This is a genomic window from Sideroxydans sp. CL21 (genome assembly GCF_902459525.1).
Taxonomy (GTDB): domain Bacteria; phylum Pseudomonadota; class Gammaproteobacteria; order Burkholderiales; family Gallionellaceae; genus Sideroxyarcus.
In genome coordinates this window covers 3,718,074-3,772,857 of record NZ_LR699166.1, presented here as the reverse complement: position 1 = coordinate 3,772,857, position 54,784 = coordinate 3,718,074, and the positions used below count along the sequence as shown (strand labels likewise).

At 52.7% G+C, this 54,784-nt stretch carries 48 protein-coding genes and 2 pseudogenes (1 of these 50 running past the window's edge); 16 read left to right on the top strand and 34 right to left on the bottom strand.

Annotated features, from left to right (window positions below; all coding sequences use genetic code 11):
- Nucleotides 1-578: pseudogene (locus tag QOY30_RS18020) on the bottom strand (glutamine--fructose-6-phosphate transaminase (isomerizing)); the annotation flags it as partial.
- Nucleotide 579: 1 nt separating this feature from the next.
- Nucleotides 580-1,944, bottom strand: coding sequence for a bifunctional UDP-N-acetylglucosamine diphosphorylase/glucosamine-1-phosphate N-acetyltransferase GlmU (gene glmU, locus QOY30_RS18015; protein ID WP_283745993.1), 1,365 nt, complete (start codon nucleotides 1,942-1,944; stop codon nucleotides 580-582).
- Between the two features lie 92 nt (nucleotides 1,945-2,036).
- On the opposite strand from glmU, the gene QOY30_RS18010 reads away from it, so the two are divergent.
- Nucleotides 2,037-3,164, top strand: a complete 1,128-nt coding sequence (locus QOY30_RS18010) for a GNAT family N-acetyltransferase (RefSeq protein WP_283745992.1) — start codon at nucleotides 2,037-2,039, stop codon at nucleotides 3,162-3,164.
- 145 nt (nucleotides 3,165-3,309) lie between these two features.
- Here the strand turns inward: QOY30_RS18010 and QOY30_RS18005 are convergent, their stop codons facing one another.
- From QOY30_RS18005 to rpmH, 18 genes are all read right to left on the bottom strand, one after another.
- Nucleotides 3,310-3,735 (bottom strand): F0F1 ATP synthase subunit epsilon, encoded by a 426-nt coding sequence (locus tag QOY30_RS18005; RefSeq protein WP_283745991.1) that lies wholly within the window; start codon nucleotides 3,733-3,735, stop codon nucleotides 3,310-3,312.
- Nucleotides 3,736-3,751: 16 nt separating this feature from the next.
- Entirely contained in the window at nucleotides 3,752-5,173 is a 1,422-nt protein-coding gene (gene atpD, locus QOY30_RS18000; protein WP_283745990.1) for a F0F1 ATP synthase subunit beta, read from the bottom strand.
- A gap of 117 nt (nucleotides 5,174-5,290) precedes the next feature.
- Entirely contained in the window at nucleotides 5,291-6,154 is an 864-nt protein-coding gene (atpG, locus tag QOY30_RS17995) for a F0F1 ATP synthase subunit gamma (protein ID WP_283745989.1), read from the bottom strand.
- A gap of 18 nt (nucleotides 6,155-6,172) precedes the next feature.
- Nucleotides 6,173-7,714: a F0F1 ATP synthase subunit alpha gene (atpA, locus tag QOY30_RS17990; RefSeq protein WP_283745988.1), complete on the bottom strand. Its 1,542-nt coding sequence runs from the start codon at nucleotides 7,712-7,714 to the stop codon at nucleotides 6,173-6,175.
- 30 nt (nucleotides 7,715-7,744) lie between these two features.
- Nucleotides 7,745-8,278, bottom strand: a complete 534-nt coding sequence (locus QOY30_RS17985; protein ID WP_283745987.1) for a F0F1 ATP synthase subunit delta — start codon at nucleotides 8,276-8,278, stop codon at nucleotides 7,745-7,747.
- Between the two features lie 5 nt (nucleotides 8,279-8,283).
- Nucleotides 8,284-8,754 (bottom strand): F0F1 ATP synthase subunit B, encoded by a 471-nt coding sequence (locus QOY30_RS17980; RefSeq protein ID WP_283745986.1) that lies wholly within the window; start codon nucleotides 8,752-8,754, stop codon nucleotides 8,284-8,286.
- Nucleotides 8,755-8,795: 41 nt separating this feature from the next.
- The gene (gene atpE, locus QOY30_RS17975; protein WP_283745985.1) at nucleotides 8,796-9,071 is read right to left on the bottom strand and encodes a F0F1 ATP synthase subunit C; all 276 of its coding nucleotides are present in this window, start codon (nucleotides 9,069-9,071) and stop codon (nucleotides 8,796-8,798) included.
- Nucleotides 9,072-9,123: 52 nt separating this feature from the next.
- On the bottom strand, nucleotides 9,124-9,933 hold the full coding sequence (gene atpB, locus QOY30_RS17970; RefSeq protein ID WP_283745984.1) for a F0F1 ATP synthase subunit A: 810 nt from the start codon (nucleotides 9,931-9,933) through the stop codon (nucleotides 9,124-9,126).
- Between the two features lie 8 nt (nucleotides 9,934-9,941).
- The gene (locus QOY30_RS17965; protein WP_283745983.1) at nucleotides 9,942-10,334 is read right to left on the bottom strand and encodes an ATP synthase subunit I; all 393 of its coding nucleotides are present in this window, start codon (nucleotides 10,332-10,334) and stop codon (nucleotides 9,942-9,944) included.
- Nucleotides 10,335-10,449: 115 nt separating this feature from the next.
- Complete coding sequence (locus tag QOY30_RS17960) at nucleotides 10,450-11,319, bottom strand: ParB/RepB/Spo0J family partition protein (RefSeq protein ID WP_283745982.1); 870 nt, start codon at nucleotides 11,317-11,319, stop codon at nucleotides 10,450-10,452.
- 22 nt (nucleotides 11,320-11,341) lie between these two features.
- Entirely contained in the window at nucleotides 11,342-12,121 is a 780-nt protein-coding gene (locus QOY30_RS17955; RefSeq protein ID WP_283745981.1) for a ParA family protein, read from the bottom strand.
- On the bottom strand, nucleotides 12,003-12,740 hold the full coding sequence (rsmG, locus tag QOY30_RS17950) for a 16S rRNA (guanine(527)-N(7))-methyltransferase RsmG (protein WP_349496700.1): 738 nt from the start codon (nucleotides 12,738-12,740) through the stop codon (nucleotides 12,003-12,005). Before rsmG ends, QOY30_RS17955 begins: the two co-directional genes overlap by 119 nt.
- A complete protein-coding gene (mnmG, locus tag QOY30_RS17945; protein WP_283745980.1) occupies nucleotides 12,737-14,623 on the bottom strand; it encodes a tRNA uridine-5-carboxymethylaminomethyl(34) synthesis enzyme MnmG in 1,887 nt (628 codons plus the stop codon). The genes rsmG and mnmG overlap by 4 nt, the downstream gene beginning before the upstream one ends.
- A gap of 90 nt (nucleotides 14,624-14,713) precedes the next feature.
- Entirely contained in the window at nucleotides 14,714-16,057 is a 1,344-nt protein-coding gene (gene mnmE, locus QOY30_RS17940; RefSeq protein WP_283745979.1) for a tRNA uridine-5-carboxymethylaminomethyl(34) synthesis GTPase MnmE, read from the bottom strand.
- Nucleotides 16,041-17,681, bottom strand: coding sequence for a membrane protein insertase YidC (yidC, locus tag QOY30_RS17935; protein ID WP_283746088.1), 1,641 nt, complete (start codon nucleotides 17,679-17,681; stop codon nucleotides 16,041-16,043). Before yidC ends, mnmE begins: the two co-directional genes overlap by 17 nt.
- Before the next feature lie 22 nt (nucleotides 17,682-17,703).
- A complete protein-coding gene (gene yidD, locus QOY30_RS17930; protein WP_283745978.1) occupies nucleotides 17,704-17,913 on the bottom strand; it encodes a membrane protein insertion efficiency factor YidD in 210 nt (69 codons plus the stop codon).
- Nucleotides 17,910-18,287, bottom strand: coding sequence for a ribonuclease P protein component (gene rnpA / locus QOY30_RS18185; RefSeq protein ID WP_502958699.1), 378 nt, complete (start codon nucleotides 18,285-18,287; stop codon nucleotides 17,910-17,912). The genes yidD and rnpA overlap by 4 nt, the downstream gene beginning before the upstream one ends.
- Complete coding sequence (rpmH, locus tag QOY30_RS17925) at nucleotides 18,262-18,396, bottom strand: 50S ribosomal protein L34 (protein WP_013031118.1); 135 nt, start codon at nucleotides 18,394-18,396, stop codon at nucleotides 18,262-18,264. The genes rnpA and rpmH overlap by 26 nt, the downstream gene beginning before the upstream one ends.
- A 143-nt stretch (nucleotides 18,397-18,539) precedes the next feature.
- Between rpmH and dnaA the strand changes: the two genes are divergently transcribed.
- The 3 genes from dnaA to gyrB all read left to right on the top strand — a co-directional run bounded on the left by dnaA (nucleotide 18,540) and on the right by gyrB (nucleotide 23,661).
- A complete protein-coding gene (dnaA, locus tag QOY30_RS17920) occupies nucleotides 18,540-19,886 on the top strand; it encodes a chromosomal replication initiator protein DnaA (protein WP_283745977.1) in 1,347 nt (448 codons plus the stop codon).
- A gap of 200 nt (nucleotides 19,887-20,086) precedes the next feature.
- Complete coding sequence (gene dnaN, locus QOY30_RS17915; protein WP_283745976.1) at nucleotides 20,087-21,190, top strand: DNA polymerase III subunit beta; 1,104 nt, start codon at nucleotides 20,087-20,089, stop codon at nucleotides 21,188-21,190.
- A gap of 41 nt (nucleotides 21,191-21,231) precedes the next feature.
- Nucleotides 21,232-23,661 carry a DNA topoisomerase (ATP-hydrolyzing) subunit B gene (gyrB, locus tag QOY30_RS17910; RefSeq protein ID WP_283745975.1) on the top strand — a complete coding sequence of 810 codons (2,430 nt, stop codon included), beginning with the start codon at nucleotides 21,232-21,234 and terminating at the stop codon, nucleotides 23,659-23,661.
- A gap of 352 nt (nucleotides 23,662-24,013) precedes the next feature.
- Here the strand turns inward: gyrB and QOY30_RS17905 are convergent, their stop codons facing one another.
- The 12 genes from QOY30_RS17905 to QOY30_RS17850 form a co-directional block, all read right to left on the bottom strand.
- Nucleotides 24,014-24,733: a hypothetical protein gene (locus tag QOY30_RS17905; protein ID WP_283745974.1), complete on the bottom strand. Its 720-nt coding sequence runs from the start codon at nucleotides 24,731-24,733 to the stop codon at nucleotides 24,014-24,016.
- Between the two features lie 149 nt (nucleotides 24,734-24,882).
- Nucleotides 24,883-25,671, bottom strand: a complete 789-nt coding sequence (gene istB / locus QOY30_RS17900; protein WP_283742936.1) for an IS21-like element helper ATPase IstB — start codon at nucleotides 25,669-25,671, stop codon at nucleotides 24,883-24,885.
- Between the two features lie 11 nt (nucleotides 25,672-25,682).
- Entirely contained in the window at nucleotides 25,683-27,203 is a 1,521-nt protein-coding gene (gene istA, locus QOY30_RS17895) for an IS21 family transposase (RefSeq protein ID WP_283742935.1), read from the bottom strand.
- A gap of 199 nt (nucleotides 27,204-27,402) precedes the next feature.
- The gene (locus tag QOY30_RS17890; RefSeq protein WP_283745973.1) at nucleotides 27,403-29,868 is read right to left on the bottom strand and encodes a type I restriction endonuclease subunit R; all 2,466 of its coding nucleotides are present in this window, start codon (nucleotides 29,866-29,868) and stop codon (nucleotides 27,403-27,405) included.
- 163 nt (nucleotides 29,869-30,031) lie between these two features.
- Nucleotides 30,032-30,481, bottom strand: a complete 450-nt coding sequence (locus tag QOY30_RS17885; RefSeq protein ID WP_283745972.1) for a hypothetical protein — start codon at nucleotides 30,479-30,481, stop codon at nucleotides 30,032-30,034.
- Entirely contained in the window at nucleotides 30,450-31,058 is a 609-nt protein-coding gene (locus tag QOY30_RS17880) for a nucleotidyltransferase domain-containing protein (RefSeq protein ID WP_283745971.1), read from the bottom strand. The genes QOY30_RS17885 and QOY30_RS17880 overlap by 32 nt, the downstream gene beginning before the upstream one ends.
- 144 nt (nucleotides 31,059-31,202) lie before the next feature.
- Nucleotides 31,203-32,492 carry a restriction endonuclease subunit S gene (locus QOY30_RS17875; protein ID WP_283745970.1) on the bottom strand — a complete coding sequence of 430 codons (1,290 nt, stop codon included), beginning with the start codon at nucleotides 32,490-32,492 and terminating at the stop codon, nucleotides 31,203-31,205.
- Nucleotides 32,489-34,231, bottom strand: a complete 1,743-nt coding sequence (locus QOY30_RS17870; RefSeq protein WP_283745969.1) for a type I restriction-modification system subunit M — start codon at nucleotides 34,229-34,231, stop codon at nucleotides 32,489-32,491. Before QOY30_RS17870 ends, QOY30_RS17875 begins: the two co-directional genes overlap by 4 nt.
- Nucleotides 34,232-34,655: 424 nt before the next feature.
- Entirely contained in the window at nucleotides 34,656-37,337 is a 2,682-nt protein-coding gene (gene topA / locus QOY30_RS17865; RefSeq protein ID WP_283745968.1) for a type I DNA topoisomerase, read from the bottom strand.
- Nucleotides 37,338-37,345: 8 nt separating this feature from the next.
- Complete coding sequence (locus QOY30_RS17860; protein WP_283745966.1) at nucleotides 37,346-37,801, bottom strand: Smg family protein; 456 nt, start codon at nucleotides 37,799-37,801, stop codon at nucleotides 37,346-37,348.
- A gap of 11 nt (nucleotides 37,802-37,812) precedes the next feature.
- Nucleotides 37,813-38,880, bottom strand: a complete 1,068-nt coding sequence (dprA, locus tag QOY30_RS17855) for a DNA-processing protein DprA (RefSeq protein ID WP_283745965.1) — start codon at nucleotides 38,878-38,880, stop codon at nucleotides 37,813-37,815.
- A 3-nt stretch (nucleotides 38,881-38,883) separates the two neighbouring features.
- Nucleotides 38,884-39,960 (bottom strand): LysM peptidoglycan-binding domain-containing protein, encoded by a 1,077-nt coding sequence (locus tag QOY30_RS17850; protein WP_283745964.1) that lies wholly within the window; start codon nucleotides 39,958-39,960, stop codon nucleotides 38,884-38,886.
- Between the two features lie 90 nt (nucleotides 39,961-40,050).
- Between QOY30_RS17850 and def the strand changes: the two genes are divergently transcribed.
- From def to fba, 12 genes and pseudogenes are all read left to right on the top strand, one after another.
- Nucleotides 40,051-40,554 (top strand): peptide deformylase, encoded by a 504-nt coding sequence (def, locus tag QOY30_RS17845; RefSeq protein ID WP_283745963.1) that lies wholly within the window; start codon nucleotides 40,051-40,053, stop codon nucleotides 40,552-40,554.
- A gap of 10 nt (nucleotides 40,555-40,564) precedes the next feature.
- Nucleotides 40,565-41,497, top strand: a complete 933-nt coding sequence (fmt, locus tag QOY30_RS17840; RefSeq protein WP_283745962.1) for a methionyl-tRNA formyltransferase — start codon at nucleotides 40,565-40,567, stop codon at nucleotides 41,495-41,497.
- A 2-nt stretch (nucleotides 41,498-41,499) separates the two neighbouring features.
- Entirely contained in the window at nucleotides 41,500-42,771 is a 1,272-nt protein-coding gene (rsmB, locus tag QOY30_RS17835) for a 16S rRNA (cytosine(967)-C(5))-methyltransferase RsmB (RefSeq protein WP_283745961.1), read from the top strand.
- A 37-nt stretch (nucleotides 42,772-42,808) separates the two neighbouring features.
- Nucleotides 42,809-43,372, top strand: coding sequence for a DUF4390 domain-containing protein (locus QOY30_RS17830; protein ID WP_283745960.1), 564 nt, complete (start codon nucleotides 42,809-42,811; stop codon nucleotides 43,370-43,372).
- Nucleotides 43,369-45,513 carry a sensor histidine kinase gene (locus tag QOY30_RS17825; protein WP_283745959.1) on the top strand — a complete coding sequence of 715 codons (2,145 nt, stop codon included), beginning with the start codon at nucleotides 43,369-43,371 and terminating at the stop codon, nucleotides 45,511-45,513. Before QOY30_RS17830 ends, QOY30_RS17825 begins: the two co-directional genes overlap by 4 nt.
- A pseudogene (locus QOY30_RS18180) lies at nucleotides 45,513-45,881 on the top strand (response regulator); the annotation flags it as partial. The gene QOY30_RS17825 and the pseudogene QOY30_RS18180, both read left to right, overlap by 1 nt.
- 69 nt (nucleotides 45,882-45,950) lie before the next feature.
- Entirely contained in the window at nucleotides 45,951-46,151 is a 201-nt protein-coding gene (locus tag QOY30_RS18175) for a helix-turn-helix domain-containing protein (protein ID WP_502958718.1), read from the top strand.
- Nucleotides 46,152-46,305: 154 nt separating this feature from the next.
- Nucleotides 46,306-48,324, top strand: coding sequence for a transketolase (gene tkt / locus QOY30_RS17815; protein ID WP_283745957.1), 2,019 nt, complete (start codon nucleotides 46,306-46,308; stop codon nucleotides 48,322-48,324).
- 155 nt (nucleotides 48,325-48,479) lie between these two features.
- Complete coding sequence (gap, locus tag QOY30_RS17810; protein WP_283745956.1) at nucleotides 48,480-49,481, top strand: type I glyceraldehyde-3-phosphate dehydrogenase; 1,002 nt, start codon at nucleotides 48,480-48,482, stop codon at nucleotides 49,479-49,481.
- Between the two features lie 67 nt (nucleotides 49,482-49,548).
- Entirely contained in the window at nucleotides 49,549-50,730 is a 1,182-nt protein-coding gene (locus QOY30_RS17805; RefSeq protein ID WP_283745955.1) for a phosphoglycerate kinase, read from the top strand.
- Nucleotides 50,731-50,745: 15 nt separating this feature from the next.
- Nucleotides 50,746-52,185 (top strand): pyruvate kinase, encoded by a 1,440-nt coding sequence (pyk, locus tag QOY30_RS17800; RefSeq protein ID WP_283745954.1) that lies wholly within the window; start codon nucleotides 50,746-50,748, stop codon nucleotides 52,183-52,185.
- A 53-nt stretch (nucleotides 52,186-52,238) separates the two neighbouring features.
- Nucleotides 52,239-53,303 carry a class II fructose-bisphosphate aldolase gene (gene fba, locus QOY30_RS17795; protein WP_283745953.1) on the top strand — a complete coding sequence of 355 codons (1,065 nt, stop codon included), beginning with the start codon at nucleotides 52,239-52,241 and terminating at the stop codon, nucleotides 53,301-53,303.
- A gap of 81 nt (nucleotides 53,304-53,384) precedes the next feature.
- On the opposite strand, the gene QOY30_RS17790 is transcribed toward fba, so the two are convergent.
- Entirely contained in the window at nucleotides 53,385-54,080 is a 696-nt protein-coding gene (locus QOY30_RS17790) for a DUF599 domain-containing protein (RefSeq protein ID WP_283745952.1), read from the bottom strand.
- Nucleotides 54,081-54,247: 167 nt separating this feature from the next.
- Nucleotides 54,248-54,784, bottom strand: partial view of a LysR family transcriptional regulator gene (locus tag QOY30_RS17785; RefSeq protein ID WP_283745951.1) — the 3' portion only. Its footprint extends 387 nt past the window's final position; 537 of the gene's 924 nt are visible here — the last part of the coding sequence; the start codon falls outside the window, past its right edge — the gene reads right to left on this strand; its stop codon occupies nucleotides 54,248-54,250.

Sequence of the window (54,784 nt, the reverse complement as noted above, 5' to 3'; positions counted from 1 at the left end):
GCCGACATGTCGGATGCAACGAAGTGCTCACCTACGCCAACACCCAATAACAATGGGCTACCTTTACGCGCAGCAATGAGTTGGTGCGGGTTGTCTGCCGCCACCACGCCGATCGCGTATGCGCCAACCAGCTGCGACAACGCCATCTGCGTGGCGACCAGCAGGCTGCCCTGTGCATAATGGCTGTGGATCAGGTGGGAAATGACTTCGGTGTCGGTATCGGACGTGAATTCGTATCCCTGCGCAGTCAGATCGGTGCGCAGCTCTTCATAGTTTTCGATGATGCCGTTGTGCACCACGGCGATGAGGTCGCGGCTGATATGAGGGTGTGCGTTGCGTTCGCTCGGCACGCCGTGCGTGGCCCAGCGCGTATGGGCGATGCCGAGCTCGCCGTAGGTGTTCGCGCTCTTTGCTGCCAGTTCTGCCACGCGTCCGATGCTGCGCACGCGATCCAGTTTTCCGTCATGCACAACCACCAGCCCCGCGGAGTCATAGCCACGGTATTCCAGCCGCAACAGGCCATTGACCAGAATGGGTACGATATTCCGTTTTGCGACGGCACCTACGATTCCACACATATTATTTCTTTCCTTTTTGCGGGCGTTGCCAGCCAGCGATAGTAGTTTGTCTGCCGCGCGAGATGGTCAGTTCTCCGGCGGGTGCGTCCAGCGTAATGGTCGAGCCTGCACCGATGGTCGCGCCCTTGCCCACTTTGACCGGTGCAACCAGTTGCGTGTCCGAGCCGATGAAGGCGTCGTCCTCGATGATAGTGCGATGTTTGTTTGCGCCGTCGTAGTTGCAGGTGATGGTTCCCGCACCGATGTTCACCCGGCTGCCCACGGTGCTGTCGCCGATATAGCTCAAGTGATTAGCCTTGCTCCCTATGCCTATCTCGCTATTCTTGATCTCTACAAAATTTCCGACATGGGCATCGTCATGCAATTTCGTCCCGGGACGCAGCCGTGCGTAAGGACCAATGTGACAGTTGGCACCCACTTCACTGTCGTCGATGTGGCTGAAAGCCGCGATCTGGGTTCCCTGGGCGATCGTTGCGTTACGAATGACACTGTAAGCGCCAACTCGTACGAAGTTTCCCAGGTTTACCTTGCCTTCGAAAATACAACCGACATCGATCTCGACATCGCGCCCGCAAGTGATGTTGCCGCGCACATCGATGCGAGCCGGGTCCGCCAGCGTCACGCCCTGGGCCATCATTTGAGTCGCAATATTCTGTTGCCAGACGCGCTCCAGAGTGGCGAGTTGTATTTTGTTGTTGATGCCCTCGACTTCCCAGCGATGCGCGGGTTGTACTGTATGCACCGTCAGGCCTTGCTGAACGGCCATCTCCACAATATCGGTCAGGTAGTACTCACCTTGTGCATTGTTGTTGCCCAGCTTGCTGAGCCAGGCGCGCAGCATTTCGGTAGGCGCCAACAGGATGCCAGTGTTCACTTCGCGTATCTCGCGCTGTTCTGCTGTAGCATCCTTTTCCTCAACGATGCACTGCACGTCGCCTTGCAGATCGCGCACGATGCGACCATAACCCGTCGGGTTTTCAAGATTGACGGTCAGCAGCACCAAGCCCTCACCTTCCTGTTGCATCTGGTGCAACGTGCTGTGCTGGATCAGCGGCACATCGCCGTAAAGTACCAGTGTGCGGCTTCCGTCTGCCAGATGCGGCATCGCCTGTTGCACCGCGTGTCCGGTGCCGAGCTGCGGTTCCTGGATCACGAACTTCGCACCGTATTGCTGCATCGCCTGCGGTACGGCTTCCCCGCCGTGCCCGTAAACCACGCAGATTTGTCGCGGTTGCAATGAGGTTGCACAGTCGAGAACATGCTGAACCAGCGGTTTACCCGCGAGCGCATGCAACACCTTGGGTTTATCGGAATACATTCGCGTGCCTTTACCGGCAGCGAGAATGACGATGTTTATCGGGCTCATATCGGCTCTGAATCTGTGGATGGCGGAGTATATCAAATCACCTGATTTAATTTGGTGGCTTGTTCCGCGCGAGTCCCCTCTACAATAGGCACATGAGCACGCCCATCCTGAAAATTGTCGACAACCTTGCAGATATTCCTGCCTCGGACTGGGACCCCTTGTCGAATGGCGATCCCACGCTTTCTCACGCCTTCTTTTACGCATTGCAGGAAAGCGGCTGCGCCATGCCGCAATTCGGCTGGAAGGCCCAGTTTGTTACGCTGTGGCGGGACGGGTGTCTGGTTGGCGGGATGCCGCTTTACCTGAAGATGAATTCATTTGGCGAGCATGTGTTCGATTTTGCCTGGGCCGATGCATATCACCGGCACGGGCTGCGTTATTACCCGAAGCTGGTATGTACGGTGCCATTTACGCCGGTGGACGGGAGGCGCCTGCTTTCAGATTCAGATGAGAATCGGGGATTGTTACTGAAACATGCCTTGCAATATGCAAAGGACATCGGCGTTTCTTCGCTGCATTGTCTGTTCCTAAATGAGGCCGATGCGCTGGTGGCACGAGATCAGGGAATGATGTTGCGCCAGGATGTACAGTTTCATTGGCAGAATCCGGGCTATCGCGATTTTGATGATTTTCTGTCCACACTCAGCCGCGACAAGCGCAAGCGCATCATGCAGGAACGGCGCAAGGTAAAGGAATCAGGCGTCGAGTTGGAATGCGTCACCGGGGAAAATGCAACCGCAGATCAGTGGTCTTTCTTTGCTTCGTGCTATTTGCATACCCTGCAGCTGCATCATTCGCCGCACCAGTTGAATGAAGATTTCTTCCAGCGCATCGGCGCTACATTGCCGCAACACACATTGCTGGTCATTGCGTCGCGCGAAGACCGTCCCATCGCCAGCGCGCTTAATTATCGTACCAAAGATGCCTTATTTGGGCGCTCGTGGGGCACGTTCGAGTTCCATTCCGGACTGCATTTTGAGGCTTGCTACTATCAGGCCATCGAATTTTGCATCGCAAACAACATCAAGACATTCGAAGGCGGTGCGGGAGGCGAACACAAATTGTCCCGCGGGTTTTTGCCGGTGACCACCCGCTCTGCACATTGGCTGGCGCATCCGCAATTTTCGCAGGCGGTGGAGGATTATCTGAAGAACGAGACTGATGCCATTGCAGAATATGTGGACGTTCTGAATGCGAGAAGCCCGTTCAAACAGGTTTAACAAGTTGTTGGGGCAGAGCTGTGATTGTTGGTTCTTGACTTGTTGCCGCCAGGTGAGGTTTCCATCGGTCCTTCTGCTCCGGTCACTGCAAAATAAAAAAGCAGCCTAAGCTGCTTTTTTATTCAATGCAGATGCAGTGCTTTGCTTAGTGCGTGTTCTTGCGTACCTGTTGGATAGCACGCAGTTGGGCAATGGCTTCTGCGAGCTCGGCTTGTGCTTGCGCGTAGTCGATATCGGAAGTGCGGTTCTTCATCGCTTCCTCTGCCGCTTGTTTGGCTTCCAGGGCACGTGCCTCGTCCAGATCGGCACCGCGAATCGCGGTATCGGCGAGTACTGTCACAACATCGGGTTGCACTTCCAGCATGCCGCCGGAAACGTAGATCAACTCTTCCTGCTCCTGATCCGGGCGCTTGATGCGCACGGCTCCCGGTTTGATGCGAGTCAGCAGTGCGACGTGGCGCGGGTAGACGCCAAGCTCGCCCATCTCGCCCGGGATGATGACGAACTCCGCCAGTCCCGAGAAGATCGACTCCTCAGCGCTTACCACATCCACATGTACGGTCATTGCCATAATCGGCTCCTAATTATTATTGCAGCGTCTTGGCTTTTTCGACCGCTTCTTCGATGCCGCCCACCATGTAGAAGGCCTGTTCCGGCAGATGGTCGTACTCGCCGGCGACGATGCCCTTGAAGCCCTTGATGGTTTCTTTCAGGGTAACGTACTTGCCCGGCGCGCCGGTAAACACTTCGGCAACGTGGAACGGTTGCGACAGGAAGCGCTGGATCTTGCGCGCACGTGCCACAGCCAGTTTGTCTTCCGGCGCCAATTCGTCCATACCCAGAATGGCGATGATGTCGCGCAATTCCTTGTAGCGTTGCAAAGTCTGTTGCACGCTGCGGGCCACGTTGTAGTGTTCTTCGCCCACGACCAACGGGTCGAGCTGGCGGGAAGTGGAGTCCAGCGGATCAACGGCGGGGTAAATACCCAGCGAAGCGATATCGCGGCTCAACACAACGGTGGAGTCCAAGTGCAAGAAGGTGGTCGCTGGAGACGGGTCGGTCAAGTCATCCGCGGGAACGTAAACGGCCTGGATGGAAGTGATCGAGCCAACCTTGGTGGAGGTAATACGCTCTTGCAGACGGCCCATTTCTTCAGCCAGTGTCGGTTGATAACCCACGGCGGAAGGCATACGACCCAGCAGCGCGGATACTTCGGTTCCGGCCAGTGTATAACGATAGATATTGTCCACGAAGAAGAGGATGTCGCGGCCTTCGTCACGGAATTTTTCAGCCATGGTCAAACCGGACAGCGCAACGCGCAAACGGTTGCCGGGCGGCTCGTTCATCTGTCCGAACACCATCGCAACTTTGGACTTGGTGAAGTCTTCCTTGTCGATAACGCCTGCATCCGACATTTCGTGGTAGAAGTCGTTACCTTCACGGGTACGCTCACCCACGCCGGCGAACACAGACAGACCCGCGTGTTGCTTGGCGATGTTGTTGATGAGTTCCAGCATGTTCACAGTCTTGCCCACACCGGCGCCGCCGAACAGGCCGACTTTACCGCCCTTGGCGAACGGGCAAACCAGGTCGATCACCTTGATGCCGGTTTCCAGCAAGTCAACGGAGGGAGACAATTCGTCGAATTTCGGTGCTTTTTGGTGGATCTCGCGACGCTCGTCACACTTGATCTCACCGGCTTCATCGATCGGGCGACCCAGCACGTCCATGATGCGGCCCAATGTACCTGTGCCAACCGGGACCGTGATGCCTTTGCCGGTAGAGTTGACCAGCATCCCGCGGCGCAAGCCGTCGGAGGATCCCATCGCAATCGTACGTACAACACCGTCGCCCAATTGCTGCTCGACCTCGAAGGTCAGGCCCGCTTCGGCTACGGAATTACCCGCGTCCGCCAGCGTCAAGGCTTCATAAACCTTGGGCATTTTGTCGCGCGGGAATTCGATGTCAACCACCGCGCCGATACACTGAACAATCTTTCCTTGACTCATTTTCAGATTCCCCGTCTAAATTAATTCTTAAACTGCTGCCGCGCCTTAAAGATTTGGTCTCGTCATAACGTTCGCTACGCTCACATTAGCCTCGCCCATCTTTGCGCCCATGCCGCACTAAACCGCTGCTGCACCGCCTACAATCTCCGAAATTTCCTTCGTGATCGCTGCCTGACGTGCCTTGTTGTAAACCAGTTTGAGCTCGCCGATGACGCTCTTCGCGTTATCGGAAGCGGCTTTCATTGCCACCATACGCGAGCTCTGCTCGGACGCCATATTTTCCACTACGGACTGATATACCAATGACTCGATGTAGCGTACCAGCAGTTCGTCGATCACCGGCTTCGCATCGGGTTCGTAGATGTAGTCCCAGTTGCCGTTGGCTCCGCCTAACTTGTCATCAGAGAGGGGCAACAGTTGTTCCATGCGCGGCTCTTGCTTCATCGTGTTGATGAAGTGGTTGTAACTCAGGTGGATGGCATCGATCTCGCCTGCCACATAAGCATCCAGCATGATCTTTACGGCGCCGATCAATTTTTCGATGTGCGGCGTATCGCCGAGACCGGTGAGATGCGACTTGACGTTCGCACCCATACGATTCATGAAGCTGAAGCCCTTGTTGCCGATAGGACAAACAACGATACCCTTGCCCTCGCCTTCCCAAGACTTCATGCGGCTGATGGCCAAGCGCAACACGTTGGTATTCAAACCTCCGCACAGGCCCTTGTCCGAGGTCACCACGATGACACCTACATTCTGGATGCTTTCGCGCTTAACCAGAAATGCGTGTTTGTATTCCGGGTTGGCGCGCGACAAGTGAGCAGCAACATTGCGGATCTTTTCGGCGTAGGGACGGGCGGCTCGCATGCGTTCCTGCGCTTTGCGCATTTTCGCCGCGGCCACCATTTCCATCGCGCGCGTGATCTTGCGAGTGTTCTCGACACTCTTGATCTTCGTGCGGATTTCTTTGCTGCCTGCCATGATTTAGCTCCCGCTTCTTTAGTAGACTGCTGTTGCCTTGAAGGTCTCGATTGCCGTTACCAGCAATTTTTCGTTGTCGCCTGACAAGTCTTTGGTGGACTGGATGGCATCCATCAGTGCTTTGTTGTTTGACTTCAAATAGGCATGCAATGCAGATTCGAATGCCAGCGCCTTGGGCACAGCCACGTCATCGAAGTAGCCTTTGTTTACGGTGAACAGCGTAACGGCCATTTCAGCCACCGACAGCGGGCAGTATTGCAATTGCTTCATCAGTTCGGTAACCATGCGGCCGCGCTCCAATTGCTTGCGGGTCGCTTCGTCCAAGTCGGATGCAAACTGCGCGAACGCAGCCAATTCACGATACTGGGCCAGAGCCAGACGCACACCGCCGCCCAGCTTCTTGATGACCTTGGTCTGCGCTGCACCACCCACGCGCGACACTGACACACCGGCGTTGATCGCGGGACGGATACCGGCGTTGAACAAGTCGGCTTCCAGGAAGATCTGACCGTCGGTAATGGAAATCACGTTGGTCGGCACGAATGCGGACACGTCACCTGCTTGTGTTTCAATGATGGGCAAAGCGGTCAGCGATCCGGTCTTGCCTTTGACGGCGCCTTTGGTGAAAGCTTCGACATAGTCGGCATTCACGCGAGCCGCGCGTTCCAGCAAACGGGAGTGCAGATAGAACACGTCACCAGGGTAAGCTTCGCGGCCCGGCGGACGGCGCAGCAACAGGGATATCTGACGATACGCCCAAGCTTGCTTGGTCAAGTCATCGTAAACGATCAGTGCATCTTCGCCGCGATCGCGGAAATATTCGCCCATGGTACAACCGGCATACGGTGCCAGGAATTGCATTGCGGCGGAGTCGGAAGCAGTCGCTGCGACGACGATGGTGTATTCCATTGCGCCGTGTTCTTCCAGTTTGCGTACCACGTTGGCGACGGTCGAAGCTTTCTGGCCTACCGCAACGTAGATACAGGTCATGTTCTGACCCTTTTGATTGATGATCGCGTCAACCGCAACGGCTGTCTTGCCGGTCTGACGGTCGCCAATGATCAGTTCGCGCTGGCCACGGCCGACCGGAACCATGGAGTCAATGGACTTCAAACCGGTTTGCACAGGCTGGTCGACGGACTGGCGTGCAATAACGCCCGGAGCGACCTTTTCGATCTTGTCGGTCATCTTGGCATTGATCGGGCCTTTACCGTCGATGGGCTGACCCAGCGCGTTCACTACGCGACCGCGCAGTTCAGGGCCGACCGGCACTTCCAGAATGCGGCCGGTGCATTTAACCGTGTCGCCTTCAGTGATATGTTCGTATTCGCCCAGAATAACGGCACCTACGGAGTCACGCTCAAGGTTCAGCGCCAAACCGAAGGTGTTGCCGGGGAATTCCAACATTTCGCCCTGCATCACATCGGACAAGCCGTGGACGCGAACGATACCGTCGGTCACGCTGACCACCGTACCTTCAGTGCGCGCTTGGGTCAGTGCTTCGAAATTCTCGATGCGACTGCGTATCAGATTACTAATTTCGGAAGGGTTGAGCTTCATCTGGATTTCCTCATTCTTTATAAATCTTCATCAGGCTAGGGCGGTCGCCATTTCACTGAGTCTGGTGCGCGCAGAACCGTCGATCACCTTGTCTCCGGCGCGTATCACCACGCCCCCAAGCAATTCTTTATTGATATTGCATGTCAGTTTGATCTCTCGACCCATACGCTTCTTGAGCGAACTGGCAATCTTGTCTTGTTGAGCTGCAGACAGTTCGAACGCCGAATCCACGACCACATTCACACTCTTCTCTGCTTCCGACTTGAGTACCTCAAAGAGGGATGCAATCTCGGGCAGAAGCAACAGACGCTGGTTTTCGGCCAGCACGTTGATAAAATTCATCTGCTGTGGCTTGAGTTTTCCTCCCGGTATGTCACCCAGCAGGCTTCCCAACTGAGCTTTGGCAACGCGCGGACTGCTGATCACGTTGCGGATTTCCGGATAGTTCACTGCTTCGGCAAGCGACAGCAAAACTTCCGACCAGCCTTTCAGGTCGGAAAGTTTTTGCGCTTCTTCGAATGCCGCCTGGGCGTAGGGTCGTGCTGTAGTTAGGGCTTCAGACATGGCTGTTAGAGATCCGCTGCAAGTTTGTCGAGCAGGTCATTGTGCGCCTTGGCATCGATCTCGCGACCCAGAATTTTGCCCGCTCCCGCCAGTGCAATTGCCGACACCTGGGTACGCAGTTGTTCCTTGGCGCGAAACACTTCCTGTTCAACTTCTGCTTTTGCGCCTGCGACGATGCGATCGCCTTCGACCTTGGCTTGTGCCTTCGCCTGTTCGACGATTTCGCTGGCACGCTTTTCACCACTGGCGACGATCTCGCCCGCCTTGTCTTTTGCTTCACGCAAAATATCGGCAGAACGCTTGGCGGCCATATCCAGGTCGTGCTTGGCACGCTCTGCATCTGCCAAGCCATCAGCAATGGTCTTTTGACGCGACTCGATCGCGGCCAGCAAAGGCGGCCAAACGAATTTTGCAGTGAACCATATCAATATGGCGAACGACAGTGCCTGCGCGATTATTGTCAGGGTAATGTTCATTTCGGTTCCTTATGCTGGATTGTGCATCCCGCAATGTTCAATTACTTGATGACGGCGAGCAGCGGGTTAGCGAACGCGAACATCATTGCCAGACCAACGCCGATGATGAAAGAAGCGTCGATCAGACCCAGCAACAGGAACACCTTACCTTGCAGTGTGGGGATCAATTCAGGTTGACGAGCTGCGCCGTCGAGGAAGCTGCTGCACATGATACCGATGCCGATACACGCACCTGCAGCGCCGAGGCCGATGATCAGCCCGATACCGATACCGGTGTAGGCTTGAATCAGCGCCATGAATTGAACTGTGTTTTCCATTTTGTTTCCTTTCGATTTACAAAGTTGATTAAAAGTTAATGGTGAAAAATGATTAGTGGCTTTCGTGTGCCATTGCGATATAGACGATCGTCAGCATCATGAAAATGAACGCTTGCAACACAACGATCAGGATGTGGAAAATTGCCCAGCCTGCGCCAAGCAAGGCGCCAAATATCGTTCCCGCCAAACCGGTCGCCGCCCACATGCCCAGCAGCAGGAAGATGATTTCACCAGCGTACATGTTGCCGAACAGACGCAAGGAGTGCGACAACGGCTTGGAAACATATTCGATCAGGTTGAAGAGGAAGTTCGCCGGCCAAACCAGAGGGTTGGAACCAAACGGTGCGCAAAACAGTTCATGGATCCAGCCGCCCAGACCTTTGACCTTGATGCTGAAGAAAATCATCAGGAACCACACGGATAGTGCCAATGCAAAAGTCGTGTTGATATCGGAAGTGGGAACAGCGCGGAATTTTTCCTGGCCGAACACATGGTGGTAGACCCACGCCATGATGTCGATTGGCAAGAAGTCCATCGCATTCATGACCAGCACCCAGACAAATACGGTCAGCGCAAGTGGTGCCACGAATGCTTTGCGATCTCCGTGGAAAATGCCTTTTACTTGTTCGTCGATGAATTCAACCAGAAGTTCAACGAATGCCTGTCTTTTGGTGGGAACGCCCGCTGATGCGCTACGCACCACTAGCCAGAGCAAGCCGAAGGTAACGATACCGAGCAAGGCGGACACGGTCAGCGTGTCAATGTTGACAGACCAGAATGCGCCGTCGGCAATTTGTTTGACGTTGAAGCTTAAGTGATGCTCGATGTAACTGGATGCTGTCAGTTCGTGTTCAGTGGACATCCCGGACCTTACTTGTCATTCACGTTATTCACAGCTCGCATTCCCGCACCAGATGCCAGCGCAGAACCTGCCAACCCGCCAATCAGGGCCAATGGAACCAGTCCCTGGTAATACTTAAATGTAATCAACAGCAGAATCGCGATCACAAGTACTTTGACCACCTCTGCTTTCAGCAATGTAATCAGAACCGTACTTGCCGCACTACCTTTCGGGCTTTGTGCAATCAACATTCCGGTATACGCACCAATCACCACTGATGCCCCGCCCGCCAATGCGGAAATTGCCGCGTTTACACCCGCAAGCAACAGAGAGACACCCGAGATGAGTACCGTTATGATGATTTGCCAGCGTGCCGCCTTGCTGAATGCGCGGCTTATTGTTGTGTTTGTTACACTTTCCATCTTGTGCCCTTAAGCGCTACATTTGGCTAGGGCTGAAAAAAAGCCCGCGCATTCTCTACTATTCCGTCACTGCAAGTCAAGCGTATTCGGGGGAATACGGCGGTTCAGCCCTTGATTATGCTCGCTCGTATAGTTTGCCCGTCAGTTCTTCCAGATGTTCGTTGCTCGAATACTCGATAACCAGTTTGCCGCCACCTTTGCTATTTGGCTTGATTTCTACTCGTGCACCGAGTTGTGAGCTGATTTCATCTTGCATGCGTTGCGTATCACGGTTTTCTTTTGGTATTTTCTTGCCGGCTGTTGTTTTGGCAGATGACTGTTCGCCTTGTTGCTGCACCAACTTTTCCGCCTCGCGTACGGAGAGCCCTTCCAAAACGATCTTGTTTGCGAGCAGTACTTGTTGCGCCCCCTCAAGAGACAGCAACGAGCGGGCGTGGCCCATGTCCAGCGAACCTTCCATCAACATGTCTTGCACGGCTTGCGGCAATTTGAGAAGACGCAACAGGTTGCTGGCTGCACTGCGTGAGCGGCCCACGGCATCGGCTGCGGCCTGGTGTGTCATTTGAAATTCGTCGATTAGTCGCTGGATGCCGATTGCCTCTTCTAGAGGATTCAGGTCTTCACGCTGAATATTCTCGATCAGTGCCATTGCCAGCGCTGCGTTGTCAGGCACTTTGCGAATAATGACCGGCACTATTTTCAGTTCGGCCAGTTGTGCCGCGCGCCAGCGACGCTCACCGGCAATAATTTCATAGCCGCCTTCAGCCAGTTCGCGCGCCAGGATCGGTTGCATCACGCCCTGTACTCTGATCGAAGCAGCGAGTTCGTTCAGCGATGCCTCGTCCATTCGACTGCGCGGCTGATATTTGCCGGGTTTTAGTTGCTCGACTTTCAAGTCGCGCAGTACGTCATTCTGTTTTGATGTGTTGTTTCCGGAAAGCAGCGCGTCCAAGCCGCGCCCCAGACCCTTGATCGGTTTTGCCATGATTTTCCCTTAATGAAACTTGTTATGCGGCGACCTGCGCCATTGAGTTGTTGAGCATTTCACCGGCTAAAGCCAGATAGGCCAGGGTTCCCTTGGATTGGCTGTCGTGGTATAGCGCGGGAATACCGAAACTGGGTGCTTCTGCCAGACGCACGTTCCGTGGAATAACGGTGCGGTAGACCTTGTCGCCAAAGTGTTGCTGCAACTGATCCGAAACTTGTTGCGCCAAGGCGTTGCGCGGATCGAACATGGTGCGCAACAAGCCCTCAATCTCCAAATCGGGGTTTAAATTTTCGCGCACCTTGCGAATAGTGTTAACCAGATCGCTCAAACCCTCCAGCGCGTAGTATTCGCACTGCATGGGAATCATCACCGATTTCGCGGCACACAATCCATTCAGGGTAAGCAAATTCAATGCTGGCGGGCAATCGACTAGAATGTAATCATATTCGCTCAAGACGGGTTGCAATTCTTCTTTCAAGCGCATTTCGCGCCCTTCCACATCAACCAGTTCAATTTCGGCACCGGCTAACTCTCGATTGGCCGGTAATACGTCGTATTTGCATGCGGAAGAGCGGATGCGCGCCTCTGCGACAGATTTTTCACCCATCAACACATCGTAAATAGTAATTTCCAGGTCGGCCTTGTTTATGCCGCTACCCATCGTTGCATTACCTTGCGGGTCAAGATCGATCAGCAGCACGCGTTGTTTTGCCGCCCCCAGACTTGCTGCCAGATTGACAGTTGTCGTGGTTTTCCCCACTCCGCCCTTTTGATTGGTGATTGCCAATATCTTGCTCATTTTTCACTCCCAATACGACCAAACTGCGGGCAGCTTCCAGCCCAGGAATCTGCAACGTAATTACTTTTTCAACCAGAATATCTGCCGGAATCCGCGCCAGCTCTTGTTCCGGTACGCCTTTCATAGCCGCCCAGTGTCCGCCTTCCGCCAACAAATGTCGCGTTAACCTTACAAAATCCGCCGCCTCGGCAAAGGCGCGAGAAATGATCCCGTCAAACTTTTGCTCTACTTGCCACCGCTCTACCCGTTCGCAACGGACTTCCACGTTATGCAAACCTAATTCGATTACCGCTTGCTGTACAAATCCTGTTTTTTTGCTGTTGCTGTCCAGCAAGGTGAACGACCATTCTGGGCGCACCACAGCCAAAATCAATCCCGGCAAACCTGCTCCACATCCCACATCCAGCCAATGTTGAGGCCACAAATATGGCATTACAGCCAAGCTATCGAGCAAGTGGTTACTTACCATCTGCTCAGGATTACGTATCGCGCTAAGGTTGTACACCCCATTCCATTTGTGCAGCAACGCCAGATAATCAAGCAGTTTTTGCTGCTGTTCCGGCGTAACTTCCAAGCCCATCTGCCTGAGGCCTGTAGCTAATTCCTGCGCCAGCGTCATGCCGCTTTGTCTTGTTTGAAACCCCGCTTCAAATGCACCAGCAATAAGGAAATCGCTGCTGGGGTTACGCCAGATATCCGTGCCGCCTGGCCTACCGTCTGCGGTTGATGCTGATTCAGCTTTTGCCGGACTTCGATAGACAATCCGCGCACCACAGCGTAATCCATGTTTTCCGGTAATTTCGTTGTTTCTTGCCCTTCTTGGCGCTCTATTTCATCCAGCTGGCGCTCGATATAACCTTGATATTTAGCTTGAATTTCGACTTGCTCTGCTATCTCCGACACATCTGCCGCTTGTGCTCCTGGCAAAGTCATCAAAGTCGAATAACTCACTTCTGGGCGGCGTAGTAGATCGTATAGACAATACTCACGCTCGATTTCTTTACCCAATACACGCTCGGCTTCAGCCCTGTCCAGCATGCGTGGATTCACCCAGGTCGTTTTCAGACGTTCCAGTTCACGCGCTATCTTTTCTCTTTTTTCTTCAAATGCTTGCCAGCGAACATCATCCACCAGACCCAAACGACGGCCGGTCTCAGTCAAACGCATGTCAGCGTTATCTTCACGTAGCTGCAAGCGATATTCCGCGCGGCTGGTGAACATGCGATAAGGCTCGGAAACACCGCGTGTGATCAGGTCATCCACCATCACACCCAGATACGCCTCGTTACGCCGCGGACACCATGCTTCTTGTTCCTTGGCCTGCAGTGCGGCATTTACACCGGCCAACAAACCTTGCGCGGCTGCCTCTTCATAACCCGTCGTTCCGTTGATCTGTCCAGCAAAAAACAGGCCTGCTATCGTTTTGGTTTCCAACGATACTTTTAGTCCGCGCGGGTCGAAGTAGTCATATTCGATGGCATAGCCGGGGCGAGTTATATGTGCGTTTTCCAATCCTTTTATGGAGCGCACCAGAGCCAATTGCGTATCGTATGATAGGCTCGTCGAAATACCGTTGGGATAAATTTCGTGCGTTGTCAGTCCTTCCGGCTCCAGAAATATTTGGTGTGAATTTTTTCCTGCAAATCGTGTGATCTTGTCTTCGATGGATGGGCAATAGCGTGGACCCACTCCCTCTATAACGCCTGTAAACAAAGGTGATTCGCCCAATCCGTTGCGAATGATCTCATGCGTGCGCTCATTTGTTTGCGTGATCCAGCATGGCATTTGGCGTGGATGTTGTTCCACGCGTCCCAGAAACGAGAATACCGGAATTGGTGTATCGCTGTGTTGTTCCTGCATTGCAGAAAAATCGATGCTGCGCCCGTCTATACGGGGTGGTGTTCCTGTTTTTAAGCGCCCAATGGGCAATCCCAATTCACGCAAGTTATGCGCGAGGCCTATTGATGGCGGATCTCCAGCTCGCCCTGCCGGATAATTCGACAAACCCACATGCACTAATCCGGATAGAAAGGTTCCCGTCGTAAGTACCACGGCTTTTGCTCGGTAACTCAGGCCCAATTGTGTTTGCACACCAACGACACGTCCTTGTTCTATCAGTAGTTTTTCTGCAGGCTGTTGAAATAGCAAGAGATTTTTCTGATTTTCGAGGCGTTTTCGGATTGCCTGTTTATAGAGTGCCCGGTCTGCCTGCGCGCGCGTCGCGCGGACTGCCGGGCCTTTGGATGCGTTCAAGATACGGAATTGGATACCACCCTCATCTGTCGCTGCCGCCATGGCGCCACCCAAAGCGTCTACCTCTTTGACTAAATGGCCTTTTCCGATGCCGCCGATGGAGGGGTTGCAGGACATCACGCCCAAGGTTTCGATGTTATGGGTAAGTAAAAGCGTGGCGCAACCTGCCCGGGCACTAGCCAGCGCAGCTTCCGTCCCCGCATGCCCACCGCCTATTACGATGACATCGAATTGTTTCAGATCGCGCATTTGTCACCCATCAAAATGAGGACGCGCATCATAACTCAAAAGTTATTCACCACGAAAACTTTGCGCGATGCAATGTTTCACGTGAAACAATTATTTACCAATACAGAACCGGCTGAAAATTTCACCCAACAAATCGTCTGCTGTAAATTCGCCAGTAATAGCGTTGAGATCACTCTGTGCCTGTCGCAATTCTTCTGCAAATAACTCTGGGTGATCAAGCAGATGTTTGGCTGCGATAAGGTGTTGCCCTGCACGCGAAAGCGCTTCCAAGTGCCGCGTACGTGCCATGAAGACGCCCGTTTCCTGATGCCAGCCGATATTTTCAAGCAATTTGTCCTGAAGCATTTCCATTCCTTCACCTGTTTTGGCTGAAAGAAAGAGATGACATTCCCCGTTTCGAATTTCAACGCTAGCTAAATGGCCGCTCAAGTCGATCTTGTTGTGCAAATACAGTCTTGGTACTTTGGCAGGAAGTTGTTCCAGAATCGCTCGATCGTCAGGTTCAGCGCGTTGTTGTGACTCATCCAGCAGCACTAGTACCACATCGGCTCTTGTCAGGGCTAATTGTGTGCGTGCTATACCCATCAGTTCAACCTCGTCTGCGGTTTCGCGCAACCCGGCTGTATCAATCAGGTGCAATGGCACACCTTTTACTTGTAGCGCTTGTCGTATAGAATCACGGGTTGTTCCCGGCACGTCGCTCACTAATGCAATTTCTTCACCTGCGAGACGATTCAATAGACTGGATTTTCCAGCGTTAGGTGCGCCAACCAGCACCACTTGTGCGCCTTCACGCAAAATACTGCCTAGTTTCGCCAAACCTTCAATGCGTCCTACTTCTTGCAGGACGGAAATAAGTTTGCTTGCGCAAAGTTGCCGATCCGAATCACCGATTTCTTCTTCAGGAAAATCCAGAGTTGCTTCGACCAGCATGCGAAGGTCTATAAGTCGGGCTACTACGTCATTAATTGTTGTGGAGAATTCACCCTGCAATGAGCGCATGGCGCTACGGGCCGCTTGTTCGGTAGTGGCATCAATCAAGTCAGCTACACTTTCTGCCTGGGCTAGATCGATTTTGTCGTTGAGGAAAGCACGTTGCGTGAATTCACCCGGTTGTGCAAGACGTGCTCCCAGATCCAAACAGCGTTGCAATACAGATTGCAACACGGCCGGACCGCCGTGCCCCTGAAGTTCCAGTATTTCTTCCCCGGTATAGGAATGCGGAGCTGAAAAAATCAGGGCGATACCCTGATCCAGCGCCGTACCGTCAGCTGCAAGAAAGGGGGTGTAAGTCGCGAATCTGGGAACGAGTTGCTTTCCGGTCAGAACGAAGGCCATTTCTGCCAGACCTCGTCCGGATACCCGAACCACGCCGATACCACCGCGCCCAGGGGCGGTGGCTATCGCCGCGATATTATCAAGCTTTGACGCCACCTTTGCGTGCGGCTGCTTGTCCGCGGGTGATGTACCACTGCTGGGTAATGGAAAGGATGTTGTTTACAACAGAGTACAGGACCAAACCGGCTGGGAAAAAGAAAAATACGACGCTGAACACAATGGGCATGATTTGCATGAGCTTCGCCTGCATTGGATCCGGTGGCAAGGGGTTTAGTTTGCTCTGAACCAGCATGCTGACACCCATGATCAGGGGCAAGACATAATACGGGTCGGTTGCCGACAAGTCGGTAATCCAGCCAAAGAAAGGCGCGTGACGCAGTTCCACGCTGGACAAAATAGCCCAATAAAGTGCAATAAACACCGGTATCTGGATCACCATAGGCAAGCAACCACCCAGCGGATTGATTTTTTCCGTTTTGTACAAATCCATCATCGCGTGATTCAATTTATCTCGATCATCGCTATATTGCTGCTTTATCTTCTCCAACTTGGGAGCTACCAGACGCATTTTAGCCATGGATCGATAACTTGCAGCTGACAGCGGGAAGAACGCCAATTTTATCAATACTGTCAGCAGGATGATGGAAACACCCCAGTTATGTACCCAATCATTAATGTGGGACATCAGCCAAAACAGCGGAGTTGAAAATATCGTTAGCCACCCATAATCCACTGTCAATCCGAGACCCGGTGCGATTTCATCCAGTTTCGTTTGAGCTGGCCCTGCGTAAAGTGTGGTGGATATGCGCCCCGTCTGACCAGGCTCGATATTTGCGACTGGCAGTATCACACCTGCAGAGTATTCGTTGTTATCCAGCTTTTTGGTGTAAAACTCTCGGGGTCCTTTTGCTGCCGGCAACCAAGCAGACACAAAATAGTGCTGCAACATCCCGATCCAACCGTTATCAGGATTGACCGGGAGCTTCACTTTGTTATTGTCGATGTCGGAAAACTGGATCTTTTTAAACTTGTCATGATCAGTATAAACAGCCGGCCCAGTAAAGGTAGGAACGAATTTCGAAGATCCTGAAATAGCTACCGAATCGCGTACAAGTTGAAAATATGCGGAAGGGGTTAAAACGGTAGTTCCATGGTTTTCAATTTCATATGAAACATCAACAAGATAGCTGTCACGATGGAACGTATATACCTTCGTTACACTTGCATCACCTGTATTCAGTGCCTTCAAACGTACTTCTAACGTATCTTTGCCATCGGCAAGGTGAAAGTCCTGACCTTCAGTTGAAAACTCTGCGTTATGGGTCGGTAATCCCTTTCCTAGCAATCCCGATTGAGCAACATAAAAGTGTTCACCTTTTTGTTGTAACAGTGTAAATGGCTTGCTTTGGTCGTTTGAGTCCTTGTGTTTTAACAAATCCAAGCGCTGGATATTTCCGCCGACTGTGTTGATTTCAACCATGAAGATATCGGTTGTCACGACGACCTTTTTGCCGGTCACGTCTTTTTGAACTTCAACAGCAGTGGATGCAACTGTATGTTCTCCTGACTTAGCCAGTTCCGCTGGTACAGAAGGGTCATCCTTTGCAGCTGGAATCGTTGCAACCTGTGGCACCGGTTGATTTTGACGAGTCCACGCGCCCCAGAGCAAAACCAGAGAAAAGGAAAAAATCAGGAATAAGAACAACCGCCGCATGTCCATCAAGGTTTCACCTGTATTTCAGTTATGGGACTGGATCGTATCCGCCCGGGTTCCAAGGATTACAACGAATCAATCGCTTAATTGTCAGCCAAAATCCCTTGAAAGCGCCATATTTTGATATGGCTTCCAGGGAATACTGCGAACAAGAAGGGCTAAAACGGCACGACTGGGGAAGCACGGGACTGATCAATAATTGGTAAGCCCGAACAATAAATAACAGGATTAATTTCATTTAGCCGCCAGTACGGATTCTAACATTTCACCCAACATGACTCTGGCTTTCGAGAGATCTTTTATTTCAAGTGGCCTGCGTAACCGAATAACGACATCGCGTGAGACTCCATGCCTGGCGTAACGACGAAAACATTCACGAATCAATCGCTTGGCAATATTTCGCTGTGTTGATGCGTGTATAATTCGCTTGCTGACAGACATGCCAAGCCGAGCATGTCCAGTTAAATTCAATTCGCTATGGACGGCAAACCAAGTGTTGATTTGCGCCCTTTGTTGCAGTATCCGAGAAAATCCCTCCCGACGCGATAGCCTGTAGCGCCGGGGTAAAGTCCGGTCTACTTTGGATTCACACGCCAAGGCGTACGCGGCCACGTGCACGACGTGCTGCTATAACAGCGCGCCCACCTTTGGTTTTCATGCGAACCAAAAATCCGTGAGTACGTTTTCTTTTGGTAACCGATGGTTGATATGTACGTTTCATGATTAGCTCCTGACTGTTTTACTGTTGAAAAGCGCGCGATTACAATCGTTAGCGTGATTCCTGTCAAGTCTTTTTATGCTGTGGATAACTTTATCCATAGCTTGTAGAATGCGACGCAACAATTGCGATACATTTTTCTGCCTATGTCTGCCCAAAGTTTGTCTGGTAGCTGCCTTAGTTTTTTCAAGGAACAGCTGCCATTACAACAATATAACTCATGGATTAAACCGTTGATTTTCGAGATCGATGGCAATAAACTCGTTCTTACAGCACCCAACAGTTTTACATTACGGATTGTACAAGAGCGCTTTTTACCAGAGATATCCAAACGCGCTCTTCCATTCTTTTCAGCACCACCTCAAATTGAGCTGCGCATTGAGAAGCGAGGTATTAAGCCGCTCAGTCCAAATGTAGCAGAGCCCGTTTCAATTAAGTCTGTGGCGCCAACGCAAAAAATAAACTCAAAAAATCAGAATAAACTAAACCCAGCGCTGGTTTTTGATACCTTTGTAACTGGTAAGGCAAACCAATTAGCCCATGCTGCAGCCATACAAGTTTCTGAAACGCCCGGTATAGCCTACAACCCTTTATTTATTTATGGAGGTGTAGGGTTAGGAAAAACTCACCTTTTGCAGTCTATTGGGAATCTTGTCAGTAAACAGAATCCAGACGCAAAAATCTGCTATGTACATGCTACAAACTATATTTCAGGAGTAGTTCGTGCATTTCAGACTAAGAACTTTGATGAATTCAAACAGTTTTATAACTCACTAGATTTACTCCTGATTGACGACATTCAGTTCATTGCGGACAAACCAGGTACCCAACAAGAGTTTTTTTACACATTAAATTCTCTTATTGATACAAATAAACAAGTTGTTATAACCTGCGATACATTTCCAAAAGAAATTTCAGGTATTGAACCTCGTCTAACTTCACGTTTTACCTGTGGACTGACTGTAGCCATAGAACCACCTGGTTTAGAAATGAGAGTCGCCATTCTGCTGCAAAAATCAGCTGCCAGTAATTTCCCTATCAGTGAAGATGTGGCTTTCTTCATAGCCAAACACGTTCGCTCCAATATTCGAGAATTGGAAGGCGCTTTAAATCGTATCGAGGCATATGCCAAATTCCACAAGCGTCAGATATCTATAGACTTGGCAAAGGAAGCTCTTAAAGACTTGCTGGCTGCACAAAATAAGCAAGTTTCAATAGAGAATATCCAAAAAACGGTAGCCGATTTTTATCGCATAAAGATTATTGAATTGCTATCCAAAAAGCGCACAAGAATAATTGCAAGACCACGCCAAATCGCTATGACACTTGCACGAGAACTTACTCAATTAAGTCTCCCTGAAATTGGGAATGCTTTTGGAGGAAGGGATCATTCCACTGTATTACACGCATGCAAAACTATAGAGTCTTTGCGTAATACCGATTCTGCATTAAATGCCGATTTCAACTTATTGAATCAGACGTTACGTGGATAGCCATGTATATCGTGTGTATAGTTTGTAAATGAACCTGCATAAACATCATTTTGAAATAGTTATACACAAACAATAAGCAATGATAAGCAGTTTTATGAACAGGAAATTAATGAATTAAGTTTTTGTAATGTAAGAATAATATTAGTTATCCATAAATTCAGTGCCTATTATTATTATTGTTGTGTTTTTAAAGGAAACATATGTTCATTAAGCAAATAGATCGAAACGATTTACTCAAACCTTTGCAAGCAGTTGTAGGTATTGTAGAACGTAAGCAACCCTTGCCTATCCTTTCAAACGTACTGATCAAAAAGAACAAAGACGGCGTACGGTTTGTTACAACGGATCTGGAAATACAGATAGAAGCACAACTTAAAGCTGAACTTGACGGAACGGAAAGTGCAATTACTATTTCCGCAAAGAAACTCCAGGAAATTCTGCGCGCCATTCCCGATAACAGCACGATATTCTTAGACGATCAAGACAACCGTTTATTGGTAAAAGCGAACAAAAGCCGCTTCAGTCTACAAACTCTACCAGCACAAGATTTTCCTATGCTGGCTGAACAATTGGTTGGTGCAGCCAGGGTCCAAATTGAACAAGGTGTTTTACGTCGACTATTGAGTTCCGTGCAGTACGCCATGGCCCAACAAGATATCCGCTATTACCTAAATGGAGTGCTTCTGGTCGTAGACGGCACTTCCATTAAACTCATTGCAACAGATGGTCACCGCTTGGCTTTTATTAGTGAAGAACTTAAAGAAAGCTACAAAAAACAGGAAGTCATTCTTTCCCGCAAGACAGTCAATGAATTATTGAAACTGCTGCAAGACACCGAAGATAAAGTCCAGCTTGAACTGGCAGAGAAACAAGTTCGGATATCATTTGCAGATGTCGTCCTAACCTCCAAAGTAATTGATGGCAAGTTTCCTGATTACAACCGGGTCATTCCAACCCATTCCAATCACCTGAAATTGGATCGACTGACTATATTGCAGGCGTTGCAGCGCGCCGCGATTTTGTCTAATGAAAAGTTTCGTGGAGTGCGTCTGTTATTGACCGAAAAGAATTTACGCATCATCAGCAGCAATAGCGAGCAGGAAGAAGCTCAGGAAGATATTGAAAACGATTATCAAGGAGCGCCTTTGGATATTGGCTTCAATGTAAACTACCTGCTGGACGGTATTAATAACATCAGTACTCAAAATCTAATTCTCTCGTTTGGCGATCAAAATAGTAGTCTCCTGATCACTATCCCGGATAAAGATGACTATAAATATGTAGTCATGCCAATGCGTATCTAATTTGTTCCACGTGAAACAGTAATGGAAAGTAAAACAGACTCATGAGTGATAACTACGACGAATCAAGTATCCAACAACTCGAAGGTTTGGAAGCAGTACGTAAGCGTCCCGGTATGTATATCGGGGATACATCAGATGGTACCGGTCTACACCATATGGTATTTGAGGTGGTAGATAACGCCATCGACGAGTCCTTGGCTGGACACTGCGACGACATCAAAGTCATCATTCATGGCGACAACTCAATCTCCGTAGCGGATAACGGGCGCGGTATTCCAATTGGTATCAAGTTCGACGACAAGCATGAGCCGAAACGTTCCGCTGCCGAGATTGTTCTGACGGTTTTGCATGCAGGCGGCAAGTTCAACCAGAATAGCTACAAGGTGTCGGGTGGTCTGCATGGTGTAGGTGTGAGCTGTGTTAACGGCTTGTCGGAATGGCTCAAGCTGACAACCTACCGCGACGGAAAGAAGTTCGGCATAGAATTTATCCGTGGCGCAGTAAAAGATCGCCTGATCGAATACCAAAAAGGAATTGAAGTTTCTCCCATGCGTGAACTGGGAGAAAGCCAAAAGCGCGGAACCGAAGTACATTTTCTAGCGGACAAGGAAATTTTTGGATTGGTTGAGTTTCACTACGAAATCATTGCCAAGCGACTGCGTGAACTATCTTTCCTGAATAACGGCGTCAAAATCGAACTGATTGATCAACGCACCGGCAAGAGTGAGAACTTCGCTTACTCTGGCGGTGTACGCGGCTTCGTCGAGTACATGAATAAAAGCAAGTCGGTGCTTCACCCAAAATGTTTCCAGGCTAGCGGCGAAAAAGACAATATTACTGTCGATGTTGCCATGCAATGGAACGACAGCTATTCCGAAGTCGTGCAATGTTTCACCAATAACATTCCACAGCGCGATGGTGGAACGCACATGACCGGCATGCGCATGGCGATGACACGTGTCATCAATAAGTACATTGAAGATAACGAACTGGCCAAAAAAGCCAAGGTTGATACCACCGGCGACGACATGCGTGAAGGTCTGACCTGCGTACTCTCGGTAAAAGTACCAGATCCGAAATTTTCATCTCAAACAAAAGATAAGCTCGTTTCCAGCGAAGTGCAGCCCGCTGTACAGGAAGTGGTGGCCCAGAAGCTGACCGACTACCTATTGGAAAACCCGGTCGACGCCAAAATTATCTGCAACAAGATCATCGATGCGGCCCGTGCTCGCGACGCTGCCCGCAAGGCGCGTGAACTCACACGCCGCAAAGGAATTCTGGACGGTATCGGCTTGCCCGGTAAACTGGCTGACTGCCAGGAAAAAGACCCTGCCCTGTCAGAACTGTATCTGGTCGAGGGTGACTCCGCCGGTGGATCAGCCAAGCAAGGTCGCGACCGCAAGTTCCAGGCAATCCTGCCGCTCAAGGGCAAGATTCTTAACGTCGAGCGCGCACGCTTCGAAAAGCTTATCTCATCGCAGGAAATTGTTACCCTGATCACTGTGCTAGGCACGGGTATCGGCAAAGAGGAATACAACGCCGACAAGTTGCGTTACCACCGCATCATCATCATGACCGACGCGGACGTGGACGGTGCGCACATCCGCACCCTGCTGCTTACCTTCTTCTACCGACAAATGCCGGAGCTGGTCGAACGCGGCCACATCTACATTGCCCAGCCTCCGTTGTACAAAATCAAGCAAGGCAAGGACGAACGCTATCTCAAGGACGAGCACGAACTGAAGAACTACATGCTGCGCTCAGCATTGAACAATGCCGCGTTCTACCCAGCTCTCGACGCCACGCCGATACAGGGCGACGCGTTGGGCGAAATCGCCAAGCAATACTTCCTTGCTGAAGCCGTTATCGACCGCCTCTCGCACTTCATCGCGCCCGAGGCCAGCCACGCCCTGCTCGTCCTACCAGCACTCTCACTGGACGATGCAGAACAAGCCAAGAAAAGCGCCAAGCTGCTGGAAGATGCCTGTGGCGGCGTCATTCGTGCAGAAGTCGAAACGGATATCAATGGTGATCTGCGCCTCCGCCTGGAAAAACTGTTCCACGGCAACTATTCGCTGAGCTATCTGGAAAATGAATTCTTGCACAGCGGCGACTATGTACAGATCCGCCAGACCGCCGACGCGTTGAACGGCCTGATCTCGCCAACTGCCTATGTATCACGCGGTGAACAAAAACGCGGCGTGACCAGCTTCAAACAAGCCATCGAATGGTTAATCGAAGATGCAAAACGAGGCGTCAGCATCCAGCGCTACAAAGGCCTGGGCGAGATGAATCCCTCGCAACTGTGGGAAACAACCATGGACGTTAAGAACCGGATTCTGCTCAAAGTGCGTATCGAAGACGCTGTGGGCGCCGATGAGATCTTCACGACGCTGATGGGCGATGTTGTTGAACCGCGTCGGGCATTTATTGAGAAGAATGCGCTCGGTGTGAAAAACTTGGATGTATAATCTTATAGGTTTGTAGGTTCTCACAAAAGGTGAAACTTTTCTCACCAAATGAAATGAGCTGAAACCTAATAGCCACCGAAGGTTTAGGTCAAAATGCACAAAACAGCTTGTGCAAAATTTGGCCAAAGCTAGAAGTAGAGATGACCGCGAAATATCCGCGGTCATTTTTTATTATGAGATACGGAAATACTCATTTAATACGTCAAACCACCAAACGCGTGCGCTTACTATCAATTAAACCACAATAAATTAAAGAAAAAATGAAAAACATGCCAGAATCGCCTATAACGGCTTATTAGCCACCAACTGAGGGTAACCCCCACTTGCAATAGTTTTCGCCCCAAAGGGCCGTTTAGCGTATTCCTGCCTCGTTTCCCCGTTGACGCAGCGATTCATAAAGCTTCGCCGGTCCAAGCAACACATCCTTTAACCCGCTACGCACCTTTTCAGAATCCAGAGCCTGCTTACTCATTGTCGTATGTGCCGAGAGCGCATCCATCACCGCGTTCATAATCTCCGTAGCGAGATCCGGTGAATTGGAGAATTGTTCCTTGGTGTTATTATTGGCTTGCTGCACTAGGATGTCCGATTCAAGCAACTTGCCCTTCAGCACATGGTTCACATACACCAGCTTGTCGTCGTCGCTCAATTCGCCATCAAACAGCGTGTTTACCTTCTCGATGATTTCTGCGAGGCGCGCCTTTTCTTTTTCCTGTAACTGACCACAGCCCGGATCGGTCAGCGGAGGAAGAGGTTCACCTGCACCTAACGGCAAGGCACGCTTGCCCTGATTTTTCAGCTTGTGGTGGGTCAGCACCACCTTGGATAAGTCCACGCCTTCGCGTTCGCGGCCAAATTCAAGCAGCGGCAGCAAGCGCCGGAAGAAGATCGCGCGTTTCTCAATGGCCGTGTTGCCGTAGTCGAATATCTGCGACAGGAAGGCATACACGCGCATGAAGGTGCCGAGGTCGCGCTTGAACAATTGCAGTGCATTCATTTCATCCTGCGCCGCCTGTACTGCTTTAGCATCCTTCAGCGCCTGCGCGTCCTGCCAAGCCTTGAGTGCTGTCACTTTTCGGCATTAAGGCGCCACTGATTTCCGCCGTAATGGCGCCACTTTGAAGTGCCAAATCAGGGGCTCAAACTGGGGGTAAAGAATGCGTGAAATGAGCTGTTTTTGCAATCGCATTTTCACTCTGTTTTGCTGCTGGTGTAGCTGTTTCAGGCTTGAGTAGGTTTGCCTCCTTTCCCTGTCGGCGTTTTTGACCTTTCCGGCATTGGCTTCGGGTCGCGGTAACTCTCTCCATCCAGCACCACGCGATACGCACCGTGGCGCAATCGGTCCAGCGTCGCTGCGCCGATCATTTTATTTGCGGCGAATGCTTCACCCCATTCATCAAAGTCGAGATTGCTGGTCAGAATGGTGGCGGCACGCTCGTAGCGTTCGGCGATCAAGTCATGGAAGTCTTCATCTTCAGGCGAACGCAAGGGTTTGAGTCCGAAATCGTCAATGATCAGCAGGGGCACTTTGACCAGGGATTTAAATCGCCGCGCATAATTGCCAGTCGCCTGAGCTGCGCGCAAGCTGCTCAGGAGCTGGGTTTGCGTGATGAACAGCACGTCATAGCCCTGGCGTGCAGCCGCATGACCCAGCGACTGCGCCAGGTGACTTTTGCCGGTGCCGCACGGACCCACAATCAATACGGCGACTTTCTCTTCAATGAAACGGCAAGTCGCCAGATCATGGACTGCCGAGCGGTTCAGATTGGGAAGTCGGTCGAAATCGAATCCTTCCAGTGTTTTTTGGTTACGGAAGCTTGCACGTCGTAGTCGCATATCCAGTTTCTTTTGCTCCCGCCGGGCGACTTCGTCATGAATCAGCAAGCTGAGGAAATCGGTGTAGGCCAGCTTGCGGTCGATGGCTTCGCGGTTGCGGGCCTCGAGTGAGTCCAGAATGCCGGACAGGCGCAGTTGTTTGAGCAGGGGTGTCAGTTCGGGAATTGGATGCATGATGGTAGTCCTCATTGAAGAATGGTTTGGGTATCGCGGCAGAATCGGCCGCCTTGGGTGTATGTGGTGGCCAGTGCGTCGAAGGCTGCCAGCGGCGCGAGCTGATCCAGTCCCTTCTCAAGAATGATCTTGACCACCTTGTAGCCCGGCGTGCCGTAATGGTTGGCGCGCTGGCAGGCCGCTTCCAATCTGGCTGCGCCGTATTTCTGTTTGAGCCGCAGCACGCCCTGTACAGCACGCATCTTGATCAAGACATGGTCGCCGAACATGGCATGCACCATGGCATGGCAGGCCGGACCAATCTGCAAGGCCGATTTCAAACACCACTGTGTGTCCTGCATTTGCCACGCCTGCGCTTCGGGCGGCATATGGTCGGTCACGGTGTCGCGCAGCCCTTTCCCCGTCAGTCGCACATGGCTGGCAACCGCTTCGTGTTCGCGGTACAGCGTCACCATGGTGCCGGTCGCCTTCAACCACAGGTCGCATCCGATCAGCCGGAACGGCACCGAATAGTGGTTGGTCTCGTATTGGACGTGCGCGTCACGGTGGACTTTGACCTTGGCCCAGCTGGCCAACTCAGGTGGAACGCTGGGCAAAGCATTGAGCAGGCTTTTCTCCACCTCGGCGAAGCGTTTGAGAGGGGCTTCGCGGGTCGTGCCGTGAATGCGGTTGCCCGCCTCGTTCATCACCCACGCCTGCAACTGGCGGTTGGCGTCATCCAGATCGCGGAATTCGCGCAGCGGCAGGAAACTGCCCTTGATATATTTGACGCCTGCCTCAACGATTCCTTTTTTTTGTGGATCCCGTGGAGGACAAGGATCGATTTTGAACGCATATCCTTCCGCACATTCGGCATACGCCCGTTGCACATCCGGCTCATAGACGCAGGCTTTGGTGATGGCGCACTTGGCATTGTCGATGATGACGCGTGAGGGTACGCCCGAGAACGACTCAAACGCACGCCGATGGCAGCCCAGCCATGTCGCCACGGTCTGGTCGCGGACAAACTCGGCATACTGGTGACGCGACCAGCACAAGGTCATCACGAAGAACCAGGTCTTGAAGATCTCGCCGGTGTACACATCGGTGATGAGCGGACCAGCACCGAAATCAACCTGAACCGCTTCGCCAGGCTTGAACGTCAGGCGTAGCGGAACATCCGGCTGCTGCAGGGAAACGAGTTGCCCCAGAAAGCGATACATCGAGGAATAACTGCCGGTAAAACCGTGATTGCGCACCAGCGTGGCGTGGATGGTGGTGCCCTGAATACCGGCCGCATGCCACTTGGTGATCTGATCACGCCAGGGTTCCAGCGTTGAAATACAGCTGACAGGCAATGCCTCCCTGCGCTCAAACAGCGTGGACAGCACTCCGTCATCGGGCAAAGGAAACTCGGGGGCAAGCCAGCCACGTTCGCTGGCGATCTCGCGAACCTGTGCGAGTTTTTTGCGTCCCATCGTTTTGGACCGGGCAATATCCCGATCAGAATCGCCTTGGCGCATGCGCACCAAAACATTTCGGTACTGATACATCTCGAACCTCCGTTTAGTCACAACCTCTCCCGGCAAAATGCCGGAAGTCTAGTTGCTTAATGAAAGTTCGAGCCCCTGATCAGGGTTCAAAGTGGCGCCTTAACGCCGGAAATCCTGTGGCGCCATTACGCCGGAAATAAAGTGGCGCCTTTATGCCGACAATCTACTGGCTCCTTAATGCCGGAAATGAAATGGCTCCCTAACGCCGAAAGTTCACAAGTGCTACGGCATAACGCTTAAGCAAGCGATCCGCCACCGGCTCCAGCGCTGCATTCAACTCGTATTGCGCTCCATTCGGGTTCATCTCCACCGTCACCACGCGCTCCACTTCGTTGTCGTCGTAATGTCCGGTCGCATCCAGCTTGGCGCGCAGGTCGTACACCAGATTCGGATCAGTCACACCTGCCAGTGTTGCCGTGGCGTAATAGGTCTTGAATGCTTCCAGCACTTCCTCGGCCGAATTTACGAAGTCGAGAATGTAGGTCGTATCCTTGCCCGGATAAGCGCGGTTCAGGCGCGACAAGGTCTGCACCGCTTGTATGCCTGCCAGGCGTTTATCTACATACATACCGCACAGCAGTGGCTGATCGAAACCGGTCTGGAATTTATTCGCCACCAGCAGGATTTGATATTCGTCAGTCTTGAATGCCTCGCGCATGTCGCGTCCGCGCAAGTTCGGATTCAGCGTCTTGCTGTTCTCGGTGAAAGGATTGGGGCCGGATTCCTTGTCATTCACTTCGCCCGAGAATGCCACCAACGAAGATATTTTGTAGTTCTGCGACTTGATGTATTGGTCGATTGCCAGTTGCCAGCGCACCGCCTCCAAGCGGCTACCGACCACCACCATCGCCTTGGCCCGTCCTTCCAACAGCGGCGAAACATTCTCGCGGAAGTGTTCCACCACCACCTGCACCTTCTGGCTGATGTTGTAGGGATGCAGCCGTACCCAGCGCATGATGCCCTTCATCGCCGCGCTGCGTTCCACTTCCGTCTCGTCCCACTCGCGGCCTTCGCTGGCAAGCTTGAACGCCAGGTTGTACGGCGTGTAGTTCTTCAGCACGTCGAGGATGAAACCTTCCTCGATGGCCTGGCGCATCGAATAAACGTGGAACGGCGCGGGCAGATTGTCCGGGCCGGCGGGTAGTGTCGGATTCGGGCGGCGCCCGAACAATTCCAGTGTCTTGGATTTCGGCGTGGCGGTGAATGCCACATAGGTGATACCCACGTCGTTGGCGCGAGCGGCCATCTGCGCAGCCAGAATATCCTCCGTACTCACCTCACCGCCGTCGGCCAGCTCTTGCAATTCCTCGACAGAAAGCACCGCCTTCAGGTTGGCCGCTGCCGAGCCGGTCTGCGAACTGTGCGCTTCATCGGCAATCACCGCAAAGCGTTTGCCTTGCGTCGCCGCCAGTTCCTGCACCGCCTTCAACGCGAACGGGAAAGTCTGGATCGTACACACCACAATCTTCTTGCCGCCGGAAAGCGCCTCGGCCAGCTCCTTGCTCTTGCTGGCGCTCTCGCCCTTGATCGTCGCCACCACGCCCGAAGTGCGCTCGAAATCGAAAATCGCTTCCTGCAACTGCGCATCCAGCACATTACGGTCGCTCACCACCAGCACCGAATCGAACAGTTTCTTGTGCTGCGCATCGTGCAGGTCGGCCAGGAAGTGCGCCGACCACGCAATGGAATTGGTCTTGCCGGAACCGGCGGAATGCTGAATCAGATATTTACTCCCCTCACCCGCATGCGGGAGAGGGGCCTGGGGTGAGGGTGAGTGTTCAGCCAACACAGCGGCAATCAGTTTGCGCGTCGCATCGAGCTGGTGATAACGCGGAAAGATGCTTGAAGTGATCTGCTTCTTGCTGTCGCGCTTGGTCACAATGTAGCGGCCAATGATCTCCAGCCAGCTATCGCGCGCCCACACTTCTTCCCACAGGTAAGCCGTGCGGTGCCCGTTCGGGTTCACCGGATTGCCCGCAGCGCCATCGTCACCCTTGTTGAACGGCAGAAAAGTGGTCGCCGCCCCCAGCAGGCGCGTAGTCATCATCGCAGCACTGTTGCTCAACGCAAAATGCACCAAGGCACCTCTCGGAAAATCCAGCAGCGGCTCGGCAGCGGGCTGCCCCTTGGGCCTTGGATGGCGGTCGAAACGATATTGATCCACCGCATCTTCCACGCTTTGCGTGTAATCGCTCTTCAGCTCCACCGTGGCCACGGGGATGCCATTGAGGAACAGCACCAGGTCGATGGCATTTTCGTTATGCATCGAATAGCGCACCTGCCTCACCACGCGCAGGCGGTTGGCGGCATACCACGCTTGCAACGTTGCATTCATCGCCAAAGCAGGCTTGAACTGAGCAAGACTTACCGGCTGGCGCAACCCCAACAACTCCACACCGTGCCGCAACACATCCAACGTGCCGCGATCATCCAGTTGCTTGCGGATGCGGTCGAGCAACACGGCTTCCGCCGCTGCGCCGTTGTTTTTGGTCAGCGTCTCCCACGCCTGCGGTTGCGTCGCCTGCACCCAGGCCAGCACATCGGCGGGGAACAAGGCACGGGCGCGGTCGTAGCCGGTGTAATCGTTTTCGGCATACAGCCATTCATGCGCAACAAGGTGGGCGCAGATGTCGTTTTCGAATTCGATTTCCTTGTGCAGACTCATGCGCTCCCCAATCATCTATCGCCAAATCACTTCGTCATTCCGGCGTAGGCCGGAATCCAGTTAATGAAACATTTTCCGCGTAGCGGGCAAAACTTGTTGTCCCGCTATGCGGGGTTATTTGTAGCTGCTGGATTCCGGCCTACGCCGGAATGACGTGGCTTACTCATTTGTCATCTACCAATTCAGGATGGTGGGTGGCAAGCCATTGCCGTGTGTGCGCCAGCAGTTGCCCGGCTTCGTTCAGGCAGGCAGCCAATACGCTGTCGGAAATCGGATCGCCTTCGTAATCGTTGAGGTTGCGCTGTTTGCGCAAGGCATCCAGCACGATCACCGTCTCTTTGGATACCTGCATCGTCAACGGCAGGCTCTGGATTGCGGTCAAGTGGTGGCCGGGCTGATTGGTGGAAGTGCGATAACCGTTTGCCCACAAGCCCAGCATCGCGCATTGCATGATGGTTTTGTAGGCTGCATCGAAACGGTTGTCTGCACTCAGCGCAACCAGCCGCGCATCTTCCAGATTGCGCTGCGCCGCCCGCAGCAGCTTGAGCACCGCGCCGCGATCCGGCGTGAACGATTGCAGCTTATTGATGGACAGCAAATTCTGCAAAGTCATATTCGCTCCCTAGCAAAAACAACCGCGGTTTGGACAATACCTCCAGCAACAGCGGCTCTTTATTATGTAGACGCAACAGAAACTCGCTGGCCGAATACACCACCGGATTGACCTCTCGCCGCAACAACTCCTGCGCCGGATATAACGCCTTCACCACTTCGGCAAAGCCCGCGTCGCCTACAATCATCACATCCACATCGCTGCCCGGCGTTTCAGTCCCGCGCGCCAGCGAACCGAACAACAGCGCAAAGCGAATCTGCGGCGACAAACCCCGCAAGGCCTGCTGCAACACGCTCACCGCGCCGCTGGTTTTGCGGAACAACCCCGCCAACTCCTCAAACACCGGACAAGCACGGTTCGCCTGATACAACACCTGGTTGCCCTGCCGCTCGCGCAACAGCAAGCCCGCCTCCGCCAGCTTGCTCAACTCGCGATGCAGTGTTCCCGCCGTGGTGCCCGTTTGCCGCGCCAGCTCGCGCACATGAAAACGCTGGCCGGGCTGCAACAACAGCAGCTCCAGCACCCGCTGGCGATAAGACCCGAACAGCACCCCCAGCAATTTATTGTCGTAGCTCATTTGGCTTCGATTGTAGCCCTAATAGCTTCATTGTGGTAGGTCGGGCTTCAGCCCGACAAACTCCGTCAGGCTAAAGCCTGACCTGCACATTCCCCCGCAGGTCGGGTTTTAACCCGACAGCCATTTGTCGGGCTGAAGCCCGACCTACCCCACCCCGCGCACATCAATCTTGCCGGTAACGGCGGCGGAAATCAGCGCGCTGCGGCGCTCTTGCAGCAGTGCGATGGCGCGGTTCGCTTCTGCGCTGAGGGTGTCGAATTTGGCGGTTTCGGCCTCCAAGAAAGACACAATGGTTCGTTGTTCATCAAGTGATGGAACAATCATCGGTATGTTTCTCACATCATCCAAGCTCAACTGAACCTTGGCGCCACCATACCCCTGTGTTTCCAAATAGGTCTTACCAACAAAAGAAAGAGTGAGGTAGGCAACCCAACTTGGCAATAAAGACTGACTCGACAACCTCGCAAGTGCGACATGCTGACTAACGTAGGCAGTTTCCAAATTTTCCGGAACAACAGCAACTGACCCCAAATATGCGGTAATAGAAAATAGCACGTCGCCAGGTTGAACTTTTGTACGCTCACCTTCTGTACCATCTGGCACATCGACTCGCTGAATATCTGCGAGATCGAGGTGAATATCATTTCTTGGTAAATTGCCGATGCGGATGAACAATGCACCTTCATCTGCGTAATGATCCGCCCACCCTCGAGATCCACTGGTGAGGAAAAGTAAATCACGCTTCAGCGGCATCACTTCCCAATGCTCCGGCACTTCGACCAGCCATTCGATGCCGGAATATTTCATCTTGGCGTTAGGGTTCAGCCCCTTGATGACGGCGTGCGAAATTACAGCCTGTCGCTTTTCCGCCAGCAGCTCTACCAGTTGATGCTGCTCGGCAATCAGCGCATCAATCTTTCCCGTCTCGCGGTCGAGGAAGGCGGCGATGGTTTGTTGTTCTGTCTTGGGCGGCGTAGCCAATGGTATGTTGCACAGGGAATCCCAACTGGCACGTGGCATTTTTGCGCCGAAGGTTGAGCCATCAACGATTGTAATGAAGTCGCGATTCAAAATCTGATACTGAGCGAAGCGGCCATCAACTTCTTGAGTAGGACGCATAACGTGGAAATCACCTACTGCCTCACCCGAAGTTTCTGCCAAATATGCCTTGGCCAAATAGGGGCGAAGCTTCCCAAACAAAATATCGCCCCGATCGAAAGCGACACCTTCACCTTCAAATTCAGTTTCTGTTTCAACAAAACGACCAGACCAACTCTCGATATTTTCTAACGCCACAGGATGCTCGCGGCGTTCGGTCTTTTCAGTCAGCAATTGCAGATTGCGCTTGAGACGCTTCACCTCCCAATGCTCCGGCACCTCGCCCAGCCAGGCCACACCGCTGTCCTTGTATTCTGAATAACGCGGAAAACTCATGCGCTCAATCCAGCAATCATGGTCAATATCCGATCAGTGCATTGCTTAAGCTCGGCATCGATCTCTGCCAGCGGGCGCGGCGGCTCGAACACATAGAAGTGGCGGTTGAACGGAATCTCGTAGCCGACTTTGGTTTTGTCGTGGTCTATCCACGCATCCGGCGCATGGGGCAGTACTTCGCGTTTGAAGTAGCTTTCCGCATCTTCGTTGAGCGGAACATTTTCAGTGTCGCGCAGGTTGGCATCGGTTTGCGGTTTGCCTCTGAGTTTGCCTTTTTCGTGCAGCACGACTTTGCCTTGCGCATCTTTCAACGGGCGCTCAACGGTGATGGTGCGATAGCCGAAGTCTTCGTTGTTGAAGATACGACTGATGGGCTTGCCGTCCTTTTCCGCTTCGACGCAGTCGCCGAACAGGCGGGTGATCTCGGCGATGTGTTCGTCGGAGAGTTCCTTGCGCTTGCTGCCCAGGCTCTTGCGCATCTTTTGCCAGAAGGATGAAGCGTCGATGAGTTGCACCTTGCCTTTGCGATGTTCCGGCTTGCGGTTGGAGAGTATCCAGACGTAGGTGCTGATGCCGGTGTTGTAGAACATGTCGGTGGGCAGGCCGATGATGGCTTCAACCAGGTCGTTTTCCAGCACGTAGCGGCGGATTTCGCTTTCGCCGCTGCCCGCGCCGCCGGTGAAGAGCGGCGAGCCGTTGAGCACGATGCCGAAGCGGCTGCCGCCGTCCTTCGCGGGGCGCATCTTGCTGATGAGATGCAGCAGGAACAGCAGCGAACCATCGGAGACGCGCGGCAGGCCGGGGCCGAAGCGACCGTTGTAGCCTTGGGTTTCGTGTTCCTTGCGGATTTCCTTTTCGACCTTTTTCCATTCCACGCCGAACGGCGGGTTGGAGAGCATATAGTCGAACTTGGTGTGCGGGTGGCCGTCTTCGGAAAGGGTGTTGCCGGGAATGATATTGCCAACCTCTTGCCCTTTGATGAGCATGTCGGCTTTGCAGATTGCGTAGGACTCGTCGTTGAGTTCCTGCCCAAACATGGTAGGCCTCGCACTAGGGTTGTACTCTTCGAGGTATTCGCCCGCAATGGAGAGCATGCCGCCCGTGCCCGCTGTTGGGTCATAAATGGTGCGCACGACATGCTGTTTCGAAAGAATCTCGTCGTCTTCGATGAACAGCAGGTTGACCATGAGGCGGATGACTTCACGCGGGGTGAAGTGTTCCCCGGCGGTTTCGTTGGAGATTTCGGCGAACTTACGGATCAGCTCCTCGAACACCAGACCCATCTGTCCATTGCTGACAGCTTCGGGGTGCAGGTCGATGTTGGTGAATTTTTCGGTGACCTGGTACAGCAGGCCCGCCCGTGCCAGCCGGTCGATCTGGATGTGAAATTCAAAGCGCTCGAAAATGTCGCGCACAGCCGGGGCAAACTCGCCGATATAGCTGTAGAGATTTTCGCGGATGTGGTCCTGGTCACCCATGAGCCTTTTCATGTCCAGGGGCGAGGTGTTGTAAAAACCCACTTTGGTCTTATTCAACAGGTACTGCTCCGGGTTCAGCCCCTCCTTCTTTTGTTTGTCGTTTTCGGCGAGTACGGCGGCCTTGCTCGTTTCAAGCACACAGTCGAGACGGCGCAGCACGGTGAACGGCAGGATCACCTTGCCGTATTCGGATTGCTTGTAGTCACCACGCAGAAGGTCGGCAACCGACCAGATGAAAGAAGAAAGCGCTTGCTGATTCATTAGTCACGACCAAAATTTTCGACCCGCGCATTCTGGGGGCTAAGCGGCGGCGGCGCAACATGCCACAGGGCATCAGAGCAGGCCCATGGCGCGTACCGCAATAGATGTTGGTGGTTCGGAAATTTATCCAGCGTCACGCGAAATCGCACAGAGAGCGGCATACCGTTCCTGCGAGAGCCAAGATTACGCAAGCGGCGCTTGCGCAACAAGCGGTGCAGGGGACGGCAGTGAAATAGTTTTGCGGAGCACAAGGCCTGTAAGCGAATAGGTACGGCTATCTACAGCATATCAATGCTGAAAACCAGTAAACACGGTAATCTTCAGCATATCTTCTTGCAGACTGTTGCTGAATAAGGACTTCAGAGCAGGCACGTAAAAAAACCAGCATCAATCGAAATCGATGCTGGTCTCTGAGCGGTGAATCTTAAGCAGCTTTTTTGGTCGTCTTTTTGGCAGCCAGCTTCTTCGCGGCTGGTTTGGCTGCGACTTTCTTTGTAGCTGTCTTTGCCTTGGTTGTTGCGGCCTTGGTGGTCTTCTTTGCGGCAGGTTTGTCAGCAGAGGTCTTGGTCGTAGTCTTTTTTACAGTCGCCTTGGGCTTGGCTGCCGCTTTCGCTTTGGTAGTCTTCGCCTTGGCCGCTGGCTTCCGCGCCGTCTTGGATTTTCCTGTCGGACCCTTCGCCGCTTTGGCGGCGATCAGTTCCAGTGCCTCTTCCAGCGTGATGGCTTCCGGTGAAGTTTCCTTGGGCAAGGTCGCATTCACCTTGCCGTGGCGGGCGTAGGGGCCATAGCGGCCGCTGCAGATCTCCACCGGGGCTTTGTCGTCCGGATGTTCGCCCAGCGTGCGCAAGACGGTGTTGCCGCCGGTCTTGGCTTGCGCCAGCAGTTCCAGGGCGCGATCCAGACCGATATCGAATATGCTGTCCGTGCGCGGAATGGATTTGAATTTTCCGTCGTGGCCGATGTAGGGACCGAAGCGGCCGATGTTTACGATGACTTTCTTGCCGCTCTCGGGATGTATGCCTACTTCACGTGGAAGCGAAAGCAGTTTTAAGGCAGAGGCAAGATCAGCCTGCTCCAGCGGCATTTCTTTCTGCCAGGAAACACGCTTGGGTTTGGTCTTTGCGCCCTCTTCCATTTCACCGAGTTGCACGTAGTGGCCGTAAGGTCCGCGCAGCAATAACACGGGTTGATTGGTTTCGGGATGCACGCCGAGTTCTTTGCGTGCTTCGCCCGGATCTTCTTCACCGGCCATGCTGCGCGTGTAGTCACATTCGGGATAACCGGTGCAGCCTATAAAGCTGCCGCGCTTGCCGAGTCGCTTGGATAAAGGTTTGCCGCATTTCGGGCAAAGCTCTTCCAGGATTTCGGTGCCGGGGCGATCGACGTCTTTTTTGTCGACGATGAGTTTGTTGAACCCTTTCCAGAATTCTTCAAGCACGGGAATCCAGTCGCGCTTGCCTTCGGAGACTTCGTCCAGCTCGTCTTCAAGATGGGCGGTAAAACCGTAGTCCACATAACGCGTGAAATGCTCGTTGAGGAACTTGATGACGACGCGACCCACGTCGGTCGGCATGAAGCGTTTCTTATCAAGAGTGGCGTATTCTCTTGCTTGCAGGGTGGAAATGATGGTTGCGTAAGTGGACGGCCGGCCTATGCCGTACTCTTCCAGCGACTTGACCAAGCTGGCTTCGGAGAAGCGCGGCGGCGGTTGGGTAAAATGTTGTTCGCCGTAAAGTTTGTCCACGGGTAGCACGTCACCTTCCACCAGCGGCGGCAACTTGGCGCTGTCTTCTTCCTCGGCGTCATCCACGTCTTCCATGTACACGCCGATAAAACCGGGAAATACCAGCGTCTGGCCGGAAGCTCGGAACAGGGTGTCGTCACTGCTTAAACGGATGTCGACACTCACTGTATCGAATCGAGCCGGAGCCATCTGGCATGCGAGTGTGCGCTTCCATATCATTTCGTACAGACGCATCTGGTCGATGTTCAAATGATCACGCAGGCTATCCGGCGTGCGGAGAATCGAGGTTGGCCGGATCGCTTCATGCGCTTCTTGCGCATTCTTGGATTTGCTCTTGTAAGCGGGTTGCTTGCCCGGCAGATATTCAGATGAGAAATTGTCGCGGATATAGCCGCGAATTTCTGCCACGGCCTCGTTCGCAAGATTGACCGAATCGGTACGCATATAGGAGATCAAACCGATGGTTTGCCCGCCGATATCGACGCCTTCGTACAACGACTGCGCAGTGCGCATAGTGCGATCCGAGGTCATGCCCAGTTTGCGCACCGCTTCCTGCTGCAAGGTGGAAGTTGTAAAAGGTGCAGCAGGGTTGCGTTGCTTGGCTTTCTTTTCGACGCGCACCACTTTCGGTGGTAATTTGGCGTCGACCAGTTTGGCGTGAATCGCGTCGTATTCAGCCTGACTGCCAATGCTGAGCTGCTCGAGCTTCTTGCCTTGATACTGGAATAGTTTGGCAGTAAACGGGATGCTGTTCTTCTGGCTATCAAGATGAACTGACCAGTATTCCTGGCTCTTGAACTTTTCGATTTCCAGTTCGCGCTCCACGATCAGGCGCAGTGCCGGACTTTGCACACGGCCAGCCGACAAACCGGGGCGGATTTTGCGCCACAATAAAGGAGAAAGATTGAAGCCGACCAGATAATCCAGTGCACGCCGCGCCTGCTGGGCATTAACCAAAGGAATCGAAATCTCGCGCGGATGAGCAACAGCCTCTTTAACGGCAGACTCGGTAATCTCGTAGAATACCACGCGCTGCATGGATTTACCCTTGAGCGCGCGCTTGCCTTTCAGTAATTCGGAGATATGCCAGGCTATCGCCTCCCCTTCCCTGTCCGGGTCGGGCGCAAGGTAGATGTGATCGGCTTCCGCGGCTGCTTTGGCGATGGCATCGACATGCTTGCTGTTGCGCGCGATGGTCTCGTATTGCATGGCGAAGTTGTTGTCCGGATCTACCGCACCGGTTTTGGGAATCAGGTCGCGCACGTGTCCATATGAAGCAAGGACCTCGAAGTCCTTGCCCAGATACTTTTTAAGGGTCTTGGCCTTGGCCGGAGACTCGACGATAAGAAGATTGGTTGCCATTATTGGTTTCAGTGAGCCTGTGCTGCGTCAACGGGGGTGAGCAGATCTTCGATAATCATCGGGTCGAGATCCTCATGTTGGCTCCACAACACCATCAGTACGATGAGTTTGATCTTGTCCAAGGACAAGTTCTTACGACCCAAAGCGAGTACGCGGTCGATGATCATCTCACGTTCGATCGGTGTGATGACCTTGTTATGTTCCCAGAACGAAAGAAAGCGCAAGCCTTCAGGGCTGATGCGTTCCTCTTCGAAATCAGTATAAATGCGGATACCGCTGTGGTTGATGCTTTCGGGATATGCAGCCCCGGTAAGTTGCTTCAAACCGGACAGCCAGGTTAATGCCTGGCTGATGTCGTCTTCTTCAAACCCGGCAGCAGTAAGCTTTACAGAGAGTTTGTCGTGGTCGGGATAGCTACCGATATCGAAGTAACTTTCAAACAAAAAAAGCAAAATATCGAACATGAATGAGTGATTTATGTGATTCGTTGATATAAACCGCCGGGCAAAGATGCGATGTGCCCGTCGAGTTCCAGTTGCAACAGGATGGCGGATAGCTCGCCTATCGTCAAGCCGCTGCGATTTGCAAGGCTCTCTGCATCGAGCGGGTCGAAGCCCATATGTGCGAAAAGTGGGTGTTCCGTAGCAGTAGTCTGAGTGGCGGCAGGAGCGCGGCAACCGATCTCTTCCAAAATATCCTGTGCGCTTTCAACCAATTTCGCACCTTGCTTGATAAGTGCATGGCAACCCTTGGATTGCGGTGAATGAATGGAACCGGGGATCGCAAAGACCTCCCGCCCCTGCTCCAGGGCCATACGCGCCGTGATAAGTGAGCCGCTTTGAACCGATGCTTCAACCACCAGACAGCCAAGACTCAATCCGCTGATGATGCGGTTCCGGCGCGGGAAGTTTGCCGGCAGGGGCGGCGTTCCAAGCGGGAATTCAGAAACGATGGCTCCATGCTGCGCCAGGCGATGCGCAAGTTCGCGGTTGGCCGCGGGATAAACTTTGTCCAAACCTGTCCCAACAACGGCAATACTGGAACCGACGCCCTGCAGTCCTCCAAGGTGTGCAGCAGCATCAATGCCGTGCGCCATGCCGCTGATGATACACAAGCCTGCATCAGAAATTGATTTGGAGAAGGCCTCGGCATTACGTAAACCCTGCGCAGAAGCGTTGCGGCTGCCGACTATAGCAAGAGAACTCATGTTCAATAAGTCGAGTCTTCCCTTTACGTACAACAGCAAAGGCGGATCTGAAATATTGAGCAGGGTTTGGGGATAATCAGTATCGGCAACTGTAAGGACAGAATTGAGCGGATCGCCTAGCCATGTTGAAACGGCGTCAAGCGCAGATTCATCAACCCCTTGCGAAATTGCTTGGGCTACAACAGGTTTGACATGTTGGGATAAAGAAGAAACGGAGGCATTAAGAACAGCGTCGGCGGAACCGAAGGCCTGCAGCAAACGACGCAAGCCCTCGTTACCCAAGCCGGGTATTTGACTCAGGATAATCCATGACGCGAGTGAGGCGTCGATTGCCATTAATCAATCAGGAGTGCTTGCACGGTCAAACAGTTGGACGGGGAGCTTGGTTTGCATTACAAGCGCATAGGAAACCTTGTCAAACACGCGGAAGACGAATAGCAATCCGTAACGCATATCCGGCAATGTAGTGTCAGCAGAAAAGCTACTATCGCTTGGCACTACGTCACCTTTCTGAAACAACGCCAGCACATGCCCATTGTCCAAACCGTCGCGACGACCTTTATTTAAAGTGACGACAGAATTCTGTCCGGCTTGTTGCAGGCCTCCGTAAATGGAAATGACTTGCGCATTGATTTGTTTCTCGGGGGCGCGCGGTTGATAGTTGCTGGCAAATCCTGTCGTGGCTTGCGCGAAGCGATCACCGGGTGCAATTTCAAGAATGGATCTGGTAATCTTCAAAGTAGATATAGCGTCGAATTTTTCAACGACCGAGTCGCCCAAATACACGACTTCATGACCTAATATCTCACCAGTATCTGGATCTTTGAAGGTCTGACCCGGACGGTAGATCTGCCAGCGCTCTCCCTTATTGTTGGGCATGTCCTTTGCGTAAGCGATGTCGCCTGTAGCAATCAGCTTTCGATGTTCATAAGTACCTATCAGTACGGGAGAGGTATCGAGTTCATTCTCATCGACTACCAATGGGCGACTAAGGAAAGGGCCAATGTCTTTCAGTGAAATAATAGGGATTGCTTCGCCTTTGCCGGTGATTTGGCGGGCGCGGGGATAGAGCTTCACAGTGTCGGATGAGGATTGCCCGTTCTCAGTTACGGAGGGAATTTCAGATTCTGATGCAGTACCTTGAACCGACTCCCCGACTTTTAGAGTTTGCGTACCGGGATCAAGATAGACTACATTTCCGGGATAGATCCAGTGCGGATCTTTGATGGTATCTTTGTTGTAACCCCATATCTGCGGCCATTTCCAGGGATCCTTGAAGAATTTTGCGGAGATATCCCATAGTGTGTCGCCCTTCACTACGACATAGCGGTCTGGCGCATTTTCCTGCAATTTAAGCTCATCAGCATAAAGGGTGATGGGCAACAGGAGACAAATCAGCGATATAATCTTGCGCATGGAAAAACCCCAGCAAAGTAAAGGAAAGCGGTGTGATGTTTGCACGGCGGTTTAAATTCTGCATCTAGTCTCTTCAGTTGGCAAGCATTTATGGCAATTCTCCCTATCCTGCAGTACCCCGATGAGCGGCTGCACAAAGTCGCAAAGAAGGTGGATCAGATCAACGAAACCATCCGCAAACTGGTGCGGGATATGGCTGAGACCATGTATTCCGCCCCGGGAATCGGACTGGCTGCAACGCAAGTGGACCAACATATACAATTGATCGTGATCGACGTGTCAGAGATGCATGACGACCTGAAAGTGTTCATCAACCCGGTATTGGTGCATAGTCAGGGTGAGAAAGAGAACGAAGAAGGTTGCTTATCCGTTCCCGGAATCTATGAAAACGTCACCAGGGCCGAGCGCATAACCGTCCGTGCCCTTGACGAGCATGGCGAGCCATTCACACTGGAAGCGGAAGGACTACTTGCAGTGTGCATCCAGCACGAGATGGATCATCTTCAGGGCCGAGTCTTTGTCGAACATCTTTCGCATCTTAAACAAACACGTATTCGCGCCAAGTTGAAAAAACAACGGCGCGAGACGTTCTAAGACCGAAACCGTGAACATCATATTCGCCGGAACACCGCAGTTTGCGGCCAGCGCATTGGCTGCTCTGGTCAAACAACATAACATCGTAGCTGTGCTTACCCAGCCTGATCGGCCATCGGGCCGCGGTATGCACCTGAATGCCAGTCCGGTAAAGCAACTCGCGCTGCAGCATGGACTGCAGGTCCTGCAACCCGCCACTCTGAAAAATGAGGAAATCCAACAGACCATCGCCCGATTCGATGCTGATGTAATGGTAGTTGCGGCATATGGTCTGATATTGCCAAAAGCGGTATTGCAGTTGCCACGACACGGTTGCCTGAACATTCATGCCTCACTGTTGCCGCGATGGCGCGGTGCGGCGCCGATACAACGGGCTATCCTCGCGGGGGACACCGAAACCGGCATCACCATCATGCAGATGGATGAAGGCCTGGATACGGGCGATATGCTGGTAAAGAAGGTTTGTACGATCGAGGCAATTGATACAGCGCAAAGCTTGCACGACAAACTCGCCGAACTGGGAGCACAGGCCATTATCGAAGCCCTGCAAGATCTGGAACTAGGCAACCTGCATCCGGAACAGCAAAACTCGCAACAGGCAACCTATGCGGCCAAACTGACCAAAACAGAAGGGCAACTGGACTGGACGAAGGAAGCGAAGCAGCTGGAACTAGCCGTACGTGGATATTTTCCGTTTCCGACCGCTTATGCACAATTTGGAGAGACAACGATCAAGATATTGAAAGCGACTTTGGGTTCAGGCAGTGGAGCTGCGGCTGGAAATGTCATTGCTGTGGATAAAGAGCGTATCTATGTCGCATGCGGCAAAGGTGTGCTCGCGCTGGAGATATTGCAAAAACCCGGAGGAAAAGCTTTGCCTGTCGCACAATTCGTTCAAAGCTTTCCCGTGAGAGTCGGAGATCGTTTTAGTACGACCAACTGATCATGCAGCTTATCCAACTGGAAGCAGGAAAAATAGTGAGCAAAGTCGTGCATGGCGGGCGCAATCTCACCCAGGTCTTGACCGAAACGCTGCGCAAACAATTCGATACCACACAGGAAAGAGGTGCGCTGCAAGACCTGTGCTATGGCACTCTGCGTTATTACTCTCGCCTGGATTTCATGCTGGACAGTCTGCTGGAACGACCCATCCCCGATACGGCGTTACGCAATCTGCTGCTCGTGGCAATCTATCAGTTGCAATACACCAAGGCAGGCGCGCATGTGATCGTCGATCAGGCAGTAAAAGCAGCAAAGAGCAGCAATCCTGCAGCCAGCGGTTTGGTCAATGCAGTACTGCGCAACTTTTTGCGCAGGCAGTCGGCGCTGCTGGAAGCTGCCGATCTGAAAGAAGAAAGCCGCTACGCTTACCAGGAATGGTGGGTCGATGTTGTCAAAGCGCAGTACGGAACAAGAGCTGACGAAATTCTGGAAGAGGGAAACCGGCATCCGCCGATGACTCTGCGAGTAAATGCACGACAAGCAAGCTTGACTGAATACCAGACAATGTTGGCGGCGCAAGACATCGTAGCGACGGTTGTCCAACCCGGCGCGCTGAAACTGGAACGACCGGTGCCGGTAGAGCGCCTGCCAAAATTCAACGAGGGCTGGATATCGGTGCAAGATGCCGGTGCGCAATATGCGGCAAAATTGCTGGATGTAAAAGATGGCATGCACGTACTCGATGCCTGTTCAGCGCCGGGTGGCAAGACTACGCACTTGCTGGAGTTGGCAAAAATTGATCTGTTGGCAGTAGACAAAGAAGAGCCGCGTTTGCAGCGAGTACGAGAAAATCTTCAACGGTTGCACATGGAAGCGCGAATAGCCTGCGGCGATGCGGCCAGGCCCAAAGATTGGTGGGATGGCAGGTTATTCCAGCGTATTCTGGCAGACGTGCCCTGCTCCGCGTCAGGAGTAGTGCGTCGCCACCCGGACATCAAGTGGTTGCGTAGAGCGGATGACATTGAAAGCTTTGCGGTACAGCAGAAACAGATACTGGATTCATTGTGGCCGCTGCTGGAAAGAGATGGTAAATTGCTGTATGCGACCTGCACGATTTTTGCGCGCGAAAACCAGCGGGTAGTTGCAGCATTTTTATCCCAGCACAACGATGCGGTACGATTAGAACTGTCTGTACCGGGTATGTCTGACGGCCAGTTGCTTCCAAACGAAGACCACGACGGGTTCTTTTATGCGCTGCTGCACAAACAAGCTTAATTGGCTTTATCGGTCGATCTGGGTGATCGGCCTAAGCTTGTGCACCTCTTTAGCGGTCGCGGAAGGCATCAGCATCAGCAAGGCAGAGGCGCGGCTAACAGACGAAGGCTACCGGCTATCTGTTGATTTCGACATACAACTGTCCCCAATGATTGAAATGGCACTGAAGCACGGTGTGACGCTGTATTTTGTCAGCGAACTGACCATCAATCGATCACGCTGGTATTGGCTGGATACCGATGTTGCAAGAGACGAGCAGGTTGCCAAACTCTCATTCAACGCACTTACGCAGCAATACCGGATCACGCACGGTTCCTTGTTTCAGAGCTTCAATGACTTGAAAGATGCTCTGCAGGTTCTTGGCCATCAAACTTCACCTCCTGTTCCAATTGAGTTCCTGGACAAGAAAGGCGGGGGATATTTTTCAAGGCTGCTGAAAAAGGGGAGCGAATGCTGTTCTGCCATCGTGCAGATGAAATTGGATGTGACGCAATTACCCAAGCCTCTACAGGTGAATGCGCTGACCAACGAAGACTGGAAGCTGGAGTCGGAGCCTTACCGTTGGCAAATCAAGCCGGTTGAAACCGAGGTTGAACCATGAAGTACCTGGTTATCATCAGCGGCATCATCGGTACTGCGCTCTTGTATCTGCTGTCCAGCGCCAGCGCAAATACCGATCTTTTCTCGCACAACTACTACGTGTTGTTGATGATGTCCGGCCTCCTCGCGCTAGGCTTGGCTGGCCTGGTTGCTTCGCAAGTGTGGCAGTTGCGCAACAAGCTCAAACAGCAGGTATATGGTGCAAAATTGACGTTGCGGTTGGTCATGATTTTTTCAGTGATCGCGATCTTGCCCGGATTTCTTGTTTACGTTGTCTCGGTACAGTTTCTCAGTAAAAGTATCGAATCATGGTTCGATGTGCGGGTGGAAAAAGCACTGGAAGGAGGCCTGAATCTCGGGCGAAGCTCACTGGAGAACGGGCTGGCGGAGTTGGGCAAGAAAGGTCATCTGGTCGCCATGATTCTGGGTGAGCAAGAAGAGCGGCGCCACAAAGGGACATTGGCAAGGCTGATCAATGAGGGAGGGGCACAAGAAGCGGCAGTGTTCGGAAGCAAAGGACAATTGCTGGCGTACGCAAGCAGCAGTAACAGCAGCAGTAAAGACGCGGTAATGCCATCAGCCGAATTACTGCAACAAGCCTGGGAAAAGGACGGCTACAGCACGGTGGAGGTTCTACCTGATGACCAGCTGGCCCTGCGCGTGTTGATTCCGATGAAATCTGCATTGTGGAAAGGAGAGCGCAGAACACTGCAATTCATGCAGCCGGTCCCTAAGCAGATCGCCGAAAATGCAGAGACCGTACAGGCGGTATACCGGGACTATCAGGAGTTGTCGCTGTCGCGACTTGGACTAAAACGGTTGTATGGCGTTACGCTGACATTGTCATTGTTGATCGTACTGTTGAGCGTGAGTTCCGCGGCATTCTATTTGAGCGAACAGCTCAGTGCGCCACTTGCGGCTTTGGCGGCGGGAACGCTGGCTGTGGCCAAGGGCGACTTCACCGGCAATTATCCGGTGCAGAGCCGCGACGAATTGGGAGCACTGACCGGATTGTTCAACCAGATGACCACCTATCTAGCCGATGCAAAACGGATGGGAGAACAGCAACAACAGCAAGTGGAGAATGCCAAGGTTTATCTGGAAAGCGTATTGGCCCACCTGTCGTCAGGCGTATTGGTAGTAGATGAACAGCATCGGCTGCGTTCAGCCAACCCGAGTGCGAACCAGATTCTGGGAGTGTCGTTACAGGAGATCGAAGGCAAAACCCTTTCGGAAATTGCAGCCGAACACATGCTGTTGCGATCCTTCATCGGCGCAGTGATGCAGGGTTTCGATGCGTCGTCGCAGCATGAGTGGAGGCAACAAATTGAACGCATGAGCAAAAACGGCGACCAGATTTTGTTATTGCGCGGTACGCGGCTTTCCACGATGGAAGAAGACAGCAGCTACGTGGTGGTGTTCGACGACATAACGCATTTGTTGCAAGCCGAGCGCCAGGCAGCGTGGGGCGAGGTTGCCCGCCGATTGGCACATGAGATCAAAAACCCCCTTACCCCGATACAGCTCTCGGCAGAACGTCTTCAGCACAAACTGCACAGCAAGCTGGACGACCATGATGCCCAGTTGCTGCAACGCGCAACCCAAACCATAGTCAGCCAGGTTTCTGCGATGAAAAACATGGTCACCGAGTTTGCAGACTATGCGCGTGCGCCTGCCGCACGCCTGGTTGAATTGGACATGCATCAGTTGCTGCTCGAAGTGATGGGCCTGTATGAAGCCAACAGCAGCCCGATCGCATTGAAGCTTGACGCACAAAATACGGTGCTGAATGGCGACGCGACGCGGTTGCGCCAGGTGATCCATAACCTGTTGCAGAACGCACACGATGCCTTGCAGCAAGTTGAATATCCCCAGATCGTGCTTTCTACCGAAAATACTGCCGATGGCGCATTGAAACTAGTGGTGAAAGACAACGGCAGTGGCATCCCCGAGCATATGCTGGGAAGATTGTTCGAACCTTATATGACGACTAAACAGAGAGGGACGGGGCTAGGCTTGGCTATCGTGAAGAAGATTGTTGAGGAACACGGTGGAAAAATAACAATAGAAAGCCAACCGTCGGGGGGGACTTGTGTGAGTGTGGTATTGCCTTTGGTTGTGGCGGAAACGGAGATAGTGTAATGGCGACAAAAGATATTCTGGTAGTGGACGACGAGATGGGAATCCGCGAGTTGCTCTCCGAAATATTGTTCGACGAGGGTTATCGCATCCATCTGGCCGAAAATGCCACTCAAGCAAGGAGCTTTCGCGAACAACATGTTCCCGATCTGGTGCTGCTGGACATCTGGATGCCGGATACCGATGGCCTGACTTTACTCAAGGAATGGGTCGCACGCGATCAGTTGACCATGCCTGTGATCATGATGTCGGGACACGGAACGATAGAGACGGCGATGGAAGCGATGCGTATCGGTGCGTCCGATTTTCTGGAAAAACCCATTGCATTGCAGAAATTATTGGCCTCAGTGGAAAAGGCAATCCATCATGGCGTGCCTGTCATCGGGACACATAAGCAAGAACGTGCGCCAGAAGCAGCCGATAGTGACGGCCGCACGCAAATGTCTTTGCCTTTAGATCTGCCGCTACGGGAAGCGCGCGAGCATTTTGATAGCCTTTACTTCAATTATCAGATGCAAAAAGAGAACGGGAACATCTCACGCATTGCAGAAAAGGCCGGCATAGAACGTACGCATCTTTACCGAAAACTCAAACAATTGGGGATAAAACCCATTAAAAGAGGCTCAGGCGACCTTCAGTAAGATGCAGTTATCAGACCTTGAGGCCTACCGTTGTTGCTCTAGGGCGGGGGCTTAAGGCATAATCGGCGCCTTTCGTTGAAATTAATAATCAATATAAATTTATTTATTATCTTAACTTGGCTTAGGCTTAGAGAAGTTTTTAGGAGGCAGGAAAATGACTGCGGCACGTAATGTAACCCCCCCGAAATTTAATGACATCACTGGCGCGATCCGTATGCTGGCCGTGGATGCAGTTCAAAAAGCCAACTCCGGTCACCCCGGCGCCCCGATGGGCATGGCGGAAATCGCCGACGTGCTGTGGAACCATCACCTGCGCCACAACCCGACAAATCCCAAGTGGCCAGACCGTGACCGCTTCATGATGTCCAACGGCCACGGATCAATGCTGGTCTATGCGCTGTTGCACCTGTCCGGCTATGACCTGCCGATGGACGAACTGAAACGCTTCCGTCAAATGCATTCCAAGACGCCGGGTCACCCCGAGTACGGTTATACCGCAGGGGTGGAAACTACGGGCGGTCCGTTGGGCCAGGGCATTACCAACGCCGTGGGCATGGCGATGGCGGAAAAGTTGCTGGCTAACGAATTCAACAAACCAGGTCACGAGATCGTTAACCATCACACTTATGTATTTATGGGTGACGGTTGCATGATGGAAGGTATTTCGCATGAAGCCTGTGCACTGGCCGGCACCTGGGGTTTGGGCAAGCTGATCGCGTTCTGGGACGATAACGATATTTCTATCGACGGTCACGTAAGCGGTTGGTTCACAGACAATACTCCCAAGCGCTTTGAAGCGTATGGCTGGCATGTTATCGCCGACGTACAAGGACACGATAGTGAGGCAATCAATGCCGCTATCAACGCCGCCAAGGCTGTCACAGACAAACCTACCCTGATCTGTTGCAAGACCATCATCGGCGTCGGATCTCCCAACAAGGCTGGTACGCACGATGTACACGGCGCGGCGCTGGGCGACGCGGAAGTGGCTGCTACACGCGAGCATATCGGCTGGAAATATCCCCCGTTCGAGATTCCCGCCCATGTATATGAGGCTTGGGATGCCCGTACCAAAGGCGAGGGCCTGGAAAAACTGTGGAACAACAAGTTCGCCGAGTACAAGAAGGCTTTCCCGAAAGAGGCCGCAGAATTCTTGCGTCGGACCAAAGGTGACCTTCCGGCAAACTGGCTGGAACATGCTGCCAAGGCCATCGCACAAGCCAACGAAAAGGCCGAGACCATTGCCACACGCAAAGCTTCGCAAAACGCGATCAATGCATTGGTTCCTGCATTGCCGGAATTCCTGGGAGGGTCAGCCGACTTGACCGGCTCCAACCTCACAAACTGGACTGGTGCACATCACGTGTCCGGCAAGACGCCGGGTAATTACATCAGCTACGGCGTACGTGAATTCGGCATGTCGCACATCATGAACGGCATGGCCTTGCATGGCGGCTTGCTGCCTTTCGGCGGCACCTTCCTGATGTTCTCGGAATATGCCCGCAATGCCTTGCGCATGTCGGCTTTGATGAAACAGCGCGTGATCTATGTGTTTACACACGACTCCATCGGACTTGGCGAAGATGGACCCACGCACCAGCCGGTTGAACAAACAACCACCCTGCGCTTCATTCCGAACATGGACACATGGCGTCCGTGCGACACCGTTGAATCCATGGTGTCGTGGGTGTGTGCCGTGGAGCGCCGGACCGGTCCGACTTCACTGATATTCAGCCGTCAGAATCTGGCTTTCCAGAAGCGCGACGCGAAGCAGATCGAGAACATCCGCAAGGGTGCTTATGTATTGTCTGAAGCCGAAGGCGGCAAGCCACAGGCAGTGATCATCGCGACCGGTTCTGAAGTTGATCTGGCGATGAAAGCACAGGTTGTGTTGGCCGCCGAAGGCGTCAAGGTACGCGTGGTGTCCATGCCATCCACCAGCGTGTTTGACCGCCAGGATCAGGCCTACAAAGACAGCGTGTTGCCAAAGGGCATCAAGCGTATAGCTGTAGAAGCAGGGGTTACCGGTCTTTGGTACAAGTACGTTGGGCTTGATGGTGCAGTGATCGGCATGGATTGCTTCGGTGAATCCGCTCCGGCACCCGAGCTGTTCAAGCACTTTGGCTTTACAGTTGACAACGTGGTCGCGACAACGAAAAAAGTTATAGGCTAACCTGAAGACGCAGGCTCATTGAGGCAGAAGTGCATATTTGTAATGTGGATATGCATGTAGAGAACGTTTGGGACGTTGTCTCGGCAGATGCCAGAATGGGGTTAAAGAACGTCAAGGGTAAATTATTGATTTTTTTAAATAAACGGGAGAAATAAATGGCTATCAAAGTTGGCATCAATGGATTCGGTCGTATCGGCCGCATGGTTTTCCGCGCTGCGACCAAAGATTTTCCAGAGATCGAGGTCGTTGCCATCAACGACTTGCTGGAGCCGGATTATCTGGCCTACATGCTGAAATACGACTCTGTGCATGGCCGCTTTCAGGGCGATGTGTCCGTCAGCGGTAATAATCTGGTTGTTAACGGCAAGACCATCCGTCTGACTGCTGAAAAGGATCCGGCAAATCTGAAATGGAAAGAAGCCGGCGTCGATATCGTGATCGAATGTACCGGTTTCTTCCTGACCAAGGAAACCTGCCAGAAGCATATCGACGCAGGCGCCAAAAAGGTCGTGCAATCTGCGCCTTGCAAGGATGACACGCCGATGTTTGTCTACGGCGTGAACCACACTACTTACAAAGGCGAGAACATCGTTTCCGCCGCATCATGCACCACGAATGCATTGGCTCCGGTTGCCAAGGTTCTGAATGACACATTCGGCATCAAGCGCGGCCTGATGACCACTGTACACGCAGCAACGGCAACCCAAAAAACGGTTGACGGCCCGTCCAACAAAGACTGGCGAGGCGGTCGCGGAATTCTGGAAAACATCATCCCCTCCTCCACCGGTGCAGCCAAGGCCGTAGGTGTCGTGATTCCAGAACTGAACAAGAAGCTGACCGGAATGGCATTCCGTGTACCCACATCTGACGTATCCGTGGTCGATCTGACGGTCGAATTGAACAAGGCAGCGACCTACGACGAAATCTGCAATGCGATGAAGGCAGCCTCCGAGAATGGTCCGCTAAAAGGCGTGCTGGGCTACACCACAGACAAGGTCGTTTCCACCGACTTCCGCGGCTGTACCAATCCATCCATATTCGATGCCGAAGCCGGCATTGCGCTGGATCCGACTTTCGTCAAGGTCGTGGCATGGTACGACAACGAATACGGTTACACCTGCAACCTGATGCGCTTGGTTCGTCACATCGCCAAGTAACCCATCCGACTAAGGGCTGGCTCCATGCCGGCCCTTTTCGCCTCAAGTCTGCAACAAAGGAAAAAACATGTCCGTTATCAAAATGACCGATCTGGCGCTTAAAGGCAAGCGCGTCCTGATCCGTTCCGATCTGAATGTTCCCGTCAAGGATGGCAAAGTGACTTCCGATGCACGCATCACTGCGTCGATGGCGACCATCAGCTTTGCCTTGCAAGCGGGTGCTCGCGTAATGGTGACTTCCCATCTGGGCCGACCCGAAGAAGGCGTTTTCTCGGAAGAGAATTCGCTCAAGCCAGTTGCCGATGTTATCGCGAACAAGCTGAACAAGCCTGTGCGCCTGATTCGCGACTGGGTGGATGGTGGCTTCAATGTCGCCGAGGGCGAACTGGTACTGCTGGAAAACTGCCGCTTCAACAAGGGCGAGAAAAAAAGTAACGAAGAACTTTCAAGAAAATACGCTGCCTTGTGCGATGTATTCGTGATGGATGCATTCGGTACTGCACACCGTGCAGAGGCATCGACTCACGGAGTGGCCAAGTTCGCTTCAGTTGCTGCAGCCGGCATCCTGTTGACCCAGGAACTGGAAGCCTTGACCAAAGCATTGCTCAGCCCGGCACGTCCGATGGTCGCCATTGTCGGCGGCTCCAAGGTGTCGACCAAGTTGACCGTGCTGGAATCGCTGTCCGAAAAATGCGAGCAGCTGGTTGTCGGCGGCGGTATCGCCAACACCTTCCTGAAGGCAGTTGGCAAGAACGTTGGCAAATCGCTGTGTGAGGACGACCTCGTTCCAACCGCACAGGCACTGATAGAAAAAATGAAACAACGCGGCGCTAACATTCCTATTGCGGTGGATGTGGTGGTGGGCAAGAAGTTCGATGCCAACGAACCCGCCGTGCTGAAGGATGCAAGCGACGTGGCCGACGACGACATGATCTTCGACATCGGTCCCAAGTCCGCACAAGAACTCGCAGACATTATCATGAAGGCAGGTACCGTGGTATGGAACGGTCCGGTCGGTGTGTTCGAGTTCGACCAGTTCGGTGAAGGCACCAAAACTATAGCCAAAGCCATCGCCGAAACCAAGGCATTCACCCTGGCAGGCGGCGGCGACACCATCGCGGCGATCCAGAAGTACGACATCTACGACAAGGTGTCCTACATTTCAACCGCAGGCGGTGCGTTCCTGGAATTCCTCGAAGGCAAAACTTTGCCCGCTGTAGAAATTCTGGAGCAACGTGCCAGGCAATAACTAACTAGGACTCACATGCTGCGCAGAACAAAAATAGTAGCAACACTGGGGCCCGCGTCCAGCGACCAAAAAGTACTGGAACAAATGATCCGCGCGGGAGTGGATGTAGTACGGATGAACTTTTCTCACGGAACGGCCCAGGATCACATGGGTCGTGCCGAGAAGGTACGCGCTGCCGCCAAGGCGGCAGGCCGTACCATCGGTATCCTGGCGGATCTGCAGGGACCGAAGATCCGCGTGCGCAAATTCGTGAACGACAAAATCACCCTGAACAAGGGCGATGCATTCATCCTTGATGCTTCGCTGGATGGCTTGGGCAACCAGGAGCGCGTGGGTCTTGATTACAAGGAACTACCCAACGATGTGGACGTCGGGACTATATTGCTGCTCAACGACGGCATGCTGGAATTTCATGTCACCGGAGTAAAAGGTGCGGAAGTGCATTGCGTTGTGGTCCGCGGCGGCGTTCTGTCCAACAACAAGGGAATTAACCGCAAAGGCGGGGGATTGACGGCTCCCGCGCTGACCGATAAAGACAAGGAAGACATCAAGACGGCTGCACTGATCAAGGCGGATTTCCTGGCGGTTTCCTTCCCCCGCTCGGCTGACGACATGAAGCAGGCACGCGAACTGATGCACGCTGCGGGCGGCAAGAGCTTGCTCGTAGCCAAGATCGAACGCGCAGAAGCCATCCCGGTACTGGGTGGAATCATCGATGCGTCAGATGCCATCATGGTGGCACGCGGTGACTTGTCTGTGGAAGTCGGCGATGCAGCCGTTCCAGGGCTGCAAAAAAAGATGATCAAGATGGCTCGTGCCAGGAATAAACTGGTTATCACCGCGACCCAGATGATGGAGTCGATGATCACGGCACCTATTCCAACAAGAGCCGAAGTCTCCGACGTGGCGAACGCCGTGCTGGACGGGACAGATGCGGTGATGCTGTCGGCAGAAACAGCTGTCGGCGATTATCCGGTGGAAACCATCGAAGCCATGGATCGCATTTGCCGCAGTGCGGAAAAAGAAACCGAAGAAGGGTCTGCAGATCGACGTCTGGATCACAGCAAATTCACGCGGATAGACCAATCTATCGCCATGTCCGCTCTGTATGCCGCATCCCATTTCAAGGTTAAGGCCATTGTTGCACTGACGCAATCCGGCTCGACTGCGTTGTGGATGTCGCGTATAAATGGCAGTACACCGATCTACGCGATGACACCAGTTGAAGCAACCCTGAACAAAGTGACCTTGTTTAGCGGCGTGCATCCCATCGCATTCAAGATCGAATCCAAGGATTATTCCGTTTCGTTACGTCAGGCGGAAGACGAATTGGTGCGCCTGGGAATGGTGGAAGATGGCGACCTGATGGTGATGACTGTCGGTGAAGCGATCGGAAAAGCCGGTCACACCAATACCATGAAGATCGTGCGCGTGGGCGACCACAGCAAAAGCTGAACAAACTAAAGAACAACAACCGTTATTGAAATTACTTAATTTAGGAGAGAAAAATGGCACTAGTATCCTTGCGTCAACTACTCGATCACGCGGCAGAGAACGGCTACGGCTTGCCCGCTTTCAACGTCAATAATCTGGAGCAAGTCAAGGCGATCATGGAAGCGGCTGACGAATGCAACAGCCCCGTAATCATGCAAGGTTCCGCCGGTGCGCGTAAGTATGCCGGTGAGCCTTTCCTGCGCCACTTGATCGAAGCGGCAGTGGAAATGTATCCGCATATCCCCGTCGTCATGCACCAGGACCACGGCGCATCGCCGGCAGTCTGTATCAACGCCATCAAGTCCGGCTTCTCCAGCGTGATGATGGACGGTTCGCTCATGACCGACGGCAAGACGCCCGCAACGTTCGACTACAACGTCAACGTCAGCCGTAGCGTCGTGGAAATGTCGCACGCTGTCGGCGTTTCTGTCGAAGGCGAACTGGGCTGTCTGGGTTCTCTGGAATCCGGCCACGGCGAAAAAGAAGACGGCCACGGTGCCGAAGGCAAGCTGACTCACGACCAGCTGTTGACCGACCCGAACGAAGCTGCAGAATTCGTGAAGCTGACCCAAGTGGATGCACTGGCGATCGCCATTGGCACTTCGCATGGCGCCTACAAATTCACCAAGCCGCCCACAGGCGATACGCTGGCGATCAGCCGCATCAAGGAAATTCACGCGCGTATCCCCAACACCCACCTCGTGATGCACGGTTCTTCTTCGGTGCCGCAGGAATGGCTGGAAGTCATCAACCAGTTTGGTGGCGCGATGCCGCAAACCTACGGCGTGCCGGTTGCCGAAATCGTCGAGGGCATCAAGCACGGCGTGCGTAAAGTGAACATTGATACCGATTTGCGCATGGCTTCCACCGGCGCAACACGTCGCTATCTGGCGCAGAATCCAAAGGACTTTGACCCGCGCAAATTCCTGGCAGAAACTACCAAGGCCATGAAGGCAATTTGCAAGGCACGTTACGAAGCCTTTGGATCTGCCGGCCAAGCCGCCAAGATTAAACCGATCTCGCTGGATGCAATGGCCGCTCGTTACGCCAAGGGCGAATTGAATGCGATCATCAAGTAATTGTTGTTGCAGAATGCAATAAAAAAAGCGACCTGAAGGTCGCTTTTTTTACGTAATAAATGAATCGGGGACTTGCAAAAATCAGTCGATATCACTGAAATTCATAGTCATGATGTCAGGCGCCCGGTCTATACGGTATAAAACGATCAGCATGACTATGGTCGCTGCAAGCATGAAATGCGGGCCAAAGAGCCAGAACACCAACGGTATTAAATAATAATAGGAACGCATACCCAAACTGTAGAAATAACCTGCGCGATTAAGATGGGTAGCAACATGTGCCGGGGTGAGCATTTTATGATTTAGCCTGAGTGGAACATTGATCATGAATCCCACATGGTTGTAGATACGGATAGACATTGAGAAACTGAAAAAAGCGACAAACAAATCCAGCAATAGCAGCAGCAGTTTCACCATCCATAACATCGGATGGATAGCACCTATCATATTGAGGGCATGCCAATGAGCCTCAAGTTTCTCGCCTTGTTCGCTAAGAGTCAGTACGCCGATAATCAATAGCACCGAAGTTGAGGCAAGAAAAGTAGCCGCCATGGTGGAATTTCGCAGCGTTTGCACAGCCAGCACGCCGTTTTTCTCATCCTGCATGATGGTTTCCACCCAGGCAGTGCGTGCAATCATGTTTACAGACTGTACGGTATAGGCGGGGTTAATTTTGATTTTATGGCGAAGAAAGAGATGATAAGCAGAAACAAGCGATGCGCTTATCAGAAAGCTTAAAACATCATTCGTTATTGGAGTAAAAAGTGTAATGTCCATGTGCGCACAAACTAATAGGCAGAGTATTAACGAATCGTTTGATATGAAATTTATACATCAAATGACCAATGGGAAAGGTTGACATAATAATCGTTTACAGGATTACGTATGTAACCTTAAAGGGTAATGATCAGGAGAGGCTGCGTCTTGGCTCTCAACATAAGAAATTATTCCACTGAACCAGCGTTCTGTTTAACCAGACCTTGAGATTCCTCCAGCAGAAAAAGTTCAAACTCCTGTGCCGCAGTTGATGGCCGCTTGTCTTTGCGGTGCACGATATACCAGTGGCGCACAATGGGGAAATGGTCAACGTCCAATACAACCAGGCGATTGGTTTCCAATTCCAACTCGATGCCGTGCCGGGAAATGATACCTATGCCCATGCCGGCTTGTACCGATTGCTTGATGGCTTCATTGGTGTCCATTTCCATGTGCGCGGGCAGGGCCAGATTGTGGCTGGCGAAGAATCGCTCCACGACACCGCGAGTTCCGGAGCCTTGCTCCCGTAACAGAAAAGTTTCGTTTGCCAGTTGTTTGGGCTGAATCCTTTTGGCTTGAGCGAGCAGATGCGCAGGTGCAGCGATGACCACCAGCGGATTTTGCATGAAGGCGTCTGCGCGCATGTCCGTTCCTTGCGGCGGCTGACCCATAATGGCGAGATCGGCGTTATTTTCGGTGAGCTGCCTGATCACTGCGTCGCGATT

Coding starts and splice junctions, on each gene's coding strand:
- glmU (WP_283745993.1), bottom strand. CDS start 1,944: ATGAGCCCGATAAACATCGTCATTCTCGCTGCCGGTAAAGGCACGCGA.
- QOY30_RS18010 (WP_283745992.1), top strand. CDS start 2,037: ATGAGCACGCCCATCCTGAAAATTGTCGACAACCTTGCAGATATTCCT.
- QOY30_RS18005 (WP_283745991.1), bottom strand. CDS start 3,735: ATGGCAATGACCGTACATGTGGATGTGGTAAGCGCTGAGGAGTCGATC.
- atpD (WP_283745990.1), bottom strand. CDS start 5,173: ATGAGTCAAGGAAAGATTGTTCAGTGTATCGGCGCGGTGGTTGACATC.
- atpG (WP_283745989.1), bottom strand. CDS start 6,154: ATGGCAGGCAGCAAAGAAATCCGCACGAAGATCAAGAGTGTCGAGAAC.
- atpA (WP_283745988.1), bottom strand. CDS start 7,714: ATGAAGCTCAACCCTTCCGAAATTAGTAATCTGATACGCAGTCGCATC.
- QOY30_RS17985 (WP_283745987.1), bottom strand. CDS start 8,278: ATGTCTGAAGCCCTAACTACAGCACGACCCTACGCCCAGGCGGCATTC.
- QOY30_RS17980 (WP_283745986.1), bottom strand. CDS start 8,754: ATGAACATTACCCTGACAATAATCGCGCAGGCACTGTCGTTCGCCATA.
- atpE (WP_283745985.1), bottom strand. CDS start 9,071: ATGGAAAACACAGTTCAATTCATGGCGCTGATTCAAGCCTACACCGGT.
- atpB (WP_283745984.1), bottom strand. CDS start 9,933: ATGTCCACTGAACACGAACTGACAGCATCCAGTTACATCGAGCATCAC.
- QOY30_RS17965 (WP_283745983.1), bottom strand. CDS start 10,334: ATGGAAAGTGTAACAAACACAACAATAAGCCGCGCATTCAGCAAGGCG.
- QOY30_RS17960 (WP_283745982.1), bottom strand. CDS start 11,319: ATGGCAAAACCGATCAAGGGTCTGGGGCGCGGCTTGGACGCGCTGCTT.
- QOY30_RS17955 (WP_283745981.1), bottom strand. CDS start 12,121: ATGAGCAAGATATTGGCAATCACCAATCAAAAGGGCGGAGTGGGGAAA.
- rsmG (WP_349496700.1), bottom strand. CDS start 12,740: ATGACGCTGGCGCAGGAATTAGCTACAGGCCTCAGGCAGATGGGCTTG.
- mnmG (WP_283745980.1), bottom strand. CDS start 14,623: ATGCGCGATCTGAAACAATTCGATGTCATCGTAATAGGCGGTGGGCAT.
- yidC (WP_283746088.1), bottom strand. CDS start 17,681: ATGGACATGCGGCGGTTGTTCTTATTCCTGATTTTTTCCTTTTCTCTG.
- yidD (WP_283745978.1), bottom strand. CDS start 17,913: ATGAAATTAATCCTGTTATTTATTGTTCGGGCTTACCAATTATTGATC.
- rpmH (WP_013031118.1), bottom strand. CDS start 18,396: ATGAAACGTACATATCAACCATCGGTTACCAAAAGAAAACGTACTCAC.
- dnaA (WP_283745977.1), top strand. CDS start 18,540: ATGTCTGCCCAAAGTTTGTCTGGTAGCTGCCTTAGTTTTTTCAAGGAA.
- dnaN (WP_283745976.1), top strand. CDS start 20,087: ATGTTCATTAAGCAAATAGATCGAAACGATTTACTCAAACCTTTGCAA.
- gyrB (WP_283745975.1), top strand. CDS start 21,232: ATGAGTGATAACTACGACGAATCAAGTATCCAACAACTCGAAGGTTTG.
- istB (WP_283742936.1), bottom strand. CDS start 25,671: ATGCATCCAATTCCCGAACTGACACCCCTGCTCAAACAACTGCGCCTG.
- istA (WP_283742935.1), bottom strand. CDS start 27,203: ATGTATCAGTACCGAAATGTTTTGGTGCGCATGCGCCAAGGCGATTCT.
- QOY30_RS17890 (WP_283745973.1), bottom strand. CDS start 29,868: ATGAGTCTGCACAAGGAAATCGAATTCGAAAACGACATCTGCGCCCAC.
- QOY30_RS17885 (WP_283745972.1), bottom strand. CDS start 30,481: ATGACTTTGCAGAATTTGCTGTCCATCAATAAGCTGCAATCGTTCACG.
- QOY30_RS17880 (WP_283745971.1), bottom strand. CDS start 31,058: ATGAGCTACGACAATAAATTGCTGGGGGTGCTGTTCGGGTCTTATCGC.
- QOY30_RS17875 (WP_283745970.1), bottom strand. CDS start 32,492: ATGAGTTTTCCGCGTTATTCAGAATACAAGGACAGCGGTGTGGCCTGG.
- QOY30_RS17870 (WP_283745969.1), bottom strand. CDS start 34,231: ATGAATCAGCAAGCGCTTTCTTCTTTCATCTGGTCGGTTGCCGACCTT.
- topA (WP_283745968.1), bottom strand. CDS start 37,337: ATGGCAACCAATCTTCTTATCGTCGAGTCTCCGGCCAAGGCCAAGACC.
- QOY30_RS17860 (WP_283745966.1), bottom strand. CDS start 37,801: ATGTTCGATATTTTGCTTTTTTTGTTTGAAAGTTACTTCGATATCGGT.
- dprA (WP_283745965.1), bottom strand. CDS start 38,880: ATGGCAATCGACGCCTCACTCGCGTCATGGATTATCCTGAGTCAAATA.
- QOY30_RS17850 (WP_283745964.1), bottom strand. CDS start 39,960: ATGCGCAAGATTATATCGCTGATTTGTCTCCTGTTGCCCATCACCCTT.
- def (WP_283745963.1), top strand. CDS start 40,051: ATGGCAATTCTCCCTATCCTGCAGTACCCCGATGAGCGGCTGCACAAA.
- rsmB (WP_283745961.1), top strand. CDS start 41,500: ATGCAGCTTATCCAACTGGAAGCAGGAAAAATAGTGAGCAAAGTCGTG.
- QOY30_RS17825 (WP_283745959.1), top strand. CDS start 43,369: ATGAAGTACCTGGTTATCATCAGCGGCATCATCGGTACTGCGCTCTTG.
- QOY30_RS18175 (WP_502958718.1), top strand. CDS start 45,951: ATGTCTTTGCCTTTAGATCTGCCGCTACGGGAAGCGCGCGAGCATTTT.
- tkt (WP_283745957.1), top strand. CDS start 46,306: ATGACTGCGGCACGTAATGTAACCCCCCCGAAATTTAATGACATCACT.
- gap (WP_283745956.1), top strand. CDS start 48,480: ATGGCTATCAAAGTTGGCATCAATGGATTCGGTCGTATCGGCCGCATG.
- QOY30_RS17805 (WP_283745955.1), top strand. CDS start 49,549: ATGTCCGTTATCAAAATGACCGATCTGGCGCTTAAAGGCAAGCGCGTC.
- pyk (WP_283745954.1), top strand. CDS start 50,746: ATGCTGCGCAGAACAAAAATAGTAGCAACACTGGGGCCCGCGTCCAGC.
- fba (WP_283745953.1), top strand. CDS start 52,239: ATGGCACTAGTATCCTTGCGTCAACTACTCGATCACGCGGCAGAGAAC.
- QOY30_RS17790 (WP_283745952.1), bottom strand. CDS start 54,080: ATGGACATTACACTTTTTACTCCAATAACGAATGATGTTTTAAGCTTT.